This is a genomic window from Hafnia alvei (genome assembly GCF_964063325.1).
Taxonomy (GTDB): domain Bacteria; phylum Pseudomonadota; class Gammaproteobacteria; order Enterobacterales; family Enterobacteriaceae; genus Hafnia; species Hafnia alvei_B.
Genome location: NZ_OZ061315.1, coordinates 2,531,356 through 2,588,867, shown reverse-complemented (window position 1 = coordinate 2,588,867; position 57,512 = coordinate 2,531,356). Strand labels below are relative to the sequence as shown.

The following is a 57,512-nucleotide window of genomic DNA, read 5'->3' as shown; positions in this document are numbered from 1 at the left end:
GCTTGAGTGGGCCGGTGGGCGTTTCATTACGGTGGGATCATGGGCTGTTCGCGCCGTGGTTCCATTTGGTGAAATTGCCGCTGCCGGTGCGGGAGCGCCGATTGCGGTGGCTCTTATCGGTATGATGCCTCGAACGCTTAACAGCGGAGAGCAGGATTTCATCGACCAAATGAGATTAGCTCAGTTGGCAGAGTCCGGTGGCAAAGCGCCAACACGGGTGCGTTTTCGTTGGGAGGATGATGGGCATGGGCGTTTATCCCCGAAAGGCTATCACACACCAACGGAAAGCGGTTTATCCGAAGTCCCCGTGCGTGAGATGAAGCTCAACACGAAGACTGGGCTGTATGAGTTTACGACAGAGGGGGTAAAGCCGGTTACGATTTACTGGAACCCTGACAAGCTAGAGTTAGATATTCCTTCGAATACCGGGCATCAAGACAGCCCAAGCTTACCATCGTCCATAACGGTACTGCCGATACCGGAGAAGGTCGGAAGCGATATCGAGAGCTATCCCGCGCCGACTGAAGGGGATTTTGAGGATTACATCCTGATTTTCCCTGTGCCGGATATGCCCCCGATTTATATCTACCTGAGTAAGCCGCCGGTAGAGTTTTTGGAGGTGGAGCTATACAGTGACTTTAAGCGCCGATCGCGACAGGGGAAATATGAGGCTGATCATATGCCTTCTAAGGCCGCTGTTAAGGCTTATATCAGAAGAGTGAATCCTAAGCTTGATGATACTACGTTGGAGGAACTGTCACAGGATGTAGCCGCTATTGTGATCCCGAAGGATGTGCATCAGAAAATCAGTGAAACCTACGGTGGACGCAATAATGTTGAACAAATTGAGCTGGACTCGCGAGATTTGCGGGCTGCGGTGGATCGTAATCTGGATGCCATCAAGCCAGCGCTCAAAGAGCGTGGTGCTACAGAGTCTCAGATAGAAACGGTAAGGGCGAAAATGCATCAACTGAATGACAGTATGGGATTATACAAATGACCGTGAATGTAGAAGCGTTGATACGCAGTCTTGGAAAAAGTTATAACGAAATATTTGATGCTGGGATAATTCCCTATAAAACAGAACCTAAGTCGTCTTCTGGCGAACCCTTTGTGTTCCTTGATATGGCGAAGGAAGGCGTATTTTTATCGTTCAAACGTGATGGGCGGATTCTTAAGGAAATGACAGTAAGGATTCAGAATGACAAGGTTAAAAATTGGGAATTCCCTAACGTACTGCCATCACCTTTACAGGAAAAAATGTCCCGACAGTGGATGCATGAAAATTTTGGTGCGCCTATACGTAGTGCGCCTCCTGAAATTGTAATGAAACGAGCTTTTGGTTGGACAGAAGTTTATGACCTAGATAATTTTCATATTCCAGTGGCTATGCAGGTATCTTATGATCTTGCGGAATATGTAAAATCCATAACATATATGCCAACATCAGAACTACGCTGGTAGATTCATTAAAGTGCCCTAGCCGGTATATAACACCAGAACATTTTATAGTGCGGATTGTTCTGGGTAATTCTTAGATATTCATGGCACCTAAAAATAAAAAAAGCGGTAATGCATATGCAAAACCGCTAAATTTCATCTACTAGATATTTTTATAACTTCACGCTACATGAAGCAAATTCAATTCAATCTAGATCACTCTCGGGCCCTGCGTGGTGAAAGGGCGCTGGCGTGGGCGGAACAGTGAAACTATTGCGCCAATTAAGGCGACGCTCAGAACCACAAGGTTAAAGAGCACGAATCCTGCCATCAGCATGGCGACCATCATTACCGCCGATACGATAAGCGTCATCTGGCGCATTTTACCGCTGAGCCCCATTTGGCGAGACTTCAGCGATAGATACATTTTCCAGTATTGCATCTGCCCCTGTAGAGCGCTGCGCATGCGTTGAGTGCGAGTGTATGACTGATTATTTTTCATATGTAATTAACTCCTGATGACTCGCTAACGGGCTAATTTTGTGATCCACCCGTCGTTTGTTTCTTGAAAACGAGACTAAAGAGAATTCTTTTAAAACCCCAGCACCTTTAGCCTACTTTACGTGACTGACAAAAGCTGACATCGAGAATAGTCTGTAGTTATTAAGTAATTCTTAACGTCAAACATCGGTGATAAATGTGTTTGTGGTAGCTAGAATGAAATATGGCGATTTTGGCCAATTTCAAGTGACGTTGTCACCTAAGAGGGCGTCGAGTGAAGAAAAATCCTTATTATGATCCTAATAAAACCCACCACACGCCAGAGGGTTTTACCAATCCTGAGCCTAATGAACATCGTCCTGGTGATTTAAAACGCTGGCAAAACGAACGCAAAAAGAACCGCTTACCGTTAAAGCCTGAGCGGGGGTATCGCGGGCTCGTTGAGCGCTGGTGGCAGCCGGTTGATCTTGCACAGTCACAGGATGGCGTGTGGTGGCTGGGTCACGCTGCGATGTTGGTGAAAATGGGGAGTAAAAACATCCTGATTGATCCTGTGCTTTCCCAGCGAGCTTCGCCACTGAACTTTTACGGGCCAGAGCGAAAAACACCGCCGCCTATCGACGTTGAACAACTGCCAGATATTGATGCGGTTTTGATTTCACATAATCATTACGACCATCTTGATACACAGACTATTGACGCGCTGTTAAAGCGCTTTCCTCAGTTGATTTGCATGGTGCCGCTGGGGCTGAAACGATGGTTCATACGCTGCGGTGCCATATATATTCACGAGTTGGATTGGTGGGAGCAGCGTGCGGTTGGCGATGTGATGATCCATTTTGTGCCTGCACGACACTGGAGTATGAGAACGCCTTGGGATCGAAATCGTAGCCTGTGGGGCGGGTGGGTTCTCTCGCATTTAACCGATAGCTTTTATTTCTCTGGCGACAGTGGTTATGCGCCACGGCTTAAAGAGATTGGCGAACGATTAGGGCCCATTTCATTGGCCGCGCTGCCGTTGGGTGCCTATGAGCCGCGCTGGTTTATGCATTCTCAGCATATGGATCCGGCTGATTCGGTACGCCTATTTCGTGAACTCGGCTGTCAGCGCGCTTTTGGCATGCATTGGGGCGTATTCGAGTTAGCCGATGAGGCTTTGGATGAGCCTCCTGCCCGTTTACGCGAAGAAATTCGGCGGCAAGGTGTTGACGTGAATCGCTATACCGCCGAGAAAATTGGCGCTTTTATCCCTTTTCCTCGCGGATAAAAAAGTATAGCGCTCGGACATTTTCACGTTTTCGTGTATAATGCCGCGTTAAAATTCAATTAATTGTTTGAATTTCAGATACATCCACAATACCCCACGACGCCTGTGAAGGCGACATTAGAGGTTGCTCAATGAGCGAAAAGTTACAGAAAGTTCTTGCCAATGCTGGTCATGGTTCACGCCGTGAAATTGAAGCCATGATTAAAGAAGGCCGTGTCAGCGTTGATGGTAAATTAGCAACGCTTGGTGACCGTGTTGAGGTTACCCCGGCTATGAAAATTCGTGTTGATGGACGCGTTGTGTCTATCCGCGAATCAACCGAATCTGTTTGTCGCGTTTTGGCTTACTACAAGCCGGAAGGCGAACTATGTACCCGTCGCGATCCTGAAGGTCGTCCAACGGTGTTTGATCGCTTGCCAAAACTGCGTGGTTCTCGTTGGATCGCCGTAGGTCGTTTGGACATCAATACGTCTGGTTTACTGTTGTTCACCACCGATGGCGAACTGGCAAACCGTTTGATGCACCCAAGCCGTGAAGTTGAGCGCGAATATGCGGTACGTGTGTTCGGTCAGGTTGATGATGAAAAAATTCGTCAGTTAAGCCGTGGCGTACAACTGGAAGATGGTCCTGCATCATTCAAAACCATCAGTTTCCAAGGCGGTGAAGGGATTAACCAGTGGTACAACGTGACCTTAACCGAAGGGCGTAACCGTGAGGTTCGTCGTTTATGGGAAGCCGTTGGCGTGCAGGTGAGCCGCTTGATCCGCGTTCGTTATGGCGATCTGCCTTTGCCAAAAGGCCTGCCACGCGGCGGCTGGGCAGAGCTCCCACTGAACGACATCAACTATCTGCGCGAACTGGTTGAGCTGAATGCGGAAACCGTTAGCAAGCTGCCGGTTGAGCGCGAACGTCGCCGTATGAAGGCGAATCAGATCCGCCGTGCGGTTAAACGTCATGGTCAAGGTGGCAGTGCGGCTGCGGCAGCGCCAAACCGCCGTTCTGGTTCAGCGAATAAAGGCACATCTTCTACACGTGGCGCAACTGCGAATAAAGCAGCGACCAGCAAAGGAAACAAACGCGGCTAATCACTGCGCTTTGTTTTTAGTGTGCAAATATAAAGCCGCAGCGTTAATTCGCTGCGGTTTTTTTATATCTGCGATCTGGCGCTAGCGCCAGATGAGCGTCTGGTATTAATATAGAAGGCAATCAGAGAGTTAATTCTCATGCTCTTGCTTACCGACGACATGGACTGACCCGTACCAATGAAACTATTCCTCGCCACATTGCAGTTTATGACCCGCATTCCCGTGCCTGCCCGCTGGACAGATAATCTCGATATGAATGATTACGCTAAAGGCGTGGTCTATTTTCCGTTTGTTGGCCTGATCGTTGGCTTGCTGAGTGCGTTGGCGTTTGCCGTGATATTGCCGGTTTACGGTCCGTTGTTAGCGGCGGTTGCCGCCTTATTGGCCACCACGCTGGTCACGGGCGCGTTTCATTTAGACGGTTTGGCAGATACCTGTGACGGGATTTTTTCGGCTCGCCCACGTGAGCGTATTCTCGAGATCATGCGCGATAGTCGGATTGGTTCTAACGGTGCTCTGGCGCTGATTTTTGTGATTTTGGCTCGGGTGGCGATTATCTATCAGCTGACGCAGACCGGACATAACGTTTACACCTTGCTGGTAGCGGCTCCAGCGCTTAGCCGTGCATTGCTGCCAGTTCTGATGTACCAGCAAAAATATGCGCGTGAAAATGGCATGGGAAACCTGTATATCGGGAAAATCGGCGGCCAGCATTACGTGATTGCGCTGATCATCGGTCTGCTCATGACGCTGGGCTTCGCTAGTTGGCATGGCGGACTGGCGGCGATTATCACTTATCTGTTCGCACTGCTATACCGTGGTTTCATCAACAAACGTATTGGTGGGCAAACCGGTGACACCATCGGCGCGGGCAATGAGTTATTCGGCCTTATCTTCCTGTTTGCTGTGATATAAATCGTATACTTATCGCATAGGCAATCTGAACCCAAGGAACACTGATGGAGTTATATTTGGTACGCCACGGTCAGACTCAGGCCAATCTAGACGGTGTGTACTGTGGCAGCAGCGATCTGCCGCTAACGGCATTAGGCGAACAGCAGGCTGATGCGGTTGCGGCACAGCTCACCGAAATATCATTTGATGTGGTTTATACCAGCGGCTTACAACGCACTCACCAAACGGCTCAGAGAATACTCGGTGCAGATGCTGAATTTGTGCAACATACCGGGTTGGATGAGATGGCATTTGGTGAGTGGGAACTCCGTCACCACAAAGAATTGCAGCAACAGGATGCTGAACACTACGCCGCTTGGTGTGCCGATTGGCAACGAACCGTTCCTCCGGGTGGAGAGGGGTTTCGAGATTTCTCTGCAAGAGTGCGGTTGGCATTAGCCGATATTCAGCAAAAGCACGCCGGACAGCGAGTGTTGATCGTTGCACATCAGGGCGTTATCTCAATCATCTGCACGCAGCTTCTCAAGCTGGAAGATCGCGCAATGTGGCATTTTCGCATCGAACAGGGAGCGCATAGTCGGATCGATTACCGCGATGGGTTTAGTGTTATTCACTGTTTGAACAACAGTGGGAAAGTGCTTGCCTGATTAAAACGCCGAGGCTTGCAATGGTGGCCTCGGCATTTAACTATCACCAATCGATACCTTTTTGCGCTTTAATACCTGCTTCAAACGCGTGTTTCACCGGGCGAACTTCGCTTACGGTATCCGCCAGCTCTTCCAGTTCACGATGACAGCCTCTGCCGGTAATAATCACGGATTGATGCGCCGGACGCTGTTTCAACGCGGCTAGCACCTCTTCAAGTTCGATATAGCCGTAACTCACCATATAGGTCAGCTCATCCATGACCACAAGATCTAAACTTTCATCGTTCAGCATGCGTTTGCCGTGCTCCCAAACCGCAAGTGCGGCGGCGGTATCCGTTTCTTTATTCTGTGTTTCCCACGTAAAACCGGTTGCCATTACCTGAAATTCGACGCCATGCGGCTCAAGCAGGTTTCGTTCGCCGTTTTCCCACGTGCCTTTGATGAATTGAATCACGCCCGCACGATGCCCATGACCAACAGCGCGCGCCACGGTACCAAACGCTGCCGTACTTTTACCTTTGCCATTGCCGGTGAAAATCATCACGATGCCGCGAGTTTCTTGCGCGGCGGCAATACGGGCATCGACTTTTTCTTTGATACGTTGTTGGCGCTGCTGGTGGCGTTCTTCAGACATGCTTACTCCTAACTTATTTATTTATTGTTATCCGACGGCATAAATAGCGACACCAAAATGATGTGACGTTTATTCCGCAGGGCCGGCTTTTCGCCCCGGTTGGGCATCGAAACTCAATCCTGTTTTTCGGCGGCTGTCGTCACCCATCAAATAAAGATAGAGCGGCATGATATCAGCAGGCGTTTTTAGCTTCTGCGGATCTTCATCAGGGAATGCCGATGCTCGCATTCCGGTGCGGGTTCCGCCAGGATTAATGCAGTTTACCCGCAAATTAGAGTTCTTATATTCGTCGGCCAATACCTGCATCATGCCTTCGGTGGCAAATTTGGAAATAGCATAAGAGCCCCATCCCGCGCGACCGGTTTTGCCCACGCTAGAACTGGTAAAAATCAGGGATGCTGCGGGCGCTTTCAGCAGTAAAGGCAGCAGCGCCTGCGATAACAATAGCGAGGCGTTAACGTTGACCTGCATCACATCACAAAACTCTTGGTAGTCTTGCTCCGCTAAAGGGTTAATAGTGCCGAGCAAACCCGCGTTGTTTAATACGCCATCAAGATAAGGGTAGGCTGACGCTAACTCTGCGCCGAGTCGTTGATAGTCGGCTGGCTTTGCCGTTAACAGATCAAATTCGACGATCGCCGCAGGTGACAAACCAAGCTGGCGTATTTGTTCCTGCACGGTCTGAAGCTTACTCAGCGTTCTGCCGAGTAAAATCAGCTGCGCGCCGTGGCGAGCATAGGTGAGGGCCGCTTCACGGCCAATTCCGTCTCCCGCTCCGGTCACAAGAATAATGCGGTTTTGCAAAAGCTCAGGCTGTGGTTGATAGTGCATGCTGTATTTCCTCACGCCGCGTAGCATCAAGGCTTTTCGGCTGGATCGGCAAGTTATGACTAAATTGTTTATTTGCTGTAACTCATAGTCGCCGATCTTGACCTATTGCACGGCTAATGGTCAATGGTATTGTTCCTAGAGCGGACATTATGTGCTGAATTTACAGGGAGTTTACGAATAAGCCCCTTGAAAATGACGCGTCCGCCAGTATGTTACATACTGGCGGACGCGCTACAGTGGATTAGCGCTAATATAAGTAGTATCAGAAAATCTTAAACAAGGCGGTGAATGTGGAGTGGTTATCCTTGTATGGCCTATTTTTGGCGAAGGTGATGACCTTTGTGATCGCAATAGGGGCACTGATTGTGTTGTTTGTCAGCCTGCGACATAAAAAGGGAGCGAGCCGCGGAGAGTTACAGTTAACGGATTTAGGCGAACAGTATCGTGATATGCAGCGCAGTATGCAGGAAGCGCGCATGGATGATAGCGCCTTAAAAGCGTGGTATAAGCAGCAGAAAAAACAGGATAAAGAGAAAGCAAAGCAGCGTAAAACCGAGGTAAAACAGGGGATTGCTGCGAAAGAAAAACCGTGTCTTTATGTTCTCGACTTCAAAGGTAGTATGGATGCCCATGAAGTGAGTTCGCTTCGTGAGGAAATCAGCGCTGTGCTGGCTGCCGCTAAGCAGGGCGATGAAGTTCTGTTGCGCTTGGAAAGTCCGGGCGGCGTGGTGCATGGCTATGGTTTAGCCGCTTCACAGTTGCAGCGTTTACGTCAGGCAGGTGTGCGATTAACCGTTGCGGTAGACAAAGTCGCCGCCAGCGGTGGCTATATGATGGCCTGTGTCGCAGACCGAATCGTCGCAGCACCCTTTGCGATTATTGGCTCAATCGGCGTTGTCGCACAGATCCCTAACTTCAACCGCTGGCTGAAGAAGAACGATATCGACGTTGAGTTGCATACTGCCGGGGAGTTCAAACGTACTCTCACGCTGTTAGGCGAGAACACCGAGCAAGGCCGGGAGAAATTCCGCGAAGAGCTGAATGAAACCCATGAGCTGTTTAAAGAGTTTGTCAGCCAGCAGCGACCGTCATTGGACATTGATTCCGTCGCAACCGGTGAACACTGGTATGGCATTCAAGCGAAAGATAAAGGCTTGGTCGACTCCGTTGGTACCAGCGACGATCTGTTGATCGCTGAAATGGAAAATCATGACGTGATCGGTGTGCGTTATACCCGTCGTAAACGCATGATGGATCGCTTTACCAATAGCGCGGCGAACAGCGCCGATCGCTTGATGTTACGTTGGTGGCAGCGTAGCCAGCGTTACGATATATAAAATAAGTTTGTTAATGTTGAGTAACATTAATGAAATTAAAATGCCCCTTGAAAGGGGCATTTTTTTAGCGATTCAATTCAGAATGATGAATTAATCTTCTAAATGATATTTTTCAGATAATACATGAGCTAGATGTTTAAACATATTAAACACGGCGGTGGTTTTGCGGGTTGGAATTCCATCTTCGTCGAGGAAAAACTCACCGCGGAATACTAATACGTCGCCTTTTTGCTCGACTTCGGTCGCTTCCATACCCTGCATATAATCTTCGTGTTCTTTAATGATTTGGTTGGCTTCCGCCAGCAGAGCTTCACGTTTGATTGGGGTTGTTTCACCGAACATTTTTCGTTCTCCAACAAATGACGTTGTCTATTAATAACACTGCCTAATATAGTACTGCGTACGCTAGGGGTATCGCAAACTATCGCGGTATTTTGATCTAAGTTTTGGCCGATAATTGGTAAAAATCTCCATTCCGTGCTAATTAAGTTGCGTGATGTTCTCAATCCGGTAGAGTGATGGGTTTTCTGACCTTTGGCGGAACGAAAGATTGTCGTTTTGAATAAAAGTTCCGCATGTCATAAGGTTGCGAGTGCGTTGCTCCTGTTTTTGGAGTCGCATTTTGCAGTTGTGTTGAGCAGTTGAAAGCGATTTATAAAAAAATGGCTTGATCTCAGCGCGGTCTGCCGCAATATAAAAAAGAATTTTTCAATCGCTATGATAATGGCGAACAAAGGCTTCTGGAGACAGAAGGATTCATTCAGGTAAAGGTAATTATGGGTAAAGCTCTCGTAATAGTTGAGTCCCCGGCAAAAGCTAAAACGATAAATAAGTATCTGGGTAATGACTACGTGGTTAAGTCCAGCGTCGGTCATATCCGCGATTTGCCGACCAGTGGTTCAGCCAGTAAAAAGGGCGCAGCCTCCGCTGAAGATAAAGCGAAGCCTAAAGTCAAAAAGAATGAGCGTGAAGCGCTGGTTAATCGTATGGGCGTTGATCCTTATCACGGCTGGAAAGCGCAATATGAAATACTCCCAGGTAAAGAAAAGGTTGTTGCAGAGTTAAAAACATTAGCTGAAAAAGCTGACCACATTTATCTCGCAACCGACCTTGACCGCGAAGGGGAGGCCATCGCGTGGCATTTACGTGAGGTGATTGGCGGCGACGAAAGTCGTTATAGCCGCGTGGTGTTTAACGAAATCACTAAGAACGCTATCCAGCAGGCATTTAATAAACCCGGCGAATTAAATATCGACCGCGTTAACGCACAACAGGCGCGTCGTTTTATGGACCGCGTCGTGGGTTACATGGTTTCTCCGCTGCTGTGGAAGAAAATTGCCCGTGGTTTATCTGCCGGTCGTGTTCAGTCGGTTGCTGTGCGTTTGGTTGTCGATCGCGAACGCGAAATCAAAGCGTTTGTTCCTGAAGAATATTGGGAATTACGTGCCGATCTGAACGACAAGAATGCAGTTGCTCTGCAAATGCAGGTTACGCATCACAAAGACAAACCTTTCAAACCGGTTAATGGCGATCAAACTCAGACCGCCGTTAAGGCGCTAGAGAACGCGCATTACACGGTTTTAGATCGTGAAGATAAGCCGACCAGCAGCAAGCCTTCTGCGCCGTTTATTACTTCCACGTTGCAGCAGGCCGCAAGCACGCGCCTTGGCTTTGGCGTGAAGAAAACCATGATGATGGCCCAGCGTCTGTATGAAGCCGGTCATATTACCTATATGCGTACTGACTCCACTAACCTGAGTCAGGATGCGGTTAGCATGGTGCGTGAGTATATCGGTGAAAACTTCGGCGAGCAGTATATGCCGAAAGAACCAAATACCTACGCCAGCAAAGACAATTCACAGGAAGCGCATGAAGCGATTCGTCCTTCTGATGTGAACGTGTTGTCTGAACAGCTAAAAGACATGGAAGCAGACGCTCAGAAGCTGTATCAGCTGATCTGGCGCCAGTTTGTTTCTTGTCAGATGACGCCAGCTAAATACGACTCAACAACGATTTCCGTGAAAGCGGGCGATTATACGTTGAAAGCGAAAGGCCGTACTTTGCGCTTTGATGGTTGGACTAAAGTTCTGCCTCAGCTGCGTAAGGGCGATGAAGATCGCACATTGCCATTTGTGGAAATTGGTAGTGAATTGACGTTGCAGCAGCTTTTACCAAGCCAACACTTCACCAAGCCACCGGCTCGCTTTAGCGAAGCATCGTTGGTTAAAGAGTTGGAGAAACGGGGTATTGGTCGTCCTTCTACCTATGCGGCAATCATTTCAACCATTCAGGATCGTGGTTATGTGCGTGTGGACAACCGCCGTTTCTACGCTGAAAAAATGGGTGAGATTGTCACCGACCGCTTGGAAGAAAATTTCCGTGAGCTGATGAATTATGACTTCACCGCGCACATGGAAAACGGCCTTGATCAGGTTGCTAATGCCAAAGAAGACTGGAAAAACGTGCTTGATGGCTTCTTCCAAGACTTCAGCAAACAGCTTTCGGTCGCTGAAAAAGATCCAGAAGAAGGCGGTATGCGTCCGAACCAAATGGTTCTGACCAGTATTGCCTGCCCAACCTGTGAACGTCAGATGGGTATTCGTACCGCCAGCACCGGCGTTTTCCTTGGCTGTTCTGGCTACGCACTGCCGCCGAAAGAGCGTTGCAAGACCACGATCAATCTGGTGCCGGAAGCCGAAGTGCTTAACGTGCTGGAAGGCGATGATGCTGAAACCAACGCATTGCGTGCTAAACGCCGTTGTGCCAAGTGCGGCACGGCGATGGATAGCTACCTGATCGATAATCAGCGTAAGCTGCATGTGTGTGGTAACAACCCAGCGTGTGACGGTTACGAGATCGAAGAGGGTGAGTTCCGCATCAAGGGCTATGACGGCCCGATCGTTGAGTGCGAAAAATGTGGTTCTGAAATGCACCTGAAAATGGGGCGTTTCGGCAAATACATGGCATGTACCAATGAAGAGTGTAAGAACACTCGTAAGATCCTGCGTAACGGCGACGTAGCGCCACCGAAAGAAGATCCGGTTCCACTGCCTGAGCTGCCGTGCGAAAAGTCAGATGCTTACTTCGTGCTGCGCGATGGCGCTGCAGGCGTGTTCTTAGCGGCCAATACTTTCCCTAAATCGCGTGAAACACGCGCGCCGCTGGTGGAAGAGTTAGCTCGCTTCAAAGATCGCTTGCCTGAGAAGTTGAGCTATTTGGCTGATGCGCCGCAGAAAGACCCTGAAGGTAACAAGACGATGGTGCGTTTCAGTCGTAAGACCAAACAGCAATATGTCTCTTCAGAAAAAGACGGCAAAGCGACAGGCTGGACCGCATTCTTCGTTGACGGAAAATGGGTCGAAACTAAGAAATAAACTAACGCTTTTTTGCTAAAAAGTGGTTAAAACCGGTCAGGATTTCTGACCGGTTTTTTTATGTAAAAATCAAAATCAGCAACGCGAGATAGGGTGCGTGAAATTGCATAACTATTCATCGTTGTATCAAGGCAAGCGGCCGTGGCTTTTGATTCAAAGTCTAAATAAGTATGCTATCGAGACTTTTATTAATTCCATAAATAATTCGTTATGATCTTGTTACCAGAGCTATACAGATCGGCTCAAAATGATATAGTGGTTATATAAAAGCAATTTAAATGATTGTTGAGTTATTAACATTGCGGTCAATGTAGGGCAAAACGGGTTTTAATCGGCACAGAAAGCCCAAGGCTGGAGTGTAAGCCTATTGCCAAGGGGTGCTCCTATCCAGACTGCCATCGCGTCAAGTTTCAACCTAGGATGGTATTAGCTATGAAATTGCAGCAGCTTCGTTACATTGTGGAAGTGGTGAACCACAATTTAAATGTGTCATCGACCGCAGAAGGCCTGTACACCTCTCAGCCAGGCATTAGTAAGCAAGTACGAATGCTAGAGGATGAATTAGGTATCCAGATCTTTTCCCGCAGTGGAAAACATCTGACACAGGTAACGCCAGCAGGGCAGGAAATTATCCGCATTGCGCGTGAAGTTTTATCCAAGGTTGATGCCATCAAAGCTGTTGCAGGGGAACATACCTATCCAGACAAAGGCTCACTGTATGTGGCTACGACGCATACGCAGGCGCGTTATGCGCTGCCTCCCGTGATTAAAGGCTTTATCGAACGCTATCCACGCGTGTCTCTGCATATGCATCAAGGCTCTCCAACGCAGATTGCGGAAGCGGTTTCTAAAGGAAACGCGGATTTTGCTATCGCGACTGAAGCTCTGCATCTTTATGATGATTTGATTATGTTGCCTTGTTACCACTGGAATCGCGCCGTGGTGGTGAAACCCGACCATCCGCTGGCAGGGAAAACCTCGATCACCATTGAAGAGCTGGCCGAATATCCCATTGTTACCTATACCTTTGGTTTCACGGGGCGTTCAGAGCTGGATACGGCCTTCAATCGTGCGGGTTTGACACCCAAGATTGTCTTTACTGCCACAGACGCCGACGTGATCAAAACCTACGTGCGTTTGGGCTTAGGGGTGGGGGTTATCGCGAATATGGCGGTCGATCCTGCTCAGGATCCTGATTTGGTTACGGTGGATACCAGCGATATCTTTACCTTTAGCACTACAAAAATCGGCTTCCGCCGCAGTACGTTCCTGCGTAGCTATATGTATGATTTCATCCAACGTTTTGCACCGCATTTGACGCGAGATGTTGTTGATACCGCTGTTGCATTGCGTTCAAATGAAGAAATTGAGGCAATGTTTAAAGATATAAAACTGCCGATCAAATAAGAATATTCTTTAACAAAAAAGGAGCCAGCGGCTCCTTTTTTATTGGCTTAATTTTTCAAAGGATATTAATTAAAATTTCCAACGCATCCATGTAAATAAGACATTTCCGTTATTGTAGGTTCCTGGAATATACGTTGTTTGAATAGATAAACGATTGTACTCAATCGATACTAAAGGTAACACTAGCGGAATCGGAATGTAGGAGTAATCATCACGAGCGGTGATACTGGCCGTATACCCTGCACCAAAACGCCAACCATCTCGGTCTCCAGGGATCCACATCCATTCAAAACCATAGCCGATAATAGGCTCAATTTTATTGTGAGAGTCTTTAAACGCCATCGCATACAGTGAGTGCCAATTATCGTTTTCATCGTAACGATAGACGCCAAACCCCGCGCCCCAAGGGCGTTCGTTGTACTTGTCGGTTTTCTCTTTGTCATACATGGCGCGGTTGTGCCAAGTATTTAGCGGCACATACAGCTCGTAATTATCGGCATGCCAAGTTTGTTTGACCTGATCGGTAAACGAGCCCCAAAAGCTGCTATCTTGCTGCGTCTTTGAGTGTGTATCAGGTGATTCGCTGGTTGTTATTGGTGTTTGCGCAAAAACAACGACGGGCGCCAATAGCGATAGACAACCAATAGACAGGCGACCTGTTTTCACTAGTTTCATTATTATTCTCGGTAATATTTTGTTATTAATTTTGGAAGTCTTTTAGTAGAGAGGCGCGATCGAAGAATTATATCGAAGCAAATATTTTATTGTTAGGAATAAATTATATCATAGGATTGCGGGTAAAGTTGAATGAAGTATAAACAACAGGAAAAATACGGATTTTCCTGAATCAAAAGTAGAGCAATAATGGATACCAATCATTTAGCGAATTCTTCTTGGTAACCTAATGGTATTGTGATTTTTCTGCTACAGAAAGCGGTGGTACTACATAGTGTTAGCCAGAGAGATGGCTCATTTTATGGTTTAGGGGAGGGATGTCAGGGACGCTTCGCTGGTTGTAAGCCATATTAGGGTTACATAGCGTCATTGCATGCGGTAAGAATGTAACAAATATTTAGCAAACTCCCTGCTGTTACTGCAATAAATCTCCGTAGAACCGTATTATGCATCACACATTCCTTTTTTATACTCATTATTAGTTAATTTCATCGTCGGAATAGGTGACTCTCCGTTCAGAATAGAGTAAAAAGATAACGACGGAGGAGATGGAGAACGGCATAAATCGGTGCTTAAATAAGCAGTTTCATGCAGCAGATAATTCTGTGAGTGGCAACAGTTTTTGGCACAGATTAGCTTAGTTTTCCGCCGACCGTTTTATTTCTGTGCGACGTGTCGTTCACTGGATAAAAATGGCTTGCCATTGAATACGTAGTGTGTGATAACGCATCTGGGTAAAACGAGGTACAGTTCTGTATATGTGTGGCATTTTCAGTAAAGAAGTTCTGAGTAAAAACCATAGCGTTGACTACCACTTCTCTGCCGATTCTTATCTTAGTGCCTCAAGCAGTAACGACTCTAGTTTGTCTATCTAACGCCCTAGGGCGGTTTAAACAATCCAAAGGAAATACTCAAGATGGCTAAGATCAAAGGTCAAGTAAAGTGGTTCAACGAAGCTAAAGGTTTCGGTTTCATCACCCCGGCTGACGGCAGCAAAGATGTGTTCGTACACTTCTCTGCAATCCAGGGTAACGGTTTCAAAACTCTGGCTGAAGGTCAGCACGTTGAGTTTGAAATCCAAGATGGCCAGAAAGGCCCATCTGCAGTTAACGTAACTGCAATCTAAGACAGCGTCAGCTGTTAAAAACCCGCTTTATGCGGGTTTTTTTATGCCTGAATTTTGAGATTGGAGGCTAGGGGAGAATGATTAAGCCGGAGTACTGATTGCGGCCTTTGATTCCTGGATGCTCAGGTTCTCGTTCGCGCCGATGCGCATTGCGCCGAAAACTGGTATAGCGGAAATAGTGAGTTGCTTCAGGTTGATGTTCTTGGGTGCAAATAGTGCACTCAGATAGGTTATCGACATGAGCGAATCCAAGCCCATGAAGTTTAGCTTGCGCAATAGCTACGAGATCTAAATGTCGGAAGCGGGGTGAAATCAATGCTGACTCATAAGGCAGCGCTTGATGAAAGCGTTCGACCAAAGGTTCATCCACTTCATAACAGCATGCCCCTGCACTAGGGCCGATAGCGGCCATCCACTGTGAAATATCATCCTCTTGTGAAATACGCTTCGTAACCTGCTCTAAAACGCCGTCTATGAGTCCACGCCAGCCCGCATGTGCCACCGCTATAGCTTGGCCGTCTTGGCGGCTGAAAATCACAGGCAGGCAGTCAGCGGTGAGAATAGTCAGCAGTATGTTTGGTTTACTCGTATAAAGAGCATCACATTCGCCGCACTCTTGGTTGGGTGTGGTTACATCGACTACGCGGATCCCATGTACCTGCTTTTTCTCAGGCATCGTCTCCCGATAGGGGCTTAAAACTGTCGGCATTAACGCTGTCTTGTGACCGAATCCATAACGAATATTTGGGATGTTGCGCCAACCGGGGATTGCCATACGCTGTCCTATTCGACGTTTATCAAACTGAGGGCTTCAGCTTAGGGATTATTGGCGCTTTAGAAAAGGGGGCCGTAAGGTATTTTGCTGTTAGTTTGAGGTGCTTCGTCAGTTGCATCGCTGGCTGGCGTTATTTAGACTGTTGGGCTTTAACGTCAGTATGCGGGAAATCTAATGCCTTATCAGTGTCCTCTTTGTCAGCAACCGCTGGAAAAAAACGATCATCAGTGGCGTTGCGCCAATAATCACCAGTTTGATTGTGCAAAAGAGGGATACGTAAATCTGATGCCTGTTCAGCACAAACACTCCAAGCAGCCGGGGGATAGTACTGAAATGATGCAGGCGCGGCGTGCATTTTTGGATCAAAACTACTATCAGCCGCTGCGTGAAGCCGTTTGCCATGCGATTCAGACGCATATAGCGCCTCAAACCCGTCGTATTCTCGATATTGGCTGCGGCGAGGGATATTACACCTCTGAAGTGGCAAAACAGTTTAGAGAGCGGGATATTGCGGTTTTTGGCTTAGATATTGCCAAGGTTGCTATTCGCTATGCGGCTAAACGTTACCCGACGGTCTCTTTCTGTGTTGCTTCAAGTCATCGTCTGCCTTACGCCGATGCCTCGATGGATGCTGTTATTCGCATCTATGCACCTTGCAAGGCGGAAGAGCTGGCTCGTGTTGTTGCTCAACAGGGTATTCTTGTGACAGTGTCACCGGCTCCGCGCCATCTCTACCAACTGAAGGCGCAAGTTTATGACTCTGTACAGCTGCATGCGGAGAAGACTGAAACGTTTGAGGGTTTCACGCTTATTGATGAGCAACAGCTGGCCTACACCCTGATGCTGCCAGGAGAGCAGGCCGCTAATTTGTTGCAAATGACGCCTTTCGCGTGGCGAGCGACGCCTGATGTAGCAGAAACATTGAAAAGTAGCGCTGAATTTGAGTGCGAAACAGATTTTGCTATTCGTGTGTATCGCCGTGATTGAGCGTTCGAGTGACATAAAAATGCCCGCATTACGCGGGCATTTTTATACCGTCAGTTCTTAGAAGAAAGGACCGATATGCTCATATAAAATCGAGAAGCCAATACCGATAAGTACCACGCCTCCCAAAATCTCTGCGCGCTTGCCTAACAGCGGGCCAATAAATCGACCAATCATCATGCCCAACGTCGCCATAATCATCGTGGCTAAACCAATCGCCATCGCGGTGTGGAGGATATTGACCTGTAGGAAGGCTAACCCGACGCCGATGGCCATTGCATCTAAGCTGGTTGCAATTGCCGTGGTGACGAGCAGCCAGAATCCGTGACGGCGCACTGGTTCAGCATTTTCATCATGGTTGCCTTTCCAGCCCTCATAAACCATACGACTCCCGAGCATGAAGAGCAGGGCAAAGGCGACCCAGTGATCCCATTCCATAATGAACTTGCTGGCCAGTAGACCAATTCCCCAACCAATGAGCGGGGTAATCGCTTCTACGGCACCAAAAATAAGACCAGTACGGAATGCTTCACGGAAACGAGGTTTGTGCAGCGCGGCACCTTTACCAATTGACGCAGCGAAAGCGTCCATAGACATGCCGAAAGCGAGGATAACTGTTGCGGATAAATTCATGAAAAATACTCGGCCGGGTGTTCCATATACACGCAGCCCACCCCCAACCATACGACGGAGCTACGTGTCTATGGTCTCGCCTGTCCACGCTTGAATGCTGATGATCAGCAAGCGGGCTGCTCGCACCACGTTCCATGCTAGGAACGAGTATGTTGACACGAGCGCGCTCAAAAACTGAATATTAATCAGCTAGAACGCCGGCTACTCCCCAAATTGACGGAGGCGATCATACTCTATTTCTTTAGATAATAACAACGGCATATTTTGCAGGGGAAATCAATGTTAATGATAATTATTATTAACTGGGGTGTGTCGGACAAGTAATAACGTTTTAGGAGAGTAAAGATCCAGTACAAATAGCAGGAGTAATGTACTGAATCTCATTAACAGCAGGGCGTATTGGTTATTTCTGCTCAACGAAAAACTTTAAGATTAAGTCTAAATCGTCCATTTTAGCGACTTGAATCAGTAACCTGCGTTTCTCTAAATCAATAACCAGATAGCCATCTTCTGACATATTCATATTTTTGATTCGGCTGTATAAAATAAAAACATTACCGTAATAAAAACCGGTTTCTTTAAATAATATTTTTGGCCAGCGAATATAAAAAACATAGATAGCGATAATTGCCAGAGTAAAGAGTAACCATGTTGTGAAATGAGAACCATTATTAGTAATATTTTGGTACGCAAGAATGGCTAACAATCCAACAAATATTCCACTGTCGGCTTTATTACGACGTTTTAAATTAACCTGTAAGCGTGTTTTTCCATTACGCCTTGGCATGATGATTTCATCATAGACGGCGTAAAGAATAAACAGCAGGATAAAAGCCAGCAGTGCGATATCAGTTAAAGACATGAATACTCCAAACACAAAATAAAAAAGCCGGATAGGGCGAACCCTATCCGGCTATTCATACGATTACAGACCGAGCAGACCGATCCAGTAGCCGAAGATACCAATGAAGAAGAAGCCGATAATGATCCACAGTGCGTTGACTTTCTTACGCAGCAGCCACATACAGCCGAAGGTCAGCAGCAGTGGGATCAGGCCAGGCATCAACTGGTCCAGAATGGTCTGAACCGTGGTTACCGTGGTGTGACCGGTTTGGTCAGTGATACGGGATACCACAAGTGGAATGTTGACATGCGTCCACTTGTTAACCAAGGCCCCCATAACAAACAGACCTAGGATCGATGCCCCCTCCGTCAGTTTCTGTAGGAAGCCACCGCCCATATCGCTAACGATATCAACACCTTTCTTATAACCGTAAGCTACGCCATAGTAACGAACCAGCAGGCGAACCAGGTTGAACAGAACGAAGAACAGGATAGGGCCCAACAGGCTACCGGTCATCGCAATACCTGCACCTAACGCTGCAAATACAGGACGTACGGTACCCCAGAAGATTGGGTCACCCACACCGGCTAACGGTCCCATCAGACCCACTTTGATACCGTTAATGGCACCATCGTCGATCGGAGCACCGTTCGCACGCTGTTCTTCCATCGCCGCTGTAACACCCAAAATAGGGGCCGCAACGTATGGGTGTGTGTTGAAGAATTCTAAATGACGCTTGATTGCCTGCCTGCGTTCATCTGTGTTCTCTGGATACAGGCGACGGATAACCGGCACCATGGAGAAACAGAAACCCAATGCTTGCATACGTTCAAAGTTCCATGAACCTTGAAACAGGTTAGAGCGCAGGAATACGCTGCGCAGGTCGCCTGCGGTGAGTTTCGTTTCAGTTTTTGGAGTTGCAACTGATGATGTTGTATCAACCATTTCTCTCACCCTTTCCTAGTCTAATTCGTTATCAAGGCCGTTATCGCCGGCGGCAACTTGTACAACCTGAGATTTGTTGTATTTAGGGCTGAGTTGGATATACAGAATAGCCATCATCAGACCCAGAACACCCAACGCAACCAAGTTGAAGTTAGTGAACGCAGCGGTAACGAAACCTAAATAGAAGAAAGGCATCAGGTAGCCAGCACGCATCATGTTGATAACCATCGCATAACCAACTACGACGATCATACCACCCGCGATAGCCAGACCAGTGGTCACGACTTCAGGGATTGCATTCAGCATGGTGTGAACAGCATCAGTACCTACAGAAATTGCAACAACAACCGCAGGGATTGCGATACGCATTGCTTGCAGGATTAATGCAGAGCAGTGCAGAACGCTAATCGCACGCAGGTCGCCACGCTCGGCCGCGCCGTCAGCCGCGTGCTGGAAGCCCACGGTGATAGTACGAACGATGATGGTCAGAACCTGACCTGCTGCTGCCAATGGAATGGCCAGTGCGATACCAGCACCAACGCTTTGCCCACCGGCGATAACCAGAATGGTGGAAATAATGGAGGCCAGTGCCGCATCAGGTGCAACAGCCGCACCGATGTTCATCCAACCCAAAGCGATCATTTCCAGAGTACCACCGATAATGATACCGGTTTTCATGTCACCCAGAACGATACCGATCAGGGTACAAGCCACCAGCGGACGGTGAAACTGGAATTCATCAAGGATGGAACCCATCCCTGCAATACACGCAACAATAAATATCAGTACAATCTGAAGAGTTGTAATCTCCATTGCACTTCTCCTCTAACCAAAGAGCTGAGTTTAAAAACACGAACCGGCAAGTGCGCGATTCAGCGTTAGTTCATTTTATTGATTAATTCCATCATCTTCAGACGACTATCGCTGGAGACCTTACGGACTTCCAATTCAATGCCGCGTGCATCCAGTTTTTTGAATGCTTCGATGTCTTTCTCGTCTACGGATACTGCGTTGGTGATCTGAGTTTTGCCCTGACGGAACGCCATACCACCGATGTTTACAGTGGTGATATTCACACCGTTTTCGACTAAACGAACCACGTCGGTTGGGTTAGTGAAAAGCAGCATGACGCGGTCACGACCGTAAGCTGGGTTGTTATAAACACGGATCATTTTTTCGACGTCAACCACGTGAGCGGTAACGCCTGGAGGAGCAACCTGTTTAAGCAGGGTGGAGCGAACGTGGTCAGCAGCAACTTCATCACTCACAACGATGATGCGGCTCACGTTAGTTTCTTTTGTCCAGCGAGTAGCAACCTGACCATGAATCAAGCGGTCATCGATACGTGCTAAACCGATCTTCATGTGGTCTTCTGGGCTCATCGGAGCCTGAGGTGCTTTTGGCGCAGCCGGTTTTGGCTGTGGTTTGGCAACTTCAGGTTCTTTTGCGCGCAGTGCTCGGACGCCTTCACGGCCTGTTTCCAGCGCTAATGCAACCAACTCGTCAAAGCTAGGGTCATCGTCGCGAGCCATGAACGTTTCTACCAGCATTGGAACGTTGACGCCGGTAATCACTTCATAGTGCTCTTTGTCCGTGACAATACGGCTTGCCGCATTGAAAGGACTTCCACCCCAAGTATCAACCAAGAAGATGACGCCCTTATTGGTATCTAAGTGGGTCAATCTCTCGTTGTACTTTTCAATTAACGTTTCAGCATTTTCACCGGGAACGAAATCAATGTAGGCAACGTTGCTTTGTTCGCCTAGCAGCATTTCTGCGGTTTTGAGCAATTGCTCAGCCGCTGCCCCGTGAGTGCCGATGATAATAGCAATACTCACTCGCTACCTCCTCTCTACTTGCTAGCATGCTTTTACGGTGTGAAATAACTCACTTTCTCAGCATGGAATTAAGTCAAAAAACCGTTTGTAGATACGTCCTTGTGGAGTAACTGCTCGCCAAATAATTCTTGGATCTCACTGATGAATGCTAAGTATCTTAAGTATCAATCAGTTAGCTTCATGAATCGATTCAGGCGAAAAATCCCAAATCTTCTTCAGCGAGATTTATTTTAGTCAGTAAAAAAATAATTTATGTGACGACCATCTGCTATTAGCACATGTAAATTATAAGAAATATTTAGATGCTGGATTTATGCGCAATATGAGTAACAGACTATTGACAAAAAATGACAAAATGTGTGCGCTGATGCCCTTTTGGATAGCTTTATTTCTTGCTAGCATAAAGTTACTTATCATTGTCAGGAGTATTGGGTTAAACCCACCGTATGGACCGTCCCCGACGCCCTTTAATTTCTTCGCTATTCTCTACACTATTCTTTATGCCCGGTGATGTTTTGTTCCGTGGCTTGTCTTTGCTGAATGCATGCTTTCTTAATGCTTTGCGTTATATCGCAGGTCGTTGGAAATCAAATCTTAGTTTTAGCCGATATTCGAACGGGCTGAAACGTCGTGCACAGCAAGATCCTGTTGCCGTTCAACAATTCTCTTTTCACATTAACGCGGAATAAAACATGGAATTTTTACTCGATCCGTCAATTTGGGTGGGTTTACTCACGCTGGTGGTTCTCGAAATTGTTCTGGGCATAGACAATTTAGTCTTCATTGCGATCTTGGCAGACAAGCTACCGCCGAAGCAGCGAGATAAGGCGCGTATTATTGGCCTTTCTCTAGCGCTGCTGATGCGACTGGGGCTGTTGTCCGTTATCTCATGGATGGTGACGCTAACGCGTCCGTTATTTAGCGTAGGCGATTTTAGCTTCTCAGGGCGAGATTTAATCTTGCTCGTCGGGGGGCTGTTCCTCCTGTTTAAAGCCACCATGGAGTTACATGAACGGCTGGAAGGACATACCCATGAGGTGAACAACCGAGGATATGCCAGTTTCTGGTCGGTGGTGGTGCAGATTGTCATTCTTGACGCCGTGTTTTCGCTTGATGCCGTGATCACGGCAGTCGGCATGGTAGATAGCTTGCCGGTGATGATGAGTGCGGTTGTCATTGCGATGGTGATTATGCTGCTGGCCTCTAAGCCGCTGACCAACTTTGTTAACGAACATCCAACCGTCGTGGTGCTGTGTTTAAGCTTCCTGCTGATGATTGGTTTGAGTTTGTTGGCAGAAGGTTTCGGCCTGCATATTCCAAAAGGTTATCTGTATGCCGCGATTGGCTTCTCAATTCTTATCGAGATGTTTAACCAGATTGCGCGTCGTAACCATATCAAACACGAGCGCCGCCTGCCTATGCGTCAGCGTACTGCTGAGGCCATCATCAGTATGATGGGCGGTAAGAAAGATAAACAGAATGGTCACCGTAGCGAAGAGGTGGTAGCGGCCAAAGAGGAAGAGACCTTTGCTGCTGAAGAACGCTATATGATCAGCGGCGTTTTGACGCTGGCATCGCGATCTTTACGTACCATCATGACGCCGCGTAATGAGATTACCTGGGTGGATTGCCAACGCACGCCGCAGGAAATTCGCCGCCAACTGCTGGAAACACCCCATAGTCTATTCCCTGTTTGCGACGGTGAATTAGACCAGTTGATTGGCATTGTCCGAGCCAAAGATTTGCTGGTGGCTTTGGATGAAGGGATCTCTGTGGCTGACTATGCCGCGAAAAGTGCGCCAATCGTGGTGCTAGAAAGTTTAGATGTGATTAACGTGCTAGATGTATTACGCCAGGCAAAAGGGCGTTTGGTCATCGTAAGCGACGAGTTTGGCATGGTTCAAGGCTTGGTGACGCCGCTGGACGTATTAGAAGCAATTGCAGGCGAATTCCCTGATGAAGATGAAACGCTGGATGTCATCAAACAGGAAAATGGCTGGTTAGTCAAAGGCGGTACTGACCTGCATACCTTGGAGCAAATGCTAGGCTGGGATGGCTTGGTCAGCGAGTCTTCTTCTGATTGCGCATCAGTGGCCGGTTTGCTGTTGGCTCATTTTGATCAGATGCCGCAGGCCGGTGAAAAATTAGAGCTGCACGGTCTACGTTTCCAAGTCATGGAAGTTAAAGATTATCGCATTGAGCTGATCCACATTGAGCGTATTGAAACGCATGATGAGCATGAGGACGAATAACAAACGTTAATAGCCGCAGTTAATAACAACGGCTAATATTTCCCTCCCTATGGGGAGGGAAATTTAATGGCTCAATCACCACTTTTTTTGTGTTTGGCATATTGCTGAGCTAGCCAATGCGGAAACTCTGCAATAGGCATCGGACGTGCAAAGTAAAACCCCTGCATCGCACAAACGCCTAATTGGCGCAGATAATCAGCCTGCTGGCGAGTCTCAACCCCTTCAACGATGAGCTTCAATTTGAGCTCTTTACCCAACGCAACAATACTGCCGAGCACTTTGGCATTGATGGCATCTGTACCGATGGTTGCACAGAACGTCTTATCAATTTTCAGCACGTCAGGATGCAGATTTTGCAAGTAACTCAGTGAGCTATGCCCGGTGCCGAAATCATCCAGTGCTAAAGATGCCCCCATCGCGCGCAGTTCAGCGAGCTGTGCATAATCTGCTGTCTGCAATTCTGTGCGCTCAGTGAGTTCTAGCATGAGCTTGGTCTCAGGATTAAATTGATACCACAGATTATGCAGATCGCGTGCAAGTTGCCCCTGAGCAAAATGCTCGGCGGCAATATTAATACTGATATAAAAATCAGGCGATTGTGGGAACAGGTGCCGATTTTGTTCTAGCGTATACAGAAGGTGGCGCGTAAGCGATTGGACCAAACCATGCTGCTCGGCCAGAGGAATAAAAATATCCGGAGAGATCCAACCTTGGCGCTCATCATGCCAACGTAGCAGGATCTCAACGCCGTCACATTCTCCGCTCTGGCTTTGAATAATCGGCTGGCAAAATAGCTGGAATTGCTTGCGCTGGATCGCCGAAGAGATGTGATAGGCCAAATTCATCCTATTAGCCGAAACCATAAAGACGATAATGCCAGCCAGTAAAAAGACCAGCAGCGAGAGCGGAATATGCTGAGGAAGAGAGCGTAGCGCGAGCTGCCAATCAGGATCGGAAAAGACGCCCACGGAATAAGCATATTGGCTAGAATTAAGCGCGACGCTGGGTTTATCCGTAATATCTCGCGTTTGCCGAATCATCTCTTGCCCATAAATCAACGTTTGTCCTTCAACGTTGAGGGCCATGTAGTTCACATAGGGCTTTTGCGGCTCGAGAATAAAGCTCGACAGCATGGCGATATGAAAGACGTGGATCATACCGCTGTGAGGATCCGTACGAGTCGGTACCCAGAAGAGCAGCGTAGGGCTCCCGCGTTTAACCAATAATGCCGCTTTCAACATCAGGTTATGCCCGGGTTTGGCAAAGGTAGGAAACATCACATCAAGCTGATAATCGCGATGGCCGAACAGACTAGAGCAAAAAATAACGTCGTTTTTTACCAACAAAATCGCTCGTACGGTCTGCAACTGCACTGACATATTCAGCAAACGTGGCTGAGCCTGAGGACAACTGCTGTTAACCAGTTCGTTGTGGGTGGTTGAAATTTCATTGGCTGAGTTAAGCAGGCGGTCGATTTGTTGAACGGCAGAAAGCGCGGCTTTATGCTGTGCGGTGCGTACGGTATCTAGCTCTTGGCTGTAGCGTCCGCCCATCGAAATAGCAAAAGCAAACAATCCTGCTCCAGCAGCGAGCAGTAAACGGTACAAGCGATACTTTTTAACAGCCACCTTTGAGAAGCGCATCAAGCATCCTTTGACAGGAAAATCCTAGCCAACATACATTCAATGAATTGTTCACTCTTTGCGTAAGTGTAGCTATTGAAAAGAAAATGTGGACGGATAGTAGCGTAAATATCAACGTGAGATCGATATTGTAAGGATAATAAAACCGCCACGTGATTAAAAAGCGGCTAAATTAGGATTTATCTACACAGAACTTATTGTTTTCTATACAGACTTAGAGAAAAATCTGATAGGGAAATACGTCAGCGGTTGCCATTTATTTTGCTGATATGTGTCAAGCCCCCTTACTTTCTGTAAGGGGGAAGCCAACTTAGTGAACGAATTGTTGGTGCAGAGCGATAATTTCGCGGCCTAATTCCATTAGCATAATGGCATTCATCAGATGATCCTGTGCGTGAACCATGACTAAATGTACTGGGATTTTTCCTGTTCCCTCATCCATTTCGATCAGTTTGGTTTGCACATGATGAGCTGAAGATAACGCTTCTTGCGCCTGCTGCATGTAAGTTTCGGCCTGAGCAAAATCTTTTTCTTCACGTGCGCAGCGGATAGCTTGGAAGACTAAGCTACGTGCATAGCCTGAGTTGGCAATGAGCTCCATCACTTCATTTTCAAGATCCATGCTTAAGCCTCTTCAATCAACGCTAATGCCTGATCGAGCACCTTATCGCCTTTCATGGTGCCGTAGGCCATCATATCGATACAGGCGATTTTCTTGCCGTGCTCCTGAGCGATTTTTTCGCATTCAGGCAGCTTGTAGCGGATCTGCGGCCCTAATAAGGCAACGTCAAAATCGGCAGCACAGGTTTTATAATCACGTACTGATTTTGCACAAATTTCAGCGTCGATGCCGCGTGCTTTGGCAGACTCCAGCATTTTCTTAACCATCAAACTGGTCGACATACCAAGATCACAAACCAACAGAATTTTTTTCATGTTATTTCTCCAAATCTTCTATCAAATGCTGCATTAAAAGAGGGATAGGGCGTCCAGAGGCGACGCTACGGCCACTTTCGCGCCACAGCGCGGTTCCACTAATGTCGAGATGTGCCCAAGGGATCTCTGCTGGGCAGAAGCGGCTTAGAAAATAAGCCGCCGACGTGCTGATGGCGGCGTTGTTGGTCGGGGTGTTGCAAACATCGGCAATGGCGCTTTCAACCTGTGGCGCAAAGCGTGTGTCGAGTGGCAACGACCACACTTCATCGCGAGTGTGCAGTCCGGCTTGCGTGAGGTTGTGACTGAGTTCGGGATCTTGGCTCCATAATCCGCTGAGGTCATAGCCCAAAGCTTTGACGACGGCACCGGTTAGCGTTGCCATATCGATGATGTACTGCGGATGCTGATCGTCTAAGGTGAGTTTGCTGGCATAGGCAATGGCGTCGGCTAAAACCAGTCGTCCTTCTGCGTCGGTGTTGTTAATTTCAACGCTAAGGCCCGCATAGCTTGTGACAACGTCACCTGGCCGCATGGCTTCTGGGCCGATCATATTTTCAGCTAGCGCCAACACGCCAATCAAGCGTACTGGAAGCGCCATTTCGGCGGCTGCGAGTAGTAAGCCAAAGACGTTGGCGGCACCGCACATGTCATATTTCATGGTATACATGCCTTCGCCGCCTTTGAGCCATAGCCCTCCGGTATCGAAGGTAATTCCCTTGCCCACGTAGGCGCTGAATGGCCCATCGGCGCGGCCTTCATAGCGTAGAACCATTAAGCGTGGCGGGTTGGCTGCGCCTTTACCCACGGCATGCAACAGGCCTAAGCCTTGGCGCTCAATCTGTGTTTCTTCCAAAATCTCACAGCGCAATGTTCGATACGGCGCGATGATTTTCTCAATTTCCGTTACCACAAATTCAGGTGTGCATTTATCGCTGGGAACGTCTGCGATACGGCGAGCGGCGATCATGCCAATGGCGGATGCTTCAGCCTGACGGCGTATTTTCTCCACCGCGGCTTGATCTTGTGGCCGACAGCAAAGGGAGATGTGTTTAATCCGAACCGTAGGCTCTGCATGCGTTTTGAGCCCTAAATCGCTCAGTTGATAATCCAGATTAAACAAGAAGATCAGCAATGAAGAGAGCATGGCGCGGTGCCTGCTTTCGCTTGTGTCCCATAGACTGCAATCAACAACCAGTTCAGGGCATGTCGTTTTGCGTAATAGGGGGCGCAGTGCGGCGTGGAGCTTATAGGTTGTCGAATCTAACCAGTGATCCTTTGGTAATAAGGTCACTCGACCAAAGGGGGCGCAGCCGTAGGCACAGTCGGCAACGGAGTTTACTGCGTCTTTTTGTAGAGCCGATAATAGCGCCGCATTGATATCGGCTTGTATTAACAGCGCGCTGTCAGCAAAGGAAATAAGATGGCTATTTTCACTCGATAATACGTCATGTGATGTAGCGCTGATTACCTGAGACTTAATCATATTGAGGTTCTCCGATAGGTGCGCGGATCCGCGCCGCATAGTCATTCATCCAAGCTTCATCGGCAGGGACATAGTGGGTGCGGTCGGATTGACGCTCGGCGAGGTAAACGGTAGGAGGAAGATCGCGGGTGGCGACAACAAATGAAAATGTTTTGATATTGGTAGAGACACCAAATTCACCCAGTTTATTCATGCAAACCACTGACAAATCCCCCACGCGGCCAAAGCGCGCCATGAGTTTGTCTTCAAGCTCAAATATCACCGAGTCGGCGGCATTCTGTGGTGTCATTCCGCCTTCCATACGTCGTACGATCTCGTAGCTGGTGCAGCCTTTCATCAAATCTTCGCCAACGCCGGTGGCGGTTGCCGCACCGATTTGGCTATCACAATAGAATCCAGAGCCGATGATAGGGGAATCACCCAGCCTGCCGCGACGTTTCATGAATAAACCGCTGGTGGACGTTGCCACGCTCATCGAACCGCGGGTATCTAGGCCAATCATGCCGACGGTGTCATGGCCATCGTAGGGGCTTAGTCCCCGATCGATGGTTTCGCGACAGCGCTTGCGGTAGTGTTGCATCGCTCGCTCAGTTAGCATGGTTTTTTCGGTGAATCCCTGACTCAGCGCCCACTCACGGGCGCCAACGCCCACCAGCACACTGTTGAATCGCTCTCGACTCAGGGCATGAGCTACGCGAATCGGATTAGCGATATCGACCAGGTTACCCACGGCGCCGAACGCTAAGGTATCGCCATCCATAAAGGCGGCGTCTAATTCAACTTCACCGTTTTCGCTTGGCAAACCGCCATAGCCGACGGATTTATAAAATGGAAAATCCTCAACGTCGGCAACGGCATTGACCACGGCTTTGGCTGACTTTTCCCCATTCGCCAGCAGGGTGCTGGCGTGTGTGATGCCTTCTAGCGCCATGCGCCATGTCGCGATCATTCCCCACATGTAAAGCTCCTAATTCTTTGTATAACAGACACAATCTATTGTTTTTCAGCAACGCAATATTGTTTATCCAGAATGCGCAGGAAGGGCAGATACAGCATGGCTCCAATCAGCAGGTTGACGATTTGCATCAAGCTACCGCTGATATGGCCGGTGACGATAAACCCGCTGATGACCGGTGGTAGAGTCCATGGAATAAATACGCCGGTGGTGACGGCAACCATGCCGATTTTCATGGCGATGTATTGAACGGTCACTAGAACCAATGGAACTAAGTTAAACGGGATCAGCATGATCGGATTCATGATGATAGGCAGGCCAAACAGGATAGGTTCGTTGATATTAAATACCGATGCGCCAGCGCCTAGGCGGGCAACCTCACGCATACTTTTGCTACGGGCAAAAAAGAGCATAGCGATGACCAGCGAGAGCGTAGCCCCCGCGCCCCCCATCCAGACCATGTCGAAAAATTGCTCGGTAATAATGTGCGGCGGTGTAACACCTGCCTGAATGGCCGCAATGTTGTCGGTTTGATTTTCCATCCATAGTGGACGAATAATTCCGTTCACCATTGAACCGGAGTTAATCCCAACCGACCATAGAATGGTGATCGATAACACCGTGAGCAGCGCGCCAACATAGGAGGTGCCAAAATGGCGCACCGGTGTGGCAACCACTTGATAGATGAACTGATGAATGGTTTCGTAATGCGTATGTTCGAAAACGATGCGAATGGCTAACACCAGTACGATCACAACCAGCGCTGGTATTAATGCAGCGAAGGACTCCTGTACCGCCGGTGGCACACCTTCCGGCATTTTGATAACCAGTTTTTTACGCTTTAAAAAGCAAAATAGCTCGGTCCATAACAGCGAGCCGATCATAGCGACAAACAGCCCCTTACTGCCGATCCACTCGGTGGGAACCACGGTAATATTGCCGAGCGCCTCTACCTTAATAAAAGGCGTCAGGATCAGAAAAGAAACCAGCGCCAAAATGCCGCAAGACACCCGGTCTTCTTCATAGTGTTCCGCTAGCCGATAGGCGACTAAAAAACTGATGAACAGCGACATGGTAGAGAAGACGGCGTTAAACGGTATTTCAACGATATTGCTCCACGTTGCGCCAAACATGCCGGTCATAAACTGCTGATAACTTTGGCTGGGAAATGACGAAATAATCAGTAAAACGGAGCCGACAATGATAAATGGCATGAATGAAACGTAGGCGCCACGTATCGCACACAGATGCCGCTGCTGCGCCGCTTTGGCCGCCAGTGGCATCAGTTTCGCCTCAAGAAATCCTAAAACGTTGCTCATAGAGAACTCCGTAAATTGCTTTTTAATGATGAAGTAACAGGATCTTAATGCGGCGATTATGTGTGAATGAGGTGATGATAAAGTTGCGTTAGTTCACAATGTGACGGTTACAACAAACAAGTCTCACATGATTGGATATCATTAATTCGATCGTTCGAGGAGATCTGAAATGGAAATTAAGCTACACGCTAACGCAACAACAACGCCCAGAGTTCGACGGTATATCCAGCAGTCTGACAAGAGCGATCGGGTGCTAGCGCAAGAGCTTGGCATTTCGGTGGCGACGGTGCGCCGCTGGCGACAGCGGCAAGATGTTGTCGATCAACATACGGCACCGAAAAATGTTCACAAAGTGCTGAGACCAGAGCAAAGCATGCTGATCAACTGGCTGAGACAAAAGCTGATGATCCCACTGGATGAGCTGGTCACTCTGGTTAATTTAGGGATGCAGCAAAGTGTTTCACGCGCGGGTTTAGACCGCTATATGCGACGTGCAGAATTGGCGCATATGAACGTGTTGGAGGCACGCGAGCTGCGCGGCAAGAAGGCCGTAAAGGCTGGAATTAAGCTAGGGAAGCTACGTTTATTTTATCAGCGCGTGAGTTTGCTGCCTCAAGACGGTGGTGAACATCATATTCTGTGGGCGCAAGAAGAGGTGAGCGGCTGGATGGCAGCACGCGCTTATGCAGGAGCTTCTCCTACGCTGGTGGTACATTGGCTGGAAGCGATGATGAAAATAACGCCTGCCGCTATACAATCTGTTGAGACTGAAAATAAGAAACTGTTCGGGAATGAATTGTCACCCGATCATCCATTACAGCAGTGGAGCGTAGAACATGGGCTACCATTGACGCTAAGAGCAGAGGATATCGCTGATATTACGTTACGACTGGAGTGTTTCTTGAGCGAGTTGATTCCTGCCATCGGGAATACTGACCTTGATGTTTTTCTGCAACAGGTGTGTGAACAGTACAATCAACGCTGGCCACAGAAAAAACTTGGTGGTTTGACGCCGGAGGCGTTTTGGCGAGAGTTTGCACAGTAATTGGCATAGAGAATGAAAAAGCCCCAAGCCGTTATCAGTTTGACTGATAGCACGCTTAGGGCTTTAGGCCTACCAACGAAAATTAGCTATTGCGCGGGTTCAGCTACGGCTTAATCACACTGAACTTTAATCGCCAAGCCGCCACGCGAAGTTTCACGATATTTCGCGTTCATATCTTTACCGGTTTCGTACATAGTTTCGATGACTTTATCCAACGAAACACGCGGTTCTGAGGTGCGCTGCAGCGCCATACGTGAAGAGTTGATGGCTTTCACCGAGGCAATGGCATTACGCTCAATGCAAGGTACTTGTACCTGACCCGCAACGGGGTCGCAGGTTAAGCCCAGATTGTGCTCCATGCCAATTTCTGCCGCGATACAAACTTGCTCAGGGCTGCCGCCCATCAGTTCAGTCAGACCCGCTGCCGCCATCGAACAGGCTACACCCACTTCACCCTGACAACCCACTTCAGCACCGGAGATTGACGCATTCATTTTGTACAGTGCGCCAACTGCGCCGGAAGCCAAGAAGTAGCGCACGAAAACGTCGGGTGTAACGGGTTCGATAAAGTGGTCATAGTAGGCCAGTACCGCAGGAACGATGCCACAGGCACCGTTGGTTGGCGCAGTAACGACACGGCCACCGGCGGCGTTTTCTTCGTTAACCGCTAAGGCAAACATGTTCACCCAGTCGATCACCGTCATCGGATCTTTATCGTATTTGTCGGTGGTGACGAGCATACGGCGTAATGCCGATGCACGGCGCGGTACACGCAGTGGCCCAGGCAGAAGGCCTTCAGTATTTAGACCACGGTCGATACAGGCCTGCATGGTTGCCCACACGTCGCCAAAATAGGCATAAACTTCATCTTTGGTATGCAGAGCGAGTTCGTTTTGCATAACGAGGCCGCTAATAGACAGCCCGGTCTCTTTGCAATGATCCAGCAGCTCCTGCGCGGAGTGGAACGGGTAAGGCACCGTCACGCCGCCCGCGCTATCTTTACCAAAGTGCTCTTCGTCAACGATGAAGCCGCCGCCGATAGAATAATAAGTTTTGCTATACAGCAATTTTTCGCCGGCAAATGCATGGATTTGCATGCCGTTTTCATGCAGCGATAGGTTATCGCTACGGAAGTTCATCCCGCCTTCGCGTGGGAAATCAACCTCATGCTGGCCATGAGCCAACAGCAGGCGCTGACGTTGCTCTACGTCGCGAATAAAACCCGGAATTGCATCGATATCCACGGTATCAGGCATGTTGCCTGCGAGTCCCATGATGATAGCAATATCAGTATGATGGCCTTTACCTGTAAGGGAGAGTGAGCCATAAACATCGACGGAAATGCGCGTGACAGAAGGTAGCAACCCTTTATCAATCAGATCGTCGACAAACTGTTTGCCGGCTTTCATCGGGCCCACGGTATGTGAACTGGAAGGGCCGATACCGATCTTAAACATGTCGAAAACGCTAATCACGTTGGGACTCCTTAGTAGACATTGCTTTCAGAAACATATAATCGTGCTTCGTGAAATACTGTCTTTATATAAAAGTTATTATACCGTTCATACTTCAAGCTGCTTACGCGTTGGCTGCACCCGCTCACCCCAGTTACTTACTAGAGTTAGCTCCGGGGGGACTCACAGGTTTGCCGCCTTCAAGCCGCTTGAATTATTTAGGGTATAGACTGCGGAAAACGGATTTGCCACCGTTAGTCCGTGGTGTTTTTTCTGGTGCTGTTTGCTCTAACGTTCAATGCGCTTGCTGCCGTGGAAGCAGATTCACATTATAAAAATTAATGTAATAATTCGCATATTGCTCACGTCATGACTAAAGCGCGCCAACAATAGCCGAACTTAACGAGTGACGCACGTGCAATCCCTCAATTTATCTATAACAAACGCAAAAAAAAACGATTAACCCTACATCGGGTGAGGTCTGTGAGCGGATTTATGCGACAAATAACCGTCACTTGATCGGCTTTCCCCTACGCTTGAAAAGGTAGTCTGACGAAAACATCTGCCACTGCAAACATACAAATTCATAGTGACTTATCTATGATATTGCGACATATGCCAGATAAATCAAGTAATGAGCTACGAATTTACCCGTATTTACCAAGGTTTATAGGGTTCACTTTAGCGGATAACAAAAAAAAGAGAGTGATAGGGATCGAGGAATCTCTAATCCATGGAGATAAGGGAATAAACCAACTCTATTGTTGAGATATGGGATTAGTTTTTTTGATGCAAATTCAATGTGTCTAAATATGGATCTGTTGAGCCAGTCGGCGAATAATCGCGGCCGTCATACCCCAAACAAAAAAATGCTCATACCAAGACAGATAGACCCGATGGCTATGCCCACTTCGGTGGATATCTAGCGGGTGATAGCGGGAGAGGGCGAGCGCTTCCCGCAGTGGCATTTCAAAGACGGCAGAAACTTCATCTTCGCTGGCGATAGGAGTGATATTAGGAGGCAGGAGTCCGACAACGGGAGTTACCCGAAAACCGGTAATGCTATCTACCGCCGGTAGCTGTCCGAGAATGTGAACGCACTCAGGAGATAACGCGATTTCCTCCTGAGCCTCGCGTAACGCCGTAGCAATTAAAGAGCTATCGGTCGCATCGGCGGCTCCTCCCGGAAAGGCAACCTGCCCAGCATGTTTGCGCAGATGGCTCGAGCGCTGAGTGAGTAATAGCGTCGGCTGTGGGCGATTAACGATAGGGATTAGCACGGCGGCTTGGCGCAGATTGTGCCCTTCGCTAGTTTGGATCGGCGCTTGAAGCTGAAAGCGAGCTACAAACTCGGTGAGTTCAGGAGAGAGCTTCATCATGCAGGCACCTCAACGTCACCAAGGATCGGCAATATTTTTCCCACTTTATCGAAGGTTTCCTGATATTCCGCCTCGACCTGACTGTCAGCGACAATGCCACCGCCGGCCCAGCAGTGTATTTTGCCATTCTCAGCTAGCAGCGTACGTATGGTGATACTGGTATCCATATTCCCGCAGCAGCTAATATAGCCAATGCTGCCGCAGTAGACATTACGTCGCTGAGGTTCTAATTCTTCAATTATCTGCATGGCGCGAATTTTGGGCGCTCCGGTGATTGAACCACCGGGGAAACATGCGCGAAGCAAATCGGTTGCCGTGAGATTGTTTGGCAGCGTGGCGGTGATGGTGCTCACCAAATGATGTACCGCGGGGAAGGGCTCGACGACAAAGAGTTCGGGGACGCGCACACTGCCCGGTTGGGCAACTCGGCCAACATCATTGCGCATGAGATCGACAATCATCAGGTTTTCAGCCTGATCCTTACGGGAATTGGCCAGCTTCTGCGCCTGTAATTTGTCGGCAGCAGGGTCGGCTAAGCGCGGCAGCGTGCCCTTGATGGGACGCGTTGAGATATGTTTTTGTTTAAGCTGTAAAAAACGCTCAGGGGATACGCTCAAAATCGCGCTTTCTGGTAAGCGCACAAACGCTGAAAAAGGCGCTTTGTTTTGCTCATTTAAACGTAAAAAAGCCTGCCATTCATCGCCTTTATAGCCAGCGCTAAAGCGTTGGGTCAAATTAATCTGATAGCAGTCGCCCGCACGCAGATAGTCGTGAATGCGGGCAAATCGCTGGCTATATTCTTCCTGAGTTAAATTGGCTTGCCAAGAGGAGGTTAATTGGAAGGGAGAAGGCTGCGGTGTTTCTACCTGCGCAGTCAACCATGCGAGGCGTGCTTGGGCATCGCCATGAACGATTAAGGTTAAGCGTTTTAACCTGTGGTCGGCGATTAATGCCCAATCATAAATTCCTACTGCCATATCAGGCGTTGATAAGTCGGCATTAGCTTGTTCAGGCAAGGTTTCAAAACGTCGCCCAAGGTCGTAGCCCCATAGGCCAACGGCACCGCCGCAAAACGGGGTATCGGCTTGTTCCGACATCGCTGGCAGCAAACGCGATAATTCTGCTTGAACTAAGCGCAGAGGGTCTTGCTCGCTATAACGAATATTGCCGTTTTCGGCAATAGCGGTTTGATGGTCACGTGTGGTTAAGGTAAGCACAGGTTCGGCGACTAAAATATCAAACCGATTATGGGGATGATTAGCGCCGCCTGAATACAACAGCATTGCCCAAGGTTGCTGGGCGAGCGGAGCGAAATAATGCAGCATGGCATCCGGAGTGTAGTCTAAATCAATACGTGACAATGCAGCAGGTGACGAGGTTATGGCAGTCATGGACGAGAGATCACTTTTATAGGTATGCAGATATTTTGGTTCAACGTCGATGTCGATATGACAAAGGTAAGACTATCATAAATTACAGGCAATATTAGCGGATAAATGCCCCTGCATTATCTAGGTTTGTGGGCTGTTTGCGGCTATACTCTTGCCCCCGTATTACCATTCAGCAGCAGGAGTTATTGATGAACAGCGGAATGCCAGCGTTATCACATACAGAACAGCAAGAGGCTGCCGATCGCATTCACAAATTGATGGAGCAGGGTATGAGCAGCGGCGAAGCCATTGCTCTGGTTGCGGCGGAAATTCGCGCCAACCATACCGGCGCACATATCCAAGTCTCATTTGATGACGAAGATGAAAATGAAAACGAAAGCCAAAACCAAAACCAAAACGAAGAATAGTCAGTAATAAAGCGGCGCGGAGAGATTTCCGCGCCGTGGTGTCCTATCCTTTCACTACCACACCGCCGCTGACTTGCTTGGCCAGCGCAATCGCTTTATCAACCGTCTCTTCATATGCTAACGCCACGCCTAAACGGCGGGTGCCATCGATTTCTGGTTTGCCAAATAATCTTATCTGCGTTTGCGATTGTAATGCTTGTTTCACGTTCTCGAAAACAACGTCGTTGCTGTGCAAACGTGGCAGGATCACCGCAGAGGCGCTTGGGCCAAATTGGCGAATATTACCGATAGGTAAACCAAGAAATGCGCGAACGTGCAGTGCAAACTCTGACAGGTCCTGAGAAATCAGCGTCACCATACCTGTATCGTGCGGGCGTGGTGATACTTCGCTGAAGATGACATCGTCGCCACAAACAAATAACTCAACGCCAAATAGCCCATAGCCACCCAGAGCCAGAACGACTTTACCGGCGATCTCCTGAGCTTTAGCTAGCGCGATGTCGCTCATCGCCTGAGGTTGCCATGATTCACGGTAGTCGCCGTCTTGCTGACGATGACCAATTGGCGCACAAAAATGTAATCCGTCACAGGCATTAATGGTGAGTAAGGTGATCTCAAAATCAAATTTCACCAGACCTTCAACAATCACTTTCCCTTGACCCGAGCGGCCACCTAACTGCGCATATTGCCACGCGCTAGCCATTTCATCGACATGGCGAATCAAACTTTGGCCTTTGCCGGATGAGCTCATGACGGGTTTGATAATGCATGGCAGACCAATTTCTTGCGTAGCAGCGTTGAACTCCGTCTCTGTTTCGGCAAAACAATAAGGAGAGGTGGGCAATTTTAGTGTTTCAGCGGCCAGACGACGAATGCCTTCGCGGTTCATGGTGAGCTGCGTCGCTCGCGCACAAGGAACGACTTTTTGCCCGTCATTTTCCAACGCAACCAGCATTGATGTGGCGATAGCTTCAATTTCTGGCACGATAAAGTCAGGGCGTTCACGCTCGACCAGCTCTTTTAGGGCCTCAGCGTCTAACATGTTTAACACATAGCTACGATGGGCAACCTGCATGGCCGGCGCATCGGCATAGCGATCGACGGCGATAACCTCAATGCCTAAACGTTGGCATTCGATAGCCACTTCTTTACCTAATTCACCGGACCCTAAAAGCATGACGCGAGTGGCATGTGGGCGGAGTGCAGTTCCAATCGACAACATAATCATCATCCTATGAGCTGGCCAAAAATCGGTTGCAGTATATACGAAAACGTTTGCGTGTCAGTAATTCGATTTAATTCGCGTCATGAAAATAAGGCTGGGCTGCCAATTTTATCCAAGCATAAAACACCTGACAGCCCGCCAAGCTGACTTGGATAACATGTGTTGCTAATTATTTATTCAGGAGATTAATTATATTCAGATATGAGTTGCGGTTGGATGTAGGTAACAGACAAAAAAATACGTCGGTAAGTGTCACCGGCTTTTAGCAGGTTGATTAAGTAAATTTTCATTTGTATGATAAATGTATTGTATGATAAATCTAGCTATCGGCAGGGGTGAATCTTTGCTAGGTACTGAATTTTGAATAATTAAAACAGCAATAGCCGTGCGGCTGGAGGGTTAGCGCGGTATAGGGGAGAAAGTGAACCATGAGTTCGACGTGTGTTGTTGAGACTGAATTAAAAGAAGACCATTGGTACCGAATTGCAAAGGAAATGTTAAGCCAGGCCGGCATTACAATAAACGGAACTCGGCCGCAGGATATTCGCGTCAAAAACCCAGAGTTCTTCCATCGTGTGCTGCAAGAGGGGTCGTTGGGTCTTGGTGAGAGCTATATGGACGGTTGGTGGGAGTGTGATCGTTTAGATATCTTTTTCCAAGATATTTTGGCCGCTGAACTTGATGCGCATTTGCCGAAACATTTCAGCGATATCGTGCGCATTGCGTCGGCTCGCATTTTCAATTATCAAACCCGGAAACGCGCATGGATCGTGGGGAAAGAGCACTACGATCTGGGTAACGACCTGTTTAGCCGAATGCTCGATCCGTATATGCAATATTCCTGCGCTTATTGGAAAGATGCAGAAACGTTGGAGCAGGCCCAGCAGGCAAAATTGCGAATGATCTGTGAAAAGCTGCAGTTGAAACCGGGAATGACCTTGCTAGACATTGGTTGTGGTTGGGGAGGCTTGTCACAGTTTGCGGCGCAAGAGTACGGCGTGTCTGTAAAGGGGGTGACGATTTCCGCTGAGCAGCAAAAGATGGCGCAAGAGCGCTGCGCAGGCTTAGATGTTGAGATTTTGCTACAAGACTATCGTGACATAAACGAAAGATTTGACCGCATTGTTTCCGTTGGAATGTTTGAGCACGTAGGCCCGAAAAACTATCGAACCTATTTCGAAGTCGTGGCACGCAATCTAAAAGCTGATGGGCTTTTCTTGCTCCATACCATTGGTTCTAATCAAACTGACCTGAACGTTGACCCGTGGATCAATAAGTACATCTTCCCAAATGGTTGTTTGCCATCCGTTGCGCACATTGCCTCAAAAAGTGAGGATTTGTTCGTGCTGGAAGATTGGCATAATTTTGGTGTTGATTATGACCGTACATTGATGGCTTGGTTTGAGTCCTTCCAGAAAAGCTGGCCGGAGATTAAAGACAACTATAGCGATCGCTTCTATCGCATGTTCACTTATTATTTAAATGCATGCGCTGGGGCATTTCGGGCAAGAAACATCCAACTTTGGCAGGTACTTCTGAGCCCTAAAGGCGTGGAAGGTGGAATTCGCGTTCCCCGCTGATAATGAAGGGGTCCGCAGTTTCGATTGCGGATCCTGTGTTCGCTATATATTGATGTAATAAAAAGATGACGGCGCGGTGCTGTTTATTTCAGGCTGTTATCCCATGTCTTATTCGTGTGTTTTATCGACAGCAAAGTTATATTTGTGATGTATGTCGCTATTTTATTTGTGAATGTTTTTGCGTATTAATAAAAAATTATGTAGGCAATGCGTATTTTTTACTGTGTTGATTAATAACAGTTTATTTTTTAGTTGCCGATTATTGTATTGGCTAATATTTGTCAATATATAGAAATATAACAGGCTGTACGTACAGTATTTATAAACAGGTATATCGGCCACGAAATATTTGCGCTGAGCATGAAACTATGCGTTAATACTGACGCCTGAAATGCTGATGTAATCATATCGCTTTTGTTCATTAAATGATTCGGCTTATATTTTTGCTCATTCTTAAATGGGCGTTTAATTAACCGAGCGTTAGGATACGATTCGTCTGAGTTATGTTAGTAAGCAGGTCTACCATGCCTAACGGCAAGTAATTTTAAGTAAAGGAAAGTTAAATGAGCAAGAAAACTGGTCACGTTAAATGGTTCAACGAAAGCAAAGGATTTGGCTTCATCACTCCAGCTGATGGCTCCAAAGATGTATTCGTCCATTTCTCTGCCATCAAGAGTGACGGCTTCAAAACTCTGGCTGAAGGCCAGCAGGTAGAATTCGCCATTCAGGACAGCCCACGTGGCCCGTCTGCGGCTGATGTTATTGCGCTGTAATTAAGCTGATACTATCATGCTGACAAAACCCGCCGAGTGCGGGTTTTTTGCATTTTAGCCTCAGAATGGATAGAACTCAGCAATGACTAATGAAAATATAACTTTCCAGCACGCAGAACAGCACCATCTTGCAATGTTAGCCGAAGTGGAACGCCTCGCAGCCGCGCAGTTTCCCGCTGACCGACTCCCAGAATCTTTTCGCAATGCTACGCTATCCGCTGAGCGCTTATTACAGGCACAAGCGTCGCAAAACCTTTGGGTAGCCATCCGCAATGAGAAACCTATTGGCTTTGCCATGCTTGAGGTCACCGGTGACTTTGCTCATTTAGCCGAAGTGAATGTACTACCCGCATTTAGCCAACGTGGAATTGGACATTTTTTGGTTGATCACGCCTTGGTCGCCGCTCGCCAACGTGGCTTCTGTGGGGTAGGGCTGACAACGTTTCTGGATTTAGCTTGGAATGCGCCTTTCTATCAGAAAGTCGGTTTTACGCTGGTGGGGGATGAGCAATTTCCTTTGTTAGAACGCGCGTTGCGGGAAGAACGTAATGCAGGGCTGATTCAACGTGTGGCGATGTTCTACTATTTCTAGCCATTTATGTCTCAACATCGCTTTTAATCGTTGTCAATTTTGCAGAAAGAGATAAAAATAAATATACTGATATTATATACAGTATCGTGGAGTGGTTTATGAGCGTTGAAATTCAGTACGTGGTTGTTCGTGATGGAGTAACAAAAATGACCTTTGCCAGTAAAAAAGAAGCAGATGCTTACGATAAGATGCTGGATCTGGCTGACAATTTGAGTGAGTGGCTGGCGGATTCTCCTATAGATTTAGAAGACAGCGCTTTGGAGACGCTCAGCTTTTACCTCGCAGAACATAAAGATCAGCTTTCGTTGCTATTGCGTGGCAACTCGCTTGAGTCGCTAAAAGCAGGTGATGAAGAAAAAAATGAGCCTAAAAAGGTAAAAGTCGCGGTTGATAACGCCGCCTAGTGTTTTAGTTCACATATTATTTACTTTTCTGGATCTAGAATGAAACGTGAGATAACATTTTACCGTCGTTTTGAAGCTGACATTTTGTCAGGTAAGAAAACCATCACTATCCGTGATAGCAGCGAGTCTCACTTTGAGAAAGGAGAGTTACTCAGCGTGAGCCGCTACGAAGACGGGGTCTATTTCTGCACTATCGAAGTTGAGAGTGTTACCCCCGTGTTGATGAGTGAACTGACGGAGCTTCATGCGGCGCAAGAGAATATGACACTGGACGAGCTGAAGCAGGTTATCAGCGAGATTTATCCAGGGCTTAATGAACTGTATGTGATTAGTTTCCGCATGCGTTAGCGCGCTTTGCCGTGTTCAGGCACACAGAGCGCGCGTTCATATCATGGAATAGCCACTGGCAGCAGGGACGATCTCTGCGCCAAAGCTAAATGAGGATTGAAAATGAACAAAATTACGTTAGGTGTGGCTGGATTGGCGTTGGCGTTTTCAGCTGGTGTTGCTCAAGCTCAACAGAGTGAGCAGCGCGTGGTGAAAATTGCTAACTGTGAGCAAACGACGGCAGCTCAGCTGTCTACGATGGTGAAGAACGACTTCTTACAAAATCGCATTCCGCGTTGGGCTGATGATAAAACATTGTTGGGCACCAGTACGCCAGTGGTGTGGGTGAGCCAGGATCAGATTACCCAAAAGGGGAATGACTGGGTGCTTCAGCTAACCGTACGCGGTAACAAAGTCGACAAAAACTATACTGTTAACGTTGATTGCAAAGCCGGTAAACTCGAATACTCTCACCCAGAATAAAGTTAGTTCCTATATCATCTAAAACCTCTTTATTAAAGTTAAAGAGGTTTTAAATTTCTTTTTAGGAAAAACCACAAAGTCCATATGTATTAATCTTAGGTATAAATCTTATTTCTATTAAATTCTTTCCATTATTGCGCTGGTGTCACGACTTTAAAATTAGAAGCAGAAAGAAAAATTTTTGACTATAAAATTTAAATTAAAAAACATCTTGAACTGGGAATTTGGCTTAGTTCGATATCATGGCCTAAAAATTTTGTTTATTAGGATAAAAGTGCTAACTTGTGTGTTTCTCACTTGAGAGAATATAATGTAAAATAGTTTTACTATAAAGCTTATCTTTTTGAAATTTAAGGTTTATTGAGATATCTTCTCGCTTTGTTTAGTGTAATTTATCTTACGACGTCATGGATGTGATTGCCATTGTGCATGTAAGTATGTGTTATTTTACTGCTAATGTGACGCTGGGCGGCTTTAAGTCGCTATTTTAATGTACAAACCCGCTGGTAGATTGGAGGAAATATTCACTATTTCTTCAGATTTGTAATTTAAGTGTTTTGAGATTAGCGAATTCTAATCTGAATGCAGTTAAATCAAGCATCATTTTATTAATAATTAGATAACAAAATGAATAATAAGCATTATAATGTTCTGGGTGTTTTAGACCAGAATGTTCCTCCTTTGGAATTAGAGATGGCTTTGCAAACAGCGTTGCAATCGGCCTTCACTGAGCATGAGTTTTATTTAGACTATCAAGCACAATGCAATATTAATGGCACTTTATTAGGTGCTGAAGCATTAGTCCGTTGGCGTCATCCTCAGCAGGGGACGCTTTTGCCCTATGATTTTTTGGATACCTTAGAGCGCTTTGGTTTGATGCACGCATTGAATCTTTGGATTGTTGATAATGTCTGTCAACTGCTGCAACGTGTGCATCGTGAAATATCCCCAGATTTAATATTGTCATTCAATTTGCCGCTCGCTCAACTTTACACAACGGAATTTACCGAGCAGATGGGTAATGTTTTACGGCGCTATGGTATTCCAGCAAATAGATTAGTTATTGAGTTGCTAGGTGATAATGATTTGTTTAGCGATCGGCTAATCATGACGGAATTACATAAACTGCGGGCACTTGGCTGCGGTTTGTCGGTGGATCATTTTGGAGACAATTATCAATTACTTTCCTTGCTCGCCGATTTGCCGTTAACGCAGATAAAAATCCCCGGCGAACTGATCCATGCAATGCAAAACCCTGATGCCTGTCAGTTGGTAGAGCATCTCATTTTGATCGCCAATGCGTTGAACATGAACGTGGTGGCAGAGCATGTTGAAACAGAAGAGCAGTTTAAAGCATTGGAGGCATTAGGCTGTCCTGCACTGCAAGGCTACTATCTTTTTAGTCCGATGAATGAAAAAAACTTTTTTATTGTGTGTAAACAGCTTACCGAGATCCGTAGGTCGTATAATAATGTAGAGAGGGATGAGTTATCTCCTATCGACTACAAGCGTTAAATTTGCCCCTTGCGTGAGCAATCACTGGGCGTAAGTTGGTCAGCGCTATTAAGTTACGATGCATCAGATTACAGGCGGTAAGCGTAGACAATGAATAAAGCCCCGATTGCAGCAAAACACCCGCACGTCATGGAAATGCATGGCGATACACGAACCGACAATTACTACTGGCTGCGTGATGATGAACGCAGCAATGAAGCGGTTTTGAGCTATCTTGAAGCTGAGAATGCCTATACTCAGGCCAGCATGCGTGGTGAAGAGGAACTCCGAAAGCAACTGTTTAATGAAATGGTTGAGCGTATTCCTCAAGAAGATGAATCTGTGCCTTATCAACGCAACGGCTACCGATATCAGTCGCGATATAAACCTGAACAGGAATATGCACTGTATGTCAGACAAAAGGCTGATGCAGCAGATAGTCGCGACTGGGAATTACTCGTTGATAGCAATGAGCGCGCGCAGGGCCATGATTTCTACGCTTTGGGCGGCATTGAGGTCAGCCCTGATAATCAATTGATGGCTATCGCTGAAGATTTTCTCTCTCGGCGCCAGTATGACATTCGCATTAAACGCCTAAACGATCACAGCTGGTATGACGAAGTTCTGGAGAATACGGCGGGGCACTTTGAATGGACTAATGATTCCACCACGCTTTATTACGTGCGCAAACACCCACAGACACTGCTGCCGTATCAGGTTTATCGCCATCGTTTAGGAACATCGGTTGATGAAGACCAATTGATCTATGAAGAATCTGACGATACTTTCTACGTCGGTTTAGAGAAAACGATCTCCAACAAATATATTCTGATTCATATTTCGAGCACCACAACCTCTGAAATTTTGATGTTGGATGCGGATGATACCAGCGCGAACCCTGAGATGTTTTTAGGGCGTCGCCGCGATCACGAATATAGCCTAGATCACTATCGCGATACCTTTTATATCCGCTCCAATAAAGATGGAAAAAATTTCGGTCTTTATCAATCAACATCGAGTCAGGAACAGACCTGGCAGGCCATCATAGCCGCGCGCAACGATGTCATGCTGGAAGGCTTTAGCCTATTTAAAGATTGGTTGGTGGTTGAAGAGCGCGAGCAGGGATTAACGCATCTGCGCCAGATCAAATGGCAAACCGGTGAAGAGAAGCATATCCGCTTCGATGACCCTACCTACATGACGTGGCTGTCGTTTAACCCTGAGCCTGATACCGCACTGTTACGCTATGGCTATTCTTCCATGACCACGCCAAGCTCTGTATTCCAGATCAATATGGATACCGACGAGCGCACGTTGCTTAAGCAGCAAGAAGTAAAAAACTTTGATGCAGGCGCTTATCGCAGCGAACGGCTGTGGGTAACCGCCCGCGACGGTGTGAAAGTACCGGTTTCCATTGTATATCGACAGGATCTCTTCCGTGCTGGGCACAATCCCGTATTGGTCTATGGATATGGCTCCTATGGAAGTAGCATGGATCCCGCCTTTAGTGTCAGTCGCTTAAGCTTGCTCGACCGTGGTTTCGTATTTGCTCTTGCCCATATTCGCGGCGGTGCGGATCTGGGGCAACAGTGGTATGAAGATGGCAAACTGCTGCACAAACAAAATACCTTTAGTGATTTTATTAGCGTTACCCAATATCTCGTTGATGAGAAATATGCCAATGCCAAACAGGTTTACGCCATGGGAGGCAGCGCAGGGGGATTGCTGATGGGAGCGATTGTGAATCAGGCTCCTCATTTGTACCACGGTATCGTAGCTCAGGTTCCATTTGTGGATGTTGTGACGACGATGCTTGATGAGTCTATTCCACTGACCACGGGCGAATATGACGAATGGGGCAATCCAAATGATGCTGAGTATTATCATTACATCAAGCAGTATAGCCCTTATGATCAGGTGAAAGCGCAGGATTACCCCCATATGCTGGTGACCACTGGGTTACATGACTCGCAGGTGCAATATTGGGAACCTGCGAAATGGGTGGCAAAACTGCGCGAGCTGAAAACAGATGACAATCAACTTCTACTCTATACCGATATGGATGCTGGGCATGGTGGCAAATCAGGGCGCTTTAAAGCCTATGAAGATATTGCGTTAGAATATGCCTTTATTCTGGCCTTAGCCGGTATTCATCAGTAAATTTTAAAGCCTATGTATGCGAGCGTAATATCGCTTACCTCATAGGCTTTTTTCTTTGAATTTTTTCCTCTATTCGCAAGGATCCCTATGCCTTTTATCCAAATAAACGACCGTCAAATGCACTATATCGATCGCGGTGAAGGCTTTACTCTGCTTCTTGGCCATAGCTATATGTTTGACTCCAGCATGTGGGCGCCACAAATCGAAGCGTTGAGCCAGCATTTTCGTGTCATTGCGCCTGATTTATGGGGACATGGCAAGTCAGATCCTCTGCCGGAGTCTCGACGTGCGCTGAAAGATTTAGCCTGCGATCACTTAGCGCTCATGGATGCGCTGGATATCAATGAATTTGCTGTCGTCGGGCTGTCTGTGGGGGGAATGTGGGGCGTAGAGCTAGCGGCGATGGTTCCAGAACGCGTGCGAGCGTTGGTGTTAATGGACACCTTTGTTGGGTTGGAACCTGAAGTGACATTCAAGAAATATGATGCGATGTTAAATGCGATTGATGCAGCTGGCAAAGTGCCTGCTGTACTCGTTGAACAAATCGCGCCAATGTTTTTCCGCCGCGAACCGCTGCCCCATTTGGTGGAAGCATTAGCTGAACATTTAAGTCATATGCCAGAATCTGTTTTACGCCAAAGTATTGTACCCCTTGGCCGCATGATCTTTGGGCGCGGCGATAACTGTCCATTGTTGGAAGAGCTTAAGATGCCTGCGTTGGTGATCACAGGTGAACAAGATGCGCCAAGACCGCCATTAGAAGGCTATCTCATGGCTGAAATGCTCAACTGTAAGCAATTGGTTGTGCCTCAGGCGGGTCATATTTGCACGCTTGAGCAGCCTGAGTGGGTCAATGAAGCCTTGCTGAATTTTCTCATGTCGATTAAATGACAGGGCCGTGGAACAGGTCAGCAAACGCTGCTGATTTGATATAGCTGCACACTACAAAATGAATTAATAACGCGCCAGCTAAGCCTGGCGCGTTATTGTTTAGGCAAAACCGATAAAGAAACCTGCAATGGTGGCACTCATGAAATTTGAAAGAGTGGCAGCGGCCAGTGCACGAAGTCCCAACTGAGCAATTTCAGATGCGCGCTGTGGTGCAATCGCAGAAAATGCGCCTACAACGACGCCGATAGAGCCGAAGTTTGCAAAACCGCATAGTGCAAACGAGACAATGGCGATGGTTTTGGTATCCAGCGCACTGCCTGCTTGCAGATAGGGCGAAAAGCTGAGGTAGGCAACAAACTCGTTGATGGCCAATTTTTGCCCGATCAGACTCCCTGCAAGCGTGGCATCTCCCCAGTCGACGCCCATTAGCCACGCCAGCGGCGCTAAAATATAACCAAAGATACCTTCAAGCGTGGCGTGGCCGAAGCCAAACCAACCACCAACTCCACCAATAATGCCGTTGATGAGAGCAATGATCGCGACAAACGCCATAACGACCGTTGCTACGCCTGCGGCAATTTTCATTCCGGCAATTGCTCCGGCTGCAATTGCCTCAATAAAGCTTTTGGGTGGAGTTTCAGTAAACGAAAGATTATCAAAGGTTATTAGAGAAGCTTCGGTGGCGGGGCTCAGAATACGTGCAAACAAAATACCACCAGGGATCGCCATCAGAGAAGCAGCCAGTAGGTAATCAATCGGTACGCCTAATCCGGCATAGCCAATCATCGTCGATCCAGCGATAGAGGCCATCCCGCTGCAAATGACGGTAAACAGCTCATTGCGATTCAAACGGTCAATAAACGGTTTTACAATCGCGGGCGTTTCGTTTTGGCCAAGGAAAATAGTGGTTACCGCGACAAAAGACTCTATTTTACTAATGTTAAGTGCTTTCTGGAAAATTCCGCCTAAGATACGGATTAAAATCCCCATCACACCTATATAATAAAGCAAGCTGACTAACGCAGTGATAAAAATAATGGCAGGTAAGACACGAAAGGCAAAAATAAATCCAGAACCATCAAACAGTTTATCCATTTTCGGCCCGACTAATGAACCAAAAATAAACGCGCTACCAGCATCGCTATAAATCATGACGTTATGTATGCCGAGAGCAGCCTGTTCTGCCAACCATTTTCCTGGTGGGAAATAGAGCATGGCACCGCCGATGATAATTTGTAATATTAGCGCTGCACCAACGGTACGAATGCTTATTTTCTTTTTATTCACTGATAGCAAAAATGCAATTGCCAACAGTACCACCATACCTAGAATGCTTCTCATTGTATCCATTATGAATACCTTTTATAAACGTTTTATGGTATGACTGATATTAATAGACAACAAGATGTTGCCTATTAATATTCGATAGACAAGGTGTATATATACTGCGTACCCCAAAAAGTGTAAGCCACATTGAGAGTGCTAAATAATTCACCTCGATGAACTCACCCAAGCCAGTCGTTGTGGTGTGCGAAGGCAGCCAAATAAAATTTAGTTTAGGGTATTGTAGATATAGTCTTTGTCACAAAATGGTTTATCAGTATGAATTAAATATACATCCGCACGCATTCTTCAACTACGTTCCAGAACCATTTGGTATCAATGGTCATCCCCACTTTGGTGTTAGCCCGTTTTCCGGTTACGCCGAGTTCATCGCATACAGTACGCCCGTAGCATGGACCGTTGTTCACATCGATTTCTACATACATATCCTGCATTTTGAAAGCGTTAGGATTGATGAGATAGCCAATGCAGGTTGCATCGTGCACGGGGCCGCCAGCTAAGCCATAATTTTCATATTGTGTTTTAAGCGTAAAGTTCATGATGTCGCTGAACAATTCACCGGCGGGGCCACCTACTTTTTCCATTCGGGTAATGACATCCGCAGTGCAGATAGTCTGGTTGGTTAAATCTAACCCCATCATTACCAGCGGGACTCCAGAGGTAAATACCACGCGGGCAGCTTCGGGGTCGGCATAAATATTAAACTCTGCCGAAGGTGTAAAGTTTCCCGTGCCGTATGCGCCACCCATTAATATAATTTCGCGAATTTTCGGTAAAATAGCTGGCTGCATACGCATAGCAACGGCAATATTTGTTAATGGTCCAACGGGGACGAGCGTAATGTCTCCATCACTGTCCATCAATGTGTCAATAATATATTGAATGGCATGCTTGCTTTCGGCTTGGCGAGTTAGTGGTGCAAACACAGGGCCGTCTAATCCGCTCTCGCCATGGATATTGTCAGCCACTATTTGTTCACGCATTATAGGCTGTGGCATACCAGCATGAATAGGTACATGAATACCTAGTTTCTGACACACGTTTAATCCATTAATGAGGGTTTTATTTAGCGTTTGGTTTCCTGCAACAATGGTTATCCCAAGCAAATCAATGGCAGGATGTTTTGCCGCAAGCATAATAGCAATAGCATCATCATGGCCTGGGTCGCAATCGAGTATGATTTTTCTTTTTTCCATTGTTATATCCTCTTTTATATTAAGAAATAATTTATTATTAGTTTAATAATTTCAGACATGTTTCTTCGCAGCGTTTGAAGCATAACAATAGAAAACGTATATTAAATATGAGAAATCTCATATTGGGGAGAGGGCGATGAAGGAAGTCTTGGATGCGAGTCTGCGGCAGCAACTGCTGGAAGCTACGGGCTATAGCCAAAATTTTTCTATTGATGTTGTGAGTGATACAAAGCTGTTCCACGTGCCCGCGGGGGATTTCATTGTCAAAGAGGGTCACTCTCCCACCTATCTGTTTTACCTTGCTCAGGGGAGGGCCAAGCTGTATTCAACGCAGGCTAATGGCCGCATATCCTTGATTGATTTCTTTGCAGCGCCTTGTTTTATTGGCGAAATTGAGCTGGTAGATATCGATCACGAGCCACGTGCTGTACAGGCTATCGAGGCCTGCTGGTGCCTAGCGCTATCGGTAAAAAAGTACCGTTCACCGCTGTTAAATGACGCGACTTTTTTGCGCAATCTTTGCGTTGCACTCAGTAAAAAAAATTACCGCAACATTATCTCGCTGACGCAAAACCAATCGTTTCCTCTGATTAATCGCTTGGCCGCTTTTATTTTATTAACTCAGCATTGTGACATGTATCGCGAAAAACATACTTCTGTGGCCGAGTATATGGGCGTTTCGTATCGTCACTTACTGTATGTGATCGCTCAATTCACGCAGGATGGGGTGTTGGTCAAGCAGAAGGCGGGATACATCATTACGAATAAAAGTGCGCTGACAGCGCTAGCGCTTGAGATGGCACCTGACAACTCACTGGCAGAGCTATAATGGGTATTGGCGAAACCTAAAAAGGGGCCCTAAGGCCCCTTTATGCATTCACATAGGATCTAGATCCGTTAATTAACGAATTAGAACTGGTAAACAACACCCAGTGCAACGATGTCATCCGTGTTGATGCCAGCGTTGTTAGTGAAGCGGTTGTCATCCAACAGGTTGATTTTGTAATCAACGTAGGTAGACATGTTTTTGTTGAAGTAGTAAGTCGCGCCGACATCAACGTATTTAACCAGATCCTGGTCGCCGTAACCGTTGCCGATGTCTTTACCTTTTGATTGCAGGTAAGCAACGGATGGACGCAGACCGAAGTCGAACTGGTACTGTGCTACGATTTCAATGTTCTGAGATTTGTTAGCAAAGCCGTAAACTGCATCTGGGCCGCTTGCAGAGAAATCACCGAAACGGTTAGCGTTATAAGCCTGAGTATACATAGCGGCTAAATAAACGTTGTTAGCGTCATATTTCAGACCACCGGTGTAGATATCTGCTTTATCGCCGTGACCATAATACTGTGCACGGTTCTGTTCGTTGGTGCGGTCAGATGAAGAGTACGCTGCTGCTGCGCTAATGCCCCAGCCCAGATCGTAGGACAGAGACATACCGTAGCCGTCACCGTTCTGACCTTGAGCTGAACGACCATTGTTGGATTCTTCTGGGCTATCGTTTTTGCCCTGATACTGCAGAGCAAAGTTCAGGCCGTCAACCATACCGAAGAAGTCGGTGTTACGGTAGGTCAGCATGCCGTTACCACGTTGGAACAGGAAGTTATCCGCACCGTAGGTATCGCCACCGAACTCTGGCAGCACGTCAGTCCAAGAACCAACATCATAGATCACACCGTAGTTACGGCCATAATCCAAAGAACCGAACTCAGCAAATTTCAAACCAGCGAAGCCAACACGGGTAAAGTTGTTGTTATCTTGGCTTTCTGCATGGTTCAGGTTTGCTTGATATTCCCACTGGCCATAGCCGGTCAGCTGGTCGTTAATCTGAGTTTCACCTTTGAAGCCGAAACGAACGTAAGACTGATCGCCGTCTGAACCGTTGTCGTCTGAGAAGTAGTGCAGGCCATCTAATTTACCGAACAGATCCAGCTTGTTGCCGTCTTTGTTGTAGATTTCTGCAGCGTTTGCTGCGCCTGCAACTAAAAGTGCAGGGATGATTACTGCCAGCAGATTACGTTTCACTATGATATTCCTTCTTAGTTTTTTGACCGGCCAAGGTCAGTTATATGTGCCACTGCTTATTTATGTTTTTTTACACTCGCTGTGTGAACTTAAGTGCGTTCCATCAGTCAAAGTTCACGCTACAAGCATAGCTTAATAATATGTTTAATGCGCTATAAATAAAAAGTGCCTATGCGACGTTTATTTATTTTTTATGGTAATTAAATGTATTGAAATGTAAATGAAGCAAAGATAAATATACAAAGCTCAAGTGGGGCTCCCCATTTTCTTTCGGAAAAAGATACCCTTAAGTGATAATTCACAGTTCGAATATTCTCGTTTGATTTATAAGAAATGCCTCACCACACAAAATGCAAATTACAATGAAAAATATGATGTATAATTAAATCTCATCATTGTTACTGCATTTTTTTACTGTGTCTTAAGATTCTTTTTACACCGATCCTTTATTTAAGGTTCGGTTTTTTTTATCCATTTGTTATAATAAATCGTTATTTATCAATGTGTTATTATGATCTCTCGCGAGTTGGATGTTCATTTTTGATATTATGGAAAATATTTGCCGATGGACTATAATAAGAAATTACTTGTCAAATGATGCCGTTGTTAAATTGAGTTTTAGCTATTCGTGCTATTGCTTCTGGTATCTCTCACTTGTTATTCAGTTATATCCCTTCCTTTACACGTGCTATCCCTTTGTTTGGTCATTCAGGTTTGAGACAATAAACCGCACATATAATCAAGAATTAACAAATTTTGAGCTTCGGGGTAATTAAATGTGAAGTGGCATAACGGCTGCATCGAGTGGAAATAATTGAGCAGAGAATTATGGCTAGTATGCCTATATCAAAGGCGATTATTGGCTGTTAAACGATCTATTCAAGGGGGCTGAAGAAAGAAATAATGAAGGGGATAGAGAGAGGAATACTACAGCGATATTATTCTCGAACTGCTGATTTTCCCAACTCGTACTTTCTGCGCATATGGCCTAATTTTGGCAATAAAAAAACCCGCCGCAGCGGGTTTAAGATACGAAATACGTTTACTGATTAATCACCATCTGGATGTGCGCGTTTTGCTCTCTTTTCCGCGCGTTTCTCTGCAGGGCTCTTCAACGGTTTTTTCTTCGCATTCTTTTTGCTATCCATTCCCTTACTCATTTTGGCCTCTCTTAACCGTAGTTAGGTTGGTATGCCCGTTAACTAAAGCTCTCTACGGCCAAACTTGCAAGCTACATTTTGTATAGATAGTTCAACATAATGATTTTTATGAATTTATTAATCAGTGATGACAGATAGGAAAAGTATGTCAGTAAGTCGTTTATCGCATAGTTGAAAAACGTGAACATCTGGTTGCGATTTTGTTGCTGGCTGCATGGAAATGCGCGAACGGAAAATGTAAGATATAAATCAATATGCTAGCGTATTTGATGACTTTATATGGGGGCGTAAACCTTATTGTGAACGTCATCAATGCGCGAACCTGCGACTCACAAAAGGAATGCGATTCTATGAAAATGCTTAAAACGGCTCAATTTCACCTATCTGGTATCGGTGCCGCGCTGCTGCTGGCCGTTTCTCCACAGGTATTTGCTCATGCGCATCTTACCGATCAAACACCTGCTGCTAAAAGCCAAGTGAGTGCACCATCTGAGCTGACGTTCGTTTTTAGCGAAGGTATTGAAGCGGGGTTTAGCAAAGTCACGGTAGTTGGTCCTGAAAACCAGCCGATCGCTACAGGCAAGTTATCGGTAGCGGGTAATGACAAAACCCATGTTTCCGTTCCTTTTACCCAGCCCTTAAATAAAGGTGAATATGCGGTGAGCTGGAACGTTGTTTCTGTCGATGGACATAAAACCAAGGGCCAGTACACCTTCTCTGTTAAATAGGGCTAATTATGAGTATCACGGCTCTCTATGTTTTGTGCCGTTGGGTTCATTTTGCCACTGCGTTACAAATTTTTGGCTTAGCTCTTTTTGTCGGGTGGATTGCTCCACCCGTGCTTCGGCATAACCTAGAAAAACAAACCAGAGCGCTATTGGGTACGAGTTTAGTGCTTTGTGCTTTTAGCTCTTGGCTTATGGTGACGTTACAAGCAGGACAAATGGGTGATGGCTGGCAAGACGTCATTAGTCCAGATACTTGGCTTGCCGTTATGCAAACGACATTTGGCGAGGCGTGGCTGCTACAACTGATATTTTCCTCTCTACTGCTGATAGCGCCTTTATTCACACCAAATATTCGCCGCTTTTTACTCACCTTATTTGCCGCACTATTGCTGATCACCTTAGCTCGTACAGGCCATGCATCGGCGGAGCAGGGCATTAGCGGTATAGCACACCGGCTTAATAATGGTATTCATCTGCTGAGTGCGGGTTTTTGGTTTGGCGGTTTGCTGCCGTTCTGGCTCTGCGTACGGCAACTATCAGGTGCCGCTAAAGCTTTTGCCATGCAGGCGGTGATACGCTATTCGCGTTGGGGACACCTTGCGGTAGCGCTGGTCATCGTCACGGGCATAGGTAACGTGGCGTGGATTTTAGGCGGCTGGCCGCGGGTGCTCGACTCTGTCTATCAGCGTGGGTTGTGGCTGAAGATCTTGCTGGTGGCCGTGATGATCGGTATTGCACTTTATAACCGCTACCGCGTGGTGAGGAGCATGGGCCAAAACCGACAACGGGCATTAACGTTACTGGCGGGCAACGCCGTCGTTGAATGGTTATTGGCGCTGTTGGTTCTGCTTACGGTGAGTTTTTTCGCAACTCAGCCACCTATTTAGAATAAGATAGCAATAGTTTTTGATTGGACGACAGTGGAACTTCATGATGAAAAAAAGTGTGTTACTGACAGGATTATTGACGCTGGCGGGCGTTTTTTTATCTGCGCAAGCATTCGCGGCGCGTACCGTAGAGACGGTGAGTAAAGCGCAATTCGGTAGCCAGTGGGCCTTTGTAAAAGAAGAAGTGCAGCTGCAGTGCACAAAAAATCAGGCATTGTTTGTCATTAATGCCAGCACGCTGGCACAGTATCCTTTAGATGAGAAGGCAAACAGCTTGGTGAAAGCCAAAAAAATGGCCGCATTACCGTTAGAGACAATATTGCTAGACGATCCGAATCATCCTGGGCAAAAGATGAGCGTAGCGCCCTTTATCGAGCACGCGCGTCAGTTGTGTCAGTAGTTTTGCAAGCAACATCAAGAGGCGGCGAAAAGCCGCTTCTTTGTTATATGGTGGGGATAAGGTGGCACTTGCCAGAGTACCACCGGAGGTGATTTATGCAGCGGCTGGCATACCGCATAGTTTGGTTAAACTTCGAGCGCCAACCATAACGGTGGCAACGTAGGATTGACGGCGGGTCACAACTTCCACCGCGATGAGTTTATCTCGATATTTAATATGATAAGTAGAAGGCCATCCTTGACGGGCAAGGCCATAGGCTTTGGCATGCTGATCGATCGCTGCATGCGCGACAACGAGGTGAGAGAAGTTTGTATCGCCTTTAATGATTCGCTTCATAGAGGCTCCGTAATACATAAATCCGTCAAAATATTTGTCTGTCAGCACTGAGCTGACCTCTTTGTTATAGCACCAATATCAATAACATTGCAGTATGACTTTTTTGTGACACGATCAAGATCGGCTTATCTTATTTTAATTGCCTATAAAATAATCATATCGGTCATGGGCCGTTCATTGGTCGCTGATGAACAGCATATAGAATGATCGTTTAGCACGGCTGGAAAGATCCTTTAATGAATTAACACAAAGAATAAACAGGGCGAAGTGCTAGGCTGGGGAAGTACTTATATAACGAGGAGATGTTATGACACCGATATATACGCTGACGCTAGCTCCTTCACTTGATAGTTCTACGACAACGGCCAAACTCTATCCTGATGGCAAATTACGTTGCTCAGAGCCGGTTTATGAACCGGGCGGCGGCGGTATAAACGTGGCTCGCGCCATAGCCCATCTTGGTGGAGAAGCAAATGCCATCTTTCCCGCAGGCGGTCCAACGGGGCAGCACTTAGCCGAATTGCTTGAGCAAGAAAAAGTGGCCATTCAAACGGTGACCACGCAGGCCTGGACTCGACAAAATATGCATGTGCACACCGAAATTACCGGAGAGCAGTATCGCTTTGTCATGCCTGGCGCAAAACTGACGTCACAGGAGTTTGATCGTTTACGTGAGTGCGCTATGGGTATTCCTGAGGGAGCTATTCTTGTCATCAGCGGCAGTCTGCCCGAAGGGGTGACCACGGAAGAACTTCAGATACTGTTGCGTCTGGCACAAAAGAAAAATATCCAATGCGTGCTCGATAGCTCTGGTCATGCGTTGATGGCAGGTTTAGAAGTGGGCAATTTATTGCTAGTGAAACCGAATCAAAAAGAACTGTCTGAGCTTAGTGGTAAAGATTTGCTGGCAGAGCCTAGCGCCGTGCTTGAGGCTGCACAGTCTATTGTTGCGACTGGAAAATCAAAATACGTCGTGGTTTCGTTAGGGGCTCAGGGGGCGCTGGCCGTCGGGCAACATCACTGGGTTCAGGTTGTGCCACCGCCGGTAAAAATGAAAAGTACCGTTGGAGCGGGCGACAGCATGGTAGGTGCGATGGTGCTTAAATTGTCGCAGCAGGCGGATTTACTGGATATTGTTAGGTATGGCGTTGCCGCGGGGAGTGCTGCAACCCTAAACAAAGGAACTCGCCTTTGCCAGCAGAATGACGTGAATGCACTTTATGACTATCTCTGCCAGCAACAAACGCCGCTAAACGATTTATAAATATCGCCTCGAATCACTACCCATCCTAGCGATGGGTAGAACCGTTAGTCCATCACCGTTTTATACAAAATCAGTAATGCACCGATTACACCTTCGAAAGTTGATCTCATTACAAAGCCGGACATGAACAAGAACAACCCACAACCAACTATCATCCAAAAATAAAATTGCTTAATCATGACTTCTACATCCTTTCTTTCAGCCATGATCCTAACATATTCATATTATGAATGTTCGATAAGTGAGAACTCACTTTCCTAATAACAGTCATCGGTGGGCTAATTTTTTAATCTCAGCACTCCGTTACGTGCGGCTGCTCGATGTTGCGATTGATGATCTAAATGCTGTTATTTGTTTGTTTTGTTTAGATAATTAAACGCTTACGTATAATTTCTAAAAAATATTTTTATTTTATTGCAACTATTTTACGTAAATTGACATTTCAAACTATTAAAATAGTGCCCTGTGGAATATTCAGCTGATGTAAATCAAGTTTATCTTTCTCTTTAATTTGTATTCTTAAGGTGAATAATAAATGGAGGTTACATATGCTTAGGAATAGAGCATGGGTAAGCGGGATAGCAATGTTGCTTGCCCTGCATGCGCCAGTACACGCCACGAACAAGGGCACAATTCGTTTCGTAGGTTCGATTGTTGAATCAACTTGCGACATTACACCAAGCGGTAAGGGTTTCCATTCATCATGCTACAGAGATGGTGATTATCTGGAACGAGCGCACAGTGTGTTAAAAAGCGGTGATAAGGTTAGTTTGCCCACTAATGTGGCTGATGTTCATTTGAAACCCATCGATGGTCACCCCAATCTGGGACATTTAGTGATTAACTATCACTAAGAGCTCCTTTGCTGAGTGTTTCCATGGTTTAGCTTTTGCATGGAAACACTCAAGCCCTTCCTTTAAGACTTTTCTCCTTGAGGCTTTTTATCAAAGCCGGGATAGTGCGTCATATCGATAACACTAACGGCAACACGCGAGTTATTCATGCAGTGTATGATCTCTGCAAACAGAGGGGAATTAACCAATGAGAACCATATTAACTGCCGCGATATTATTCGCGTTGGCTGGATGTAGTAGTCCTGAATCAATTACAGCGAATAAACATCAGGTCATGGATTTAAAAATAAGCCGTTCTGCCGGTATCTATTCTCAGTGTCTAAATAAAAAATGGTCTGATATTAACCCTGCTACACGTTATTATAACAATAATAACACGCATACTATTGCTAGTTATTTAGATGGGCAAGGGGAAATGGCATCGGCAAAAATCCAAACGATAAGCGACAATCAGGCCGATGTAGAAATCTTTCTAACATCGCGTGGCAACAGCCAGCAAGCCTTACTGGAAGCCGCTAAAGCCTGCGTTTGACGTTCCTTGATAAGTGGTGTCATCCCAGAATATAGCGTTCAGCTACGTTATAGATAACCAAAAGAATAAATATAATGAGAGTTAATATCAGCACTTTAATTGTCGTTAACTTTCTTTTTGGCCATAATATGAAAGCTACAAGACCTGCTATTACCAAAGTCACTGGATAAAAATAGAATAGGCTGAACCATATAATAACGATGTAGTCGTGAAGCATTATTTTCTTCTCGATTACCTTGCCGCATAAGCGGCAAGGTAATGTTATTCTTTAGCTAAAGAATTTACCTTTCAACATATCTAATCCTGCGCTGACCAATGAGTTTCCTTGCGGAATTTCACCGTTAGGTGAAAGGCCATCAATCAGTTTAGGTAAATAGGTGGCCAGAAGCTGCGATGCGCTATCGGTGTTAATGCCAAGAGAGCTTGCAAGCGCGGCGATGGACTCAATACTAAACACATTCTCGACTTGTTGGCCGGAAATAGGTTGGTTACTGCCGCTGCTAATCCATGACTCAACAATACTTCCCAGTCCTTGGCTGTGAAATTTTTCAACCAACGCGCCTATACCCCCTTGCTGTTCTACCCAAGCTAAGATGGCTTTAACGTGATTGGCATTGTCACCTTGGCCGCCTAAAACGCCGCCTAGGCTATCTAATAATCCCATGATGTGACTCCAAATTCGGTAAATAATAAGGAAACTTAATACTTCGTTGGCACAGTATACCGTGCATGGCCTTGAAGCCAATGGCTAAAGTATGGCTAAGAATCGATGATTCGGATGATATTTAACCGAAGAAATAACTTTCAGATCAATCTTAAAAAACTGGTTAATTTGAGCAAAAAAAGGTGATGGATTTGAATAATGGTCATTCTTCTCCTAGGCTTATAGAACACAATAGCTACAAGGAAAGAGAAAATGAAATATACGAAATCAGTTGTTATGGGGATTGCCGCACTGACGACAGCTTTTGCATTATCTGCCTGTAGTACTTACGATCGTGCGGCAAGTTATGTCACCGAACCCGTGGTTAAAGACGTTAAAGTTGGCATGACCAAACAACAGGTTGTTGATATTGCCGGACAACCAGCAACCAGCATTACTATGGTTAATGCTCGTGGAACCTGTAGTACTTACCTGATAAGTGGAACAGATAAAAAGCCACAAAACTATTTTGTTAGCTTCGATGATACCGGTAAGGTCCTCAATAAGGGCTACCAGTCTTGCTCTGAATATGACACTAATCCTCAAAAATAAATCTGGATGATGTTAATAAATTCGCGTTTTCTGGCGGCCTTTTAGGGCCGCTTTTATTTGTCCTATTGGCTGGCCATTTT

Annotated in this window: 58 protein-coding genes and 1 riboswitch (1 of these 59 running past the window's edge); of the genes, 32 read left to right on the top strand and 26 right to left on the bottom strand. The window is 46.8% G+C overall.

The window, feature by feature from the left end:
- Both AB3Y96_RS12395 and AB3Y96_RS12390 read left to right on the top strand, forming a co-directional pair.
- On the top strand, positions 1-1,000 hold the 3' portion of the coding sequence (locus AB3Y96_RS12395; protein WP_367299327.1) for an S-type pyocin domain-containing protein. It extends 689 nt beyond the left edge of the window; 1,000 of the gene's 1,689 nt are visible here — the last part of the coding sequence; its start codon lies off the left edge, out of view; its stop codon occupies positions 998-1,000.
- Positions 997-1,464: a DUF6392 family protein gene (locus AB3Y96_RS12390; protein ID WP_367299326.1), complete on the top strand. Its 468-nt coding sequence runs from the start codon at positions 997-999 to the stop codon at positions 1,462-1,464. Before AB3Y96_RS12395 ends, AB3Y96_RS12390 begins: the two co-directional genes overlap by 4 nt.
- A gap of 187 nt (positions 1,465-1,651) precedes the next feature.
- Here the strand turns inward: AB3Y96_RS12390 and AB3Y96_RS12385 are convergent, their stop codons facing one another.
- Positions 1,652-1,942, bottom strand: a complete 291-nt coding sequence (locus AB3Y96_RS12385; protein WP_072309616.1) for a hypothetical protein — start codon at positions 1,940-1,942, stop codon at positions 1,652-1,654.
- A gap of 273 nt (positions 1,943-2,215) precedes the next feature.
- On the opposite strand from AB3Y96_RS12385, the gene AB3Y96_RS12380 reads away from it, so the two are divergent.
- From AB3Y96_RS12380 to AB3Y96_RS12365, 4 genes are all read left to right on the top strand, one after another.
- A complete protein-coding gene (locus AB3Y96_RS12380) occupies positions 2,216-3,208 on the top strand; it encodes an MBL fold metallo-hydrolase (RefSeq protein ID WP_367299325.1) in 993 nt (330 codons plus the stop codon).
- Between the two features lie 131 nt (positions 3,209-3,339).
- On the top strand, positions 3,340-4,293 hold the full coding sequence (gene rluB, locus AB3Y96_RS12375; protein ID WP_072309614.1) for a 23S rRNA pseudouridine(2605) synthase RluB: 954 nt from the start codon (positions 3,340-3,342) through the stop codon (positions 4,291-4,293).
- 177 nt (positions 4,294-4,470) lie between these two features.
- Positions 4,471-5,208, top strand: coding sequence for an adenosylcobinamide-GDP ribazoletransferase (gene cobS / locus AB3Y96_RS12370; protein WP_367299324.1), 738 nt, complete (start codon positions 4,471-4,473; stop codon positions 5,206-5,208).
- Positions 5,209-5,252: 44 nt separating this feature from the next.
- On the top strand, positions 5,253-5,855 hold the full coding sequence (locus AB3Y96_RS12365) for an adenosylcobalamin/alpha-ribazole phosphatase (protein WP_072309612.1): 603 nt from the start codon (positions 5,253-5,255) through the stop codon (positions 5,853-5,855).
- Positions 5,856-5,898: 43 nt separating this feature from the next.
- On the opposite strand, the gene cobO is transcribed toward AB3Y96_RS12365, so the two are convergent.
- Both cobO and AB3Y96_RS12355 read right to left on the bottom strand, forming a co-directional pair.
- The gene (gene cobO, locus AB3Y96_RS12360) at positions 5,899-6,489 is read right to left on the bottom strand and encodes a cob(I)yrinic acid a,c-diamide adenosyltransferase (protein WP_072309611.1); all 591 of its coding nucleotides are present in this window, start codon (positions 6,487-6,489) and stop codon (positions 5,899-5,901) included.
- Between the two features lie 69 nt (positions 6,490-6,558).
- Entirely contained in the window at positions 6,559-7,320 is a 762-nt protein-coding gene (locus AB3Y96_RS12355; RefSeq protein WP_367299323.1) for a YciK family oxidoreductase, read from the bottom strand.
- A 290-nt stretch (positions 7,321-7,610) separates the two neighbouring features.
- Between AB3Y96_RS12355 and sohB the strand changes: the two genes are divergently transcribed.
- Complete coding sequence (sohB, locus tag AB3Y96_RS12350) at positions 7,611-8,657, top strand: protease SohB (RefSeq protein WP_072309609.1); 1,047 nt, start codon at positions 7,611-7,613, stop codon at positions 8,655-8,657.
- Between the two features lie 90 nt (positions 8,658-8,747).
- Here sohB and AB3Y96_RS12345 read toward each other — a convergent pair whose 3' ends face one another.
- Entirely contained in the window at positions 8,748-8,999 is a 252-nt protein-coding gene (locus tag AB3Y96_RS12345) for a YciN family protein (RefSeq protein WP_004094879.1), read from the bottom strand.
- Positions 9,000-9,433: 434 nt separating this feature from the next.
- On the opposite strand from AB3Y96_RS12345, the gene topA reads away from it, so the two are divergent.
- Entirely contained in the window at positions 9,434-12,031 is a 2,598-nt protein-coding gene (gene topA, locus AB3Y96_RS12340; RefSeq protein WP_025796836.1) for a type I DNA topoisomerase, read from the top strand.
- Positions 12,032-12,463: 432 nt separating this feature from the next.
- Positions 12,464-13,438: an HTH-type transcriptional regulator CysB gene (cysB, locus tag AB3Y96_RS12335; RefSeq protein ID WP_072309607.1), complete on the top strand. Its 975-nt coding sequence runs from the start codon at positions 12,464-12,466 to the stop codon at positions 13,436-13,438.
- A 69-nt stretch (positions 13,439-13,507) separates the two neighbouring features.
- Here the strand turns inward: cysB and pagP are convergent, their stop codons facing one another.
- Positions 13,508-14,113 (bottom strand): lipid IV(A) palmitoyltransferase PagP, encoded by a 606-nt coding sequence (gene pagP, locus AB3Y96_RS12330; protein WP_081329607.1) that lies wholly within the window; start codon positions 14,111-14,113, stop codon positions 13,508-13,510.
- 758 nt (positions 14,114-14,871) lie between these two features.
- Between pagP and AB3Y96_RS12325 the strand changes: the two genes are divergently transcribed.
- Both AB3Y96_RS12325 and cspE (AB3Y96_RS12320) read left to right on the top strand, forming a co-directional pair.
- The gene (locus AB3Y96_RS12325) at positions 14,872-14,988 is read left to right on the top strand and encodes a DUF2627 domain-containing protein (protein WP_071842629.1); all 117 of its coding nucleotides are present in this window, start codon (positions 14,872-14,874) and stop codon (positions 14,986-14,988) included.
- A 41-nt stretch (positions 14,989-15,029) separates the two neighbouring features.
- A complete protein-coding gene (cspE, locus tag AB3Y96_RS12320; protein WP_004094893.1) occupies positions 15,030-15,239 on the top strand; it encodes a transcription antiterminator/RNA stability regulator CspE in 210 nt (69 codons plus the stop codon).
- A gap of 67 nt (positions 15,240-15,306) precedes the next feature.
- Here cspE (AB3Y96_RS12320) and pgeF read toward each other — a convergent pair whose 3' ends face one another.
- Positions 15,307-16,014, bottom strand: coding sequence for a peptidoglycan editing factor PgeF (gene pgeF / locus AB3Y96_RS12315; protein WP_367299322.1), 708 nt, complete (start codon positions 16,012-16,014; stop codon positions 15,307-15,309).
- Positions 16,015-16,188: 174 nt separating this feature from the next.
- Between pgeF and rlmA the strand changes: the two genes are divergently transcribed.
- Entirely contained in the window at positions 16,189-17,001 is an 813-nt protein-coding gene (rlmA, locus tag AB3Y96_RS12310; RefSeq protein ID WP_367299321.1) for a 23S rRNA (guanine(745)-N(1))-methyltransferase, read from the top strand.
- A 57-nt stretch (positions 17,002-17,058) separates the two neighbouring features.
- On the opposite strand, the gene mntP is transcribed toward rlmA, so the two are convergent.
- The 5 genes from mntP to manX form a co-directional block, all read right to left on the bottom strand.
- Positions 17,059-17,631 carry a manganese efflux pump MntP gene (gene mntP, locus AB3Y96_RS12305; RefSeq protein WP_367299320.1) on the bottom strand — a complete coding sequence of 191 codons (573 nt, stop codon included), beginning with the start codon at positions 17,629-17,631 and terminating at the stop codon, positions 17,059-17,061.
- An 8-nt stretch (positions 17,632-17,639) separates the two neighbouring features.
- Positions 17,640-17,855, bottom strand: a riboswitch (yybP-ykoY riboswitch).
- A 179-nt stretch (positions 17,856-18,034) separates the two neighbouring features.
- On the bottom strand, positions 18,035-18,493 hold the full coding sequence (locus AB3Y96_RS12300) for a DUF986 family protein (protein ID WP_040044853.1): 459 nt from the start codon (positions 18,491-18,493) through the stop codon (positions 18,035-18,037).
- Between the two features lie 63 nt (positions 18,494-18,556).
- Positions 18,557-19,420, bottom strand: a complete 864-nt coding sequence (locus tag AB3Y96_RS12295; protein WP_072309604.1) for a PTS mannose transporter subunit IID — start codon at positions 19,418-19,420, stop codon at positions 18,557-18,559.
- A 15-nt stretch (positions 19,421-19,435) separates the two neighbouring features.
- Positions 19,436-20,233 carry a PTS mannose/fructose/sorbose transporter subunit IIC gene (locus tag AB3Y96_RS12290; RefSeq protein ID WP_367299319.1) on the bottom strand — a complete coding sequence of 266 codons (798 nt, stop codon included), beginning with the start codon at positions 20,231-20,233 and terminating at the stop codon, positions 19,436-19,438.
- Between the two features lie 65 nt (positions 20,234-20,298).
- Positions 20,299-21,258, bottom strand: a complete 960-nt coding sequence (gene manX / locus AB3Y96_RS12285) for a PTS mannose transporter subunit IIAB (RefSeq protein ID WP_367299318.1) — start codon at positions 21,256-21,258, stop codon at positions 20,299-20,301.
- Positions 21,259-21,950: 692 nt separating this feature from the next.
- Here manX and AB3Y96_RS12280 point away from each other — a divergent pair.
- Entirely contained in the window at positions 21,951-23,510 is a 1,560-nt protein-coding gene (locus tag AB3Y96_RS12280; RefSeq protein WP_072309600.1) for a TerC family protein, read from the top strand.
- A 71-nt stretch (positions 23,511-23,581) separates the two neighbouring features.
- Here AB3Y96_RS12280 and AB3Y96_RS12275 read toward each other — a convergent pair whose 3' ends face one another.
- The 6 genes from AB3Y96_RS12275 to celB form a co-directional block, all read right to left on the bottom strand.
- A complete protein-coding gene (locus AB3Y96_RS12275) occupies positions 23,582-25,153 on the bottom strand; it encodes an EAL domain-containing protein (protein WP_367299317.1) in 1,572 nt (523 codons plus the stop codon).
- A 310-nt stretch (positions 25,154-25,463) separates the two neighbouring features.
- Positions 25,464-25,775, bottom strand: a complete 312-nt coding sequence (locus tag AB3Y96_RS12270; RefSeq protein ID WP_072309598.1) for a PTS lactose/cellobiose transporter subunit IIA — start codon at positions 25,773-25,775, stop codon at positions 25,464-25,466.
- Between the two features lie 2 nt (positions 25,776-25,777).
- Positions 25,778-26,089 (bottom strand): PTS sugar transporter subunit IIB, encoded by a 312-nt coding sequence (locus tag AB3Y96_RS12265; RefSeq protein WP_040044857.1) that lies wholly within the window; start codon positions 26,087-26,089, stop codon positions 25,778-25,780.
- Between the two features lies 1 nt (position 26,090).
- Positions 26,091-27,572, bottom strand: coding sequence for a leucyl aminopeptidase family protein (locus AB3Y96_RS12260; protein ID WP_367299316.1), 1,482 nt, complete (start codon positions 27,570-27,572; stop codon positions 26,091-26,093).
- Positions 27,565-28,530, bottom strand: a complete 966-nt coding sequence (locus AB3Y96_RS12255) for a N(4)-(beta-N-acetylglucosaminyl)-L-asparaginase (protein WP_367299315.1) — start codon at positions 28,528-28,530, stop codon at positions 27,565-27,567. Before AB3Y96_RS12255 ends, AB3Y96_RS12260 begins: the two co-directional genes overlap by 8 nt.
- A 35-nt stretch (positions 28,531-28,565) precedes the next feature.
- A complete protein-coding gene (celB, locus tag AB3Y96_RS12250) occupies positions 28,566-29,846 on the bottom strand; it encodes a PTS cellobiose transporter subunit IIC (RefSeq protein WP_040044860.1) in 1,281 nt (426 codons plus the stop codon).
- A 169-nt stretch (positions 29,847-30,015) separates the two neighbouring features.
- Here celB and AB3Y96_RS12245 point away from each other — a divergent pair, with 169 nt between their 5' ends.
- Positions 30,016-30,891 (top strand): hypothetical protein, encoded by an 876-nt coding sequence (locus AB3Y96_RS12245; protein ID WP_072309595.1) that lies wholly within the window; start codon positions 30,016-30,018, stop codon positions 30,889-30,891.
- Between the two features lie 110 nt (positions 30,892-31,001).
- On the opposite strand, the gene sdaA is transcribed toward AB3Y96_RS12245, so the two are convergent.
- The 3 genes from sdaA to pabB form a co-directional block, all read right to left on the bottom strand.
- Positions 31,002-32,366 (bottom strand): L-serine ammonia-lyase, encoded by a 1,365-nt coding sequence (gene sdaA, locus AB3Y96_RS12240; protein WP_025796805.1) that lies wholly within the window; start codon positions 32,364-32,366, stop codon positions 31,002-31,004.
- Between the two features lie 785 nt (positions 32,367-33,151).
- A complete protein-coding gene (locus tag AB3Y96_RS12235; RefSeq protein ID WP_367299314.1) occupies positions 33,152-33,724 on the bottom strand; it encodes a CoA pyrophosphatase in 573 nt (190 codons plus the stop codon).
- Positions 33,721-35,115 carry an aminodeoxychorismate synthase component 1 gene (gene pabB, locus AB3Y96_RS12230; protein WP_367299313.1) on the bottom strand — a complete coding sequence of 465 codons (1,395 nt, stop codon included), beginning with the start codon at positions 35,113-35,115 and terminating at the stop codon, positions 33,721-33,723. Before pabB ends, AB3Y96_RS12235 begins: the two co-directional genes overlap by 4 nt.
- Before the next feature lie 188 nt (positions 35,116-35,303).
- On the opposite strand from pabB, the gene AB3Y96_RS12225 reads away from it, so the two are divergent.
- Positions 35,304-35,522: a YoaH family protein gene (locus AB3Y96_RS12225; protein ID WP_367299312.1), complete on the top strand. Its 219-nt coding sequence runs from the start codon at positions 35,304-35,306 to the stop codon at positions 35,520-35,522.
- A gap of 43 nt (positions 35,523-35,565) precedes the next feature.
- Here the strand turns inward: AB3Y96_RS12225 and purT are convergent, their stop codons facing one another.
- On the bottom strand, positions 35,566-36,744 hold the full coding sequence (gene purT / locus AB3Y96_RS12220; RefSeq protein WP_072309591.1) for a formate-dependent phosphoribosylglycinamide formyltransferase: 1,179 nt from the start codon (positions 36,742-36,744) through the stop codon (positions 35,566-35,568).
- A gap of 431 nt (positions 36,745-37,175) precedes the next feature.
- On the opposite strand from purT, the gene cfa reads away from it, so the two are divergent.
- The 9 genes from cfa (at position 37,176) to AB3Y96_RS12175 (ending at position 45,451) form a co-directional block, all read left to right on the top strand.
- A complete protein-coding gene (gene cfa, locus AB3Y96_RS12215; protein ID WP_072309590.1) occupies positions 37,176-38,327 on the top strand; it encodes a cyclopropane fatty acyl phospholipid synthase in 1,152 nt (383 codons plus the stop codon).
- Between the two features lie 563 nt (positions 38,328-38,890).
- Entirely contained in the window at positions 38,891-39,100 is a 210-nt protein-coding gene (cspE, locus tag AB3Y96_RS12210; protein WP_004094959.1) for a transcription antiterminator/RNA stability regulator CspE, read from the top strand.
- Between the two features lie 82 nt (positions 39,101-39,182).
- Positions 39,183-39,692 carry a GNAT family N-acetyltransferase gene (locus AB3Y96_RS12205; RefSeq protein WP_072309589.1) on the top strand — a complete coding sequence of 170 codons (510 nt, stop codon included), beginning with the start codon at positions 39,183-39,185 and terminating at the stop codon, positions 39,690-39,692.
- Between the two features lie 98 nt (positions 39,693-39,790).
- Entirely contained in the window at positions 39,791-40,096 is a 306-nt protein-coding gene (locus AB3Y96_RS12200) for a YebG family protein (RefSeq protein ID WP_072309588.1), read from the top strand.
- Between the two features lie 39 nt (positions 40,097-40,135).
- Positions 40,136-40,444 carry a N(4)-acetylcytidine aminohydrolase gene (gene yqfB, locus AB3Y96_RS12195; RefSeq protein ID WP_072309587.1) on the top strand — a complete coding sequence of 103 codons (309 nt, stop codon included), beginning with the start codon at positions 40,136-40,138 and terminating at the stop codon, positions 40,442-40,444.
- Positions 40,445-40,546: 102 nt separating this feature from the next.
- Positions 40,547-40,906 (top strand): protein YebF, encoded by a 360-nt coding sequence (gene yebF / locus AB3Y96_RS12190; RefSeq protein WP_367299311.1) that lies wholly within the window; start codon positions 40,547-40,549, stop codon positions 40,904-40,906.
- 627 nt (positions 40,907-41,533) lie between these two features.
- A complete protein-coding gene (locus AB3Y96_RS12185) occupies positions 41,534-42,421 on the top strand; it encodes an EAL domain-containing protein (protein WP_367299310.1) in 888 nt (295 codons plus the stop codon).
- A 90-nt stretch (positions 42,422-42,511) separates the two neighbouring features.
- Positions 42,512-44,560: a S9 family peptidase gene (locus AB3Y96_RS12180; protein WP_367299309.1), complete on the top strand. Its 2,049-nt coding sequence runs from the start codon at positions 42,512-42,514 to the stop codon at positions 44,558-44,560.
- Positions 44,561-44,647: 87 nt separating this feature from the next.
- The gene (locus tag AB3Y96_RS12175) at positions 44,648-45,451 is read left to right on the top strand and encodes an alpha/beta fold hydrolase (RefSeq protein ID WP_072309583.1); all 804 of its coding nucleotides are present in this window, start codon (positions 44,648-44,650) and stop codon (positions 45,449-45,451) included.
- A 99-nt stretch (positions 45,452-45,550) separates the two neighbouring features.
- On the opposite strand, the gene AB3Y96_RS12170 is transcribed toward AB3Y96_RS12175, so the two are convergent.
- Positions 45,551-46,801 (bottom strand): NupC/NupG family nucleoside CNT transporter, encoded by a 1,251-nt coding sequence (locus AB3Y96_RS12170; RefSeq protein WP_367299308.1) that lies wholly within the window; start codon positions 46,799-46,801, stop codon positions 45,551-45,553.
- 257 nt (positions 46,802-47,058) lie between these two features.
- A complete protein-coding gene (rihB, locus tag AB3Y96_RS12165) occupies positions 47,059-47,991 on the bottom strand; it encodes a ribosylpyrimidine nucleosidase (protein WP_367299307.1) in 933 nt (310 codons plus the stop codon).
- Positions 47,992-48,127: 136 nt separating this feature from the next.
- Between rihB and yeiL the strand changes: the two genes are divergently transcribed.
- The gene (gene yeiL / locus AB3Y96_RS12160; protein ID WP_072309580.1) at positions 48,128-48,820 is read left to right on the top strand and encodes a transcriptional regulator YeiL; all 693 of its coding nucleotides are present in this window, start codon (positions 48,128-48,130) and stop codon (positions 48,818-48,820) included.
- An 80-nt stretch (positions 48,821-48,900) separates the two neighbouring features.
- Here yeiL and ompC read toward each other — a convergent pair whose 3' ends face one another.
- The gene (gene ompC, locus AB3Y96_RS12155) at positions 48,901-50,016 is read right to left on the bottom strand and encodes a porin OmpC (RefSeq protein ID WP_072309579.1); all 1,116 of its coding nucleotides are present in this window, start codon (positions 50,014-50,016) and stop codon (positions 48,901-48,903) included.
- A 1,510-nt stretch (positions 50,017-51,526) separates the two neighbouring features.
- Between ompC and copC the strand changes: the two genes are divergently transcribed.
- Genes copC through AB3Y96_RS12140 form a run of 3 tightly spaced genes read left to right on the top strand, consistent with a single transcriptional unit; the run spans position 51,527 to position 53,191 of the window.
- Complete coding sequence (gene copC / locus AB3Y96_RS12150) at positions 51,527-51,904, top strand: copper homeostasis periplasmic binding protein CopC (protein ID WP_072309578.1); 378 nt, start codon at positions 51,527-51,529, stop codon at positions 51,902-51,904.
- Between the two features lie 8 nt (positions 51,905-51,912).
- On the top strand, positions 51,913-52,791 hold the full coding sequence (copD, locus tag AB3Y96_RS12145; protein ID WP_367299306.1) for a copper homeostasis membrane protein CopD: 879 nt from the start codon (positions 51,913-51,915) through the stop codon (positions 52,789-52,791).
- 46 nt (positions 52,792-52,837) lie between these two features.
- On the top strand, positions 52,838-53,191 hold the full coding sequence (locus tag AB3Y96_RS12140; protein ID WP_072309576.1) for a YebY family protein: 354 nt from the start codon (positions 52,838-52,840) through the stop codon (positions 53,189-53,191).
- Between the two features lie 93 nt (positions 53,192-53,284).
- Here the strand turns inward: AB3Y96_RS12140 and AB3Y96_RS12135 are convergent, their stop codons facing one another.
- The gene (locus AB3Y96_RS12135; protein ID WP_008813610.1) at positions 53,285-53,527 is read right to left on the bottom strand and encodes a DUF4060 family protein; all 243 of its coding nucleotides are present in this window, start codon (positions 53,525-53,527) and stop codon (positions 53,285-53,287) included.
- A gap of 307 nt (positions 53,528-53,834) precedes the next feature.
- On the opposite strand from AB3Y96_RS12135, the gene pfkB reads away from it, so the two are divergent.
- The 3 genes from pfkB (at position 53,835) to AB3Y96_RS12120 (ending at position 56,177) form a co-directional block, all read left to right on the top strand.
- On the top strand, positions 53,835-54,791 hold the full coding sequence (pfkB, locus tag AB3Y96_RS12130) for a 6-phosphofructokinase II (RefSeq protein WP_072309575.1): 957 nt from the start codon (positions 53,835-53,837) through the stop codon (positions 54,789-54,791).
- A 584-nt stretch (positions 54,792-55,375) separates the two neighbouring features.
- Complete coding sequence (locus tag AB3Y96_RS12125) at positions 55,376-55,645, top strand: type 1 fimbrial protein (RefSeq protein WP_367299305.1); 270 nt, start codon at positions 55,376-55,378, stop codon at positions 55,643-55,645.
- A 187-nt stretch (positions 55,646-55,832) separates the two neighbouring features.
- The gene (locus AB3Y96_RS12120) at positions 55,833-56,177 is read left to right on the top strand and encodes an RNA helicase (RefSeq protein WP_072309573.1); all 345 of its coding nucleotides are present in this window, start codon (positions 55,833-55,835) and stop codon (positions 56,175-56,177) included.
- A gap of 268 nt (positions 56,178-56,445) precedes the next feature.
- Here the strand turns inward: AB3Y96_RS12120 and AB3Y96_RS12115 are convergent, their stop codons facing one another.
- Complete coding sequence (locus AB3Y96_RS12115) at positions 56,446-56,841, bottom strand: YidB family protein (protein WP_072309571.1); 396 nt, start codon at positions 56,839-56,841, stop codon at positions 56,446-56,448.
- A 252-nt stretch (positions 56,842-57,093) separates the two neighbouring features.
- On the opposite strand from AB3Y96_RS12115, the gene osmE reads away from it, so the two are divergent.
- Entirely contained in the window at positions 57,094-57,432 is a 339-nt protein-coding gene (gene osmE / locus AB3Y96_RS12110; protein ID WP_072309570.1) for an osmotically-inducible lipoprotein OsmE, read from the top strand.
- Positions 57,433-57,512 lie beyond the last annotated feature (80 nt).

Coding starts and splice junctions, on each gene's coding strand:
- mntP (WP_367299320.1), bottom strand. CDS start 17,631: ATGAATTTATCCGCAACAGTTATCCTCGCTTTCGGCATGTCTATGGAC.
- AB3Y96_RS12200 (WP_072309588.1), top strand. CDS start 39,791: ATGAGCGTTGAAATTCAGTACGTGGTTGTTCGTGATGGAGTAACAAAA.
- AB3Y96_RS12205 (WP_072309589.1), top strand. CDS start 39,183: ATGACTAATGAAAATATAACTTTCCAGCACGCAGAACAGCACCATCTT.
- rihB (WP_367299307.1), bottom strand. CDS start 47,991: ATGGAAAAAAGAAAAATCATACTCGATTGCGACCCAGGCCATGATGAT.
- AB3Y96_RS12385 (WP_072309616.1), bottom strand. CDS start 1,942: ATGAAAAATAATCAGTCATACACTCGCACTCAACGCATGCGCAGCGCT.
- AB3Y96_RS12300 (WP_040044853.1), bottom strand. CDS start 18,493: ATGTCTTTAACTGATATCGCACTGCTGGCTTTTATCCTGCTGTTTATT.
- rlmA (WP_367299321.1), top strand. CDS start 16,189: ATGCCTTATCAGTGTCCTCTTTGTCAGCAACCGCTGGAAAAAAACGAT.
- AB3Y96_RS12260 (WP_367299316.1), bottom strand. CDS start 27,572: ATGATTAAGTCTCAGGTAATCAGCGCTACATCACATGACGTATTATCG.
- AB3Y96_RS12170 (WP_367299308.1), bottom strand. CDS start 46,801: ATGGATACAATGAGAAGCATTCTAGGTATGGTGGTACTGTTGGCAATT.
- AB3Y96_RS12185 (WP_367299310.1), top strand. CDS start 41,534: ATGAATAATAAGCATTATAATGTTCTGGGTGTTTTAGACCAGAATGTT.
- AB3Y96_RS12290 (WP_367299319.1), bottom strand. CDS start 20,233: ATGGAGATTACAACTCTTCAGATTGTACTGATATTTATTGTTGCGTGT.
- AB3Y96_RS12125 (WP_367299305.1), top strand. CDS start 55,376: ATGTTGCTTGCCCTGCATGCGCCAGTACACGCCACGAACAAGGGCACA.
- yeiL (WP_072309580.1), top strand. CDS start 48,128: ATGAAGGAAGTCTTGGATGCGAGTCTGCGGCAGCAACTGCTGGAAGCT.
- AB3Y96_RS12270 (WP_072309598.1), bottom strand. CDS start 25,775: ATGGATCTTGAAAATGAAGTGATGGAGCTCATTGCCAACTCAGGCTAT.
- AB3Y96_RS12115 (WP_072309571.1), bottom strand. CDS start 56,841: ATGGGATTATTAGATAGCCTAGGCGGCGTTTTAGGCGGCCAAGGTGAC.
- AB3Y96_RS12295 (WP_072309604.1), bottom strand. CDS start 19,420: ATGGTTGATACAACATCATCAGTTGCAACTCCAAAAACTGAAACGAAA.
- rluB (WP_072309614.1), top strand. CDS start 3,340: ATGAGCGAAAAGTTACAGAAAGTTCTTGCCAATGCTGGTCATGGTTCA.
- AB3Y96_RS12255 (WP_367299315.1), bottom strand. CDS start 28,530: ATGTGGGGAATGATCGCGACATGGCGCATGGCGCTAGAAGGCATCACA.
- AB3Y96_RS12390 (WP_367299326.1), top strand. CDS start 997: ATGACCGTGAATGTAGAAGCGTTGATACGCAGTCTTGGAAAAAGTTAT.
- AB3Y96_RS12245 (WP_072309595.1), top strand. CDS start 30,016: ATGGAAATTAAGCTACACGCTAACGCAACAACAACGCCCAGAGTTCGA.
- cspE (WP_004094959.1), top strand. CDS start 38,891: ATGAGCAAGAAAACTGGTCACGTTAAATGGTTCAACGAAAGCAAAGGA.
- AB3Y96_RS12225 (WP_367299312.1), top strand. CDS start 35,304: ATGAACAGCGGAATGCCAGCGTTATCACATACAGAACAGCAAGAGGCT.
- AB3Y96_RS12325 (WP_071842629.1), top strand. CDS start 14,872: ATGTGTGGCATTTTCAGTAAAGAAGTTCTGAGTAAAAACCATAGCGTT.
- topA (WP_025796836.1), top strand. CDS start 9,434: ATGGGTAAAGCTCTCGTAATAGTTGAGTCCCCGGCAAAAGCTAAAACG.
- yebF (WP_367299311.1), top strand. CDS start 40,547: ATGAACAAAATTACGTTAGGTGTGGCTGGATTGGCGTTGGCGTTTTCA.
- purT (WP_072309591.1), bottom strand. CDS start 36,744: ATGTTGTCGATTGGAACTGCACTCCGCCCACATGCCACTCGCGTCATG.
- AB3Y96_RS12175 (WP_072309583.1), top strand. CDS start 44,648: ATGCCTTTTATCCAAATAAACGACCGTCAAATGCACTATATCGATCGC.
- cfa (WP_072309590.1), top strand. CDS start 37,176: ATGAGTTCGACGTGTGTTGTTGAGACTGAATTAAAAGAAGACCATTGG.
- AB3Y96_RS12235 (WP_367299314.1), bottom strand. CDS start 33,724: ATGATGAAGCTCTCTCCTGAACTCACCGAGTTTGTAGCTCGCTTTCAG.
- copC (WP_072309578.1), top strand. CDS start 51,527: ATGAAAATGCTTAAAACGGCTCAATTTCACCTATCTGGTATCGGTGCC.
- AB3Y96_RS12345 (WP_004094879.1), bottom strand. CDS start 8,999: ATGTTCGGTGAAACAACCCCAATCAAACGTGAAGCTCTGCTGGCGGAA.
- cobO (WP_072309611.1), bottom strand. CDS start 6,489: ATGTCTGAAGAACGCCACCAGCAGCGCCAACAACGTATCAAAGAAAAA.
- cysB (WP_072309607.1), top strand. CDS start 12,464: ATGAAATTGCAGCAGCTTCGTTACATTGTGGAAGTGGTGAACCACAAT.
- AB3Y96_RS12365 (WP_072309612.1), top strand. CDS start 5,253: ATGGAGTTATATTTGGTACGCCACGGTCAGACTCAGGCCAATCTAGAC.
- AB3Y96_RS12355 (WP_367299323.1), bottom strand. CDS start 7,320: ATGCACTATCAACCACAGCCTGAGCTTTTGCAAAACCGCATTATTCTT.
- pabB (WP_367299313.1), bottom strand. CDS start 35,115: ATGACTGCCATAACCTCGTCACCTGCTGCATTGTCACGTATTGATTTA.
- osmE (WP_072309570.1), top strand. CDS start 57,094: ATGAAATATACGAAATCAGTTGTTATGGGGATTGCCGCACTGACGACA.
- cspE (WP_004094893.1), top strand. CDS start 15,030: ATGGCTAAGATCAAAGGTCAAGTAAAGTGGTTCAACGAAGCTAAAGGT.
- pfkB (WP_072309575.1), top strand. CDS start 53,835: ATGACACCGATATATACGCTGACGCTAGCTCCTTCACTTGATAGTTCT.
- AB3Y96_RS12180 (WP_367299309.1), top strand. CDS start 42,512: ATGAATAAAGCCCCGATTGCAGCAAAACACCCGCACGTCATGGAAATG.
- AB3Y96_RS12275 (WP_367299317.1), bottom strand. CDS start 25,153: ATGCGCTTCTCAAAGGTGGCTGTTAAAAAGTATCGCTTGTACCGTTTA.
- AB3Y96_RS12140 (WP_072309576.1), top strand. CDS start 52,838: ATGAAAAAAAGTGTGTTACTGACAGGATTATTGACGCTGGCGGGCGTT.
- AB3Y96_RS12265 (WP_040044857.1), bottom strand. CDS start 26,089: ATGAAAAAAATTCTGTTGGTTTGTGATCTTGGTATGTCGACCAGTTTG.
- AB3Y96_RS12135 (WP_008813610.1), bottom strand. CDS start 53,527: ATGAAGCGAATCATTAAAGGCGATACAAACTTCTCTCACCTCGTTGTC.
- AB3Y96_RS12120 (WP_072309573.1), top strand. CDS start 55,833: ATGAGAACCATATTAACTGCCGCGATATTATTCGCGTTGGCTGGATGT.
- pagP (WP_081329607.1), bottom strand. CDS start 14,113: ATGAAACTAGTGAAAACAGGTCGCCTGTCTATTGGTTGTCTATCGCTA.
- copD (WP_367299306.1), top strand. CDS start 51,913: ATGAGTATCACGGCTCTCTATGTTTTGTGCCGTTGGGTTCATTTTGCC.
- AB3Y96_RS12280 (WP_072309600.1), top strand. CDS start 21,951: ATGGAATTTTTACTCGATCCGTCAATTTGGGTGGGTTTACTCACGCTG.
- yqfB (WP_072309587.1), top strand. CDS start 40,136: ATGAAACGTGAGATAACATTTTACCGTCGTTTTGAAGCTGACATTTTG.
- cobS (WP_367299324.1), top strand. CDS start 4,471: ATGAAACTATTCCTCGCCACATTGCAGTTTATGACCCGCATTCCCGTG.
- pgeF (WP_367299322.1), bottom strand. CDS start 16,014: ATGGCAATCCCCGGTTGGCGCAACATCCCAAATATTCGTTATGGATTC.
- celB (WP_040044860.1), bottom strand. CDS start 29,846: ATGAGCAACGTTTTAGGATTTCTTGAGGCGAAACTGATGCCACTGGCG.